Annotated in this window: 50 protein-coding genes and 1 tRNA gene (1 of these 51 running past the window's edge); 29 read left to right on the top strand and 22 right to left on the bottom strand. The window is 70.4% G+C overall.

The genetic code is table 11. From position 1 onward, the window contains the following. The 3 genes from AB0M63_RS13140 to AB0M63_RS13150 all read right to left on the bottom strand — a co-directional run. Positions 1-1,315, bottom strand: the 5' portion of a protein-coding gene (locus AB0M63_RS13140; protein WP_366019411.1) for a dolichyl-phosphate beta-glucosyltransferase. 1,124 nt of this gene lie to the left of the window's left edge; the window shows 1,315 of its 2,439 coding nt (coding positions 1-1,315); its start codon is at positions 1,313-1,315; its stop codon lies off the left edge, out of view. Positions 1,316-1,341: 26 nt separating this feature from the next. Then, positions 1,342-2,043, bottom strand: a complete 702-nt coding sequence (locus tag AB0M63_RS13145) for a GntR family transcriptional regulator (protein ID WP_355918056.1) — start codon at positions 2,041-2,043, stop codon at positions 1,342-1,344. Between the two features lie 141 nt (positions 2,044-2,184). After that, positions 2,185-3,540, bottom strand: coding sequence for an aspartate aminotransferase family protein (locus AB0M63_RS13150; RefSeq protein WP_366019412.1), 1,356 nt, complete (start codon positions 3,538-3,540; stop codon positions 2,185-2,187). A 156-nt stretch (positions 3,541-3,696) separates the two neighbouring features. Here AB0M63_RS13150 and AB0M63_RS13155 point away from each other — a divergent pair, with 156 nt between their 5' ends. The 4 genes from AB0M63_RS13155 (at position 3,697) to AB0M63_RS13170 (ending at position 8,740) form a co-directional block, all read left to right on the top strand. Further along, positions 3,697-4,308, top strand: coding sequence for a type 1 glutamine amidotransferase family protein (locus AB0M63_RS13155; protein WP_355917912.1), 612 nt, complete (start codon positions 3,697-3,699; stop codon positions 4,306-4,308). After that, a complete protein-coding gene (locus AB0M63_RS13160; protein WP_355917915.1) occupies positions 4,305-4,784 on the top strand; it encodes a MarR family transcriptional regulator in 480 nt (159 codons plus the stop codon). Before AB0M63_RS13155 ends, AB0M63_RS13160 begins: the two co-directional genes overlap by 4 nt. A 48-nt stretch (positions 4,785-4,832) precedes the next feature. Continuing rightward, positions 4,833-7,115, top strand: a complete 2,283-nt coding sequence (locus tag AB0M63_RS13165) for a protein kinase (RefSeq protein ID WP_366019413.1) — start codon at positions 4,833-4,835, stop codon at positions 7,113-7,115. A 95-nt stretch (positions 7,116-7,210) separates the two neighbouring features. Next, positions 7,211-8,740, top strand: coding sequence for a substrate-binding domain-containing protein (locus AB0M63_RS13170; RefSeq protein ID WP_366019414.1), 1,530 nt, complete (start codon positions 7,211-7,213; stop codon positions 8,738-8,740). Positions 8,741-8,749: 9 nt separating this feature from the next. Here AB0M63_RS13170 and AB0M63_RS13175 read toward each other — a convergent pair whose 3' ends face one another. Then, positions 8,750-9,460 (bottom strand): SLATT domain-containing protein, encoded by a 711-nt coding sequence (locus AB0M63_RS13175; RefSeq protein ID WP_366019415.1) that lies wholly within the window; start codon positions 9,458-9,460, stop codon positions 8,750-8,752. Positions 9,461-9,722: 262 nt separating this feature from the next. Here AB0M63_RS13175 and AB0M63_RS13180 point away from each other — a divergent pair, with 262 nt between their 5' ends. From AB0M63_RS13180 to AB0M63_RS13190, 3 genes are all read left to right on the top strand, one after another. Continuing rightward, complete coding sequence (locus tag AB0M63_RS13180) at positions 9,723-10,067, top strand: YbaB/EbfC family nucleoid-associated protein (protein WP_355917924.1); 345 nt, start codon at positions 9,723-9,725, stop codon at positions 10,065-10,067. A 72-nt stretch (positions 10,068-10,139) separates the two neighbouring features. Next, a complete protein-coding gene (gene recR, locus AB0M63_RS13185; protein WP_355917927.1) occupies positions 10,140-10,739 on the top strand; it encodes a recombination mediator RecR in 600 nt (199 codons plus the stop codon). Beyond that, on the top strand, positions 10,732-11,394 hold the full coding sequence (locus tag AB0M63_RS13190) for a DUF5063 domain-containing protein (protein WP_355917930.1): 663 nt from the start codon (positions 10,732-10,734) through the stop codon (positions 11,392-11,394). Before recR ends, AB0M63_RS13190 begins: the two co-directional genes overlap by 8 nt. Before the next feature lie 6 nt (positions 11,395-11,400). Here the strand turns inward: AB0M63_RS13190 and AB0M63_RS13195 are convergent, their stop codons facing one another. Then, positions 11,401-12,006 (bottom strand): ArsR family transcriptional regulator, encoded by a 606-nt coding sequence (locus AB0M63_RS13195; RefSeq protein ID WP_355917933.1) that lies wholly within the window; start codon positions 12,004-12,006, stop codon positions 11,401-11,403. Positions 12,007-12,524: 518 nt separating this feature from the next. Here AB0M63_RS13195 and AB0M63_RS13200 point away from each other — a divergent pair. The 3 genes from AB0M63_RS13200 to AB0M63_RS13210 all read left to right on the top strand — a co-directional run bounded on the left by AB0M63_RS13200 (position 12,525) and on the right by AB0M63_RS13210 (position 15,190). Beyond that, entirely contained in the window at positions 12,525-12,926 is a 402-nt protein-coding gene (locus AB0M63_RS13200; RefSeq protein ID WP_355917936.1) for a peptidoglycan-binding domain-containing protein, read from the top strand. 609 nt (positions 12,927-13,535) lie between these two features. Continuing rightward, entirely contained in the window at positions 13,536-14,561 is a 1,026-nt protein-coding gene (locus AB0M63_RS13205) for a hypothetical protein (RefSeq protein WP_366019416.1), read from the top strand. A gap of 50 nt (positions 14,562-14,611) precedes the next feature. Continuing rightward, entirely contained in the window at positions 14,612-15,190 is a 579-nt protein-coding gene (locus AB0M63_RS13210; protein ID WP_355917948.1) for a Uma2 family endonuclease, read from the top strand. Between the two features lie 15 nt (positions 15,191-15,205). Here the strand turns inward: AB0M63_RS13210 and AB0M63_RS13215 are convergent, their stop codons facing one another. After that, on the bottom strand, positions 15,206-15,928 hold the full coding sequence (locus tag AB0M63_RS13215; RefSeq protein WP_366019417.1) for a sulfite exporter TauE/SafE family protein: 723 nt from the start codon (positions 15,926-15,928) through the stop codon (positions 15,206-15,208). Between the two features lie 142 nt (positions 15,929-16,070). Here AB0M63_RS13215 and AB0M63_RS13220 point away from each other — a divergent pair, with 142 nt between their 5' ends. Further along, positions 16,071-16,571, top strand: coding sequence for an SgcJ/EcaC family oxidoreductase (locus tag AB0M63_RS13220; RefSeq protein WP_366019418.1), 501 nt, complete (start codon positions 16,071-16,073; stop codon positions 16,569-16,571). Here AB0M63_RS13220 and AB0M63_RS13225 read toward each other — a convergent pair. Continuing rightward, entirely contained in the window at positions 16,537-17,835 is a 1,299-nt protein-coding gene (locus AB0M63_RS13225; protein ID WP_366019419.1) for a HAMP domain-containing sensor histidine kinase, read from the bottom strand. The two genes, AB0M63_RS13220 and AB0M63_RS13225, sit on opposite strands and share 35 nt — an antisense overlap. After that, a complete protein-coding gene (locus AB0M63_RS13230; RefSeq protein WP_366019420.1) occupies positions 17,832-18,524 on the bottom strand; it encodes a response regulator transcription factor in 693 nt (230 codons plus the stop codon). Before AB0M63_RS13230 ends, AB0M63_RS13225 begins: the two co-directional genes overlap by 4 nt. A 187-nt stretch (positions 18,525-18,711) precedes the next feature. Here AB0M63_RS13230 and AB0M63_RS13235 point away from each other — a divergent pair, with 187 nt between their 5' ends. From AB0M63_RS13235 to AB0M63_RS13250, 4 genes are all read left to right on the top strand, one after another. Then, entirely contained in the window at positions 18,712-19,983 is a 1,272-nt protein-coding gene (locus AB0M63_RS13235; protein ID WP_355917963.1) for an aspartate kinase, read from the top strand. Next, positions 19,983-21,050, top strand: coding sequence for an aspartate-semialdehyde dehydrogenase (locus tag AB0M63_RS13240; protein ID WP_366019421.1), 1,068 nt, complete (start codon positions 19,983-19,985; stop codon positions 21,048-21,050). Before AB0M63_RS13235 ends, AB0M63_RS13240 begins: the two co-directional genes overlap by 1 nt. 478 nt (positions 21,051-21,528) lie before the next feature. After that, positions 21,529-22,104, top strand: a complete 576-nt coding sequence (locus AB0M63_RS13245; protein ID WP_355918062.1) for a SigE family RNA polymerase sigma factor — start codon at positions 21,529-21,531, stop codon at positions 22,102-22,104. After that, positions 22,101-23,285 (top strand): DUF4232 domain-containing protein, encoded by a 1,185-nt coding sequence (locus AB0M63_RS13250; RefSeq protein ID WP_355917969.1) that lies wholly within the window; start codon positions 22,101-22,103, stop codon positions 23,283-23,285. Before AB0M63_RS13245 ends, AB0M63_RS13250 begins: the two co-directional genes overlap by 4 nt. A gap of 50 nt (positions 23,286-23,335) precedes the next feature. Here the strand turns inward: AB0M63_RS13250 and AB0M63_RS13255 are convergent, their stop codons facing one another. Further along, entirely contained in the window at positions 23,336-24,130 is a 795-nt protein-coding gene (locus AB0M63_RS13255; protein ID WP_355917972.1) for an SURF1 family protein, read from the bottom strand. Between the two features lie 147 nt (positions 24,131-24,277). On the opposite strand from AB0M63_RS13255, the gene AB0M63_RS13260 reads away from it, so the two are divergent. Further along, entirely contained in the window at positions 24,278-26,077 is a 1,800-nt protein-coding gene (locus AB0M63_RS13260; protein ID WP_366019422.1) for a prolyl oligopeptidase family serine peptidase, read from the top strand. Positions 26,078-26,146: 69 nt separating this feature from the next. Here the strand turns inward: AB0M63_RS13260 and AB0M63_RS13265 are convergent, their stop codons facing one another. Then, entirely contained in the window at positions 26,147-28,036 is a 1,890-nt protein-coding gene (locus AB0M63_RS13265) for an NAD-binding protein (protein ID WP_366019491.1), read from the bottom strand. Positions 28,037-28,215: 179 nt separating this feature from the next. Between AB0M63_RS13265 and AB0M63_RS13270 the strand changes: the two genes are divergently transcribed. The 6 genes from AB0M63_RS13270 (at position 28,216) to AB0M63_RS13295 (ending at position 32,524) form a co-directional block, all read left to right on the top strand. Then, a complete protein-coding gene (locus AB0M63_RS13270; RefSeq protein ID WP_366019423.1) occupies positions 28,216-29,250 on the top strand; it encodes a permease in 1,035 nt (344 codons plus the stop codon). Further along, a complete protein-coding gene (locus tag AB0M63_RS13275; RefSeq protein WP_355917981.1) occupies positions 29,247-30,005 on the top strand; it encodes a TIGR03943 family protein in 759 nt (252 codons plus the stop codon). The genes AB0M63_RS13270 and AB0M63_RS13275 overlap by 4 nt, the downstream gene beginning before the upstream one ends. 386 nt (positions 30,006-30,391) lie before the next feature. Continuing rightward, positions 30,392-31,141: a hypothetical protein gene (locus AB0M63_RS13280; RefSeq protein ID WP_355917984.1), complete on the top strand. Its 750-nt coding sequence runs from the start codon at positions 30,392-30,394 to the stop codon at positions 31,139-31,141. Between the two features lie 133 nt (positions 31,142-31,274). Further along, a complete protein-coding gene (locus AB0M63_RS13285; RefSeq protein ID WP_355917987.1) occupies positions 31,275-31,619 on the top strand; it encodes a MerR family transcriptional regulator in 345 nt (114 codons plus the stop codon). A 202-nt stretch (positions 31,620-31,821) separates the two neighbouring features. Beyond that, positions 31,822-32,025: a cold-shock protein gene (locus AB0M63_RS13290; RefSeq protein ID WP_019063123.1), complete on the top strand. Its 204-nt coding sequence runs from the start codon at positions 31,822-31,824 to the stop codon at positions 32,023-32,025. A gap of 169 nt (positions 32,026-32,194) precedes the next feature. Then, entirely contained in the window at positions 32,195-32,524 is a 330-nt protein-coding gene (locus AB0M63_RS13295) for an SCO5918 family protein (protein WP_366019424.1), read from the top strand. A 93-nt stretch (positions 32,525-32,617) separates the two neighbouring features. Here the strand turns inward: AB0M63_RS13295 and AB0M63_RS13300 are convergent, their stop codons facing one another. Further along, positions 32,618-33,676 (bottom strand): helix-turn-helix domain-containing protein, encoded by a 1,059-nt coding sequence (locus AB0M63_RS13300; protein WP_355917994.1) that lies wholly within the window; start codon positions 33,674-33,676, stop codon positions 32,618-32,620. A gap of 243 nt (positions 33,677-33,919) precedes the next feature. On the opposite strand from AB0M63_RS13300, the gene AB0M63_RS13305 reads away from it, so the two are divergent. From AB0M63_RS13305 to AB0M63_RS13315, 3 genes are all read left to right on the top strand, one after another. Further along, positions 33,920-34,564 (top strand): hypothetical protein, encoded by a 645-nt coding sequence (locus tag AB0M63_RS13305; protein WP_366019425.1) that lies wholly within the window; start codon positions 33,920-33,922, stop codon positions 34,562-34,564. Positions 34,565-34,642: 78 nt separating this feature from the next. After that, positions 34,643-36,790 (top strand): flotillin family protein, encoded by a 2,148-nt coding sequence (locus tag AB0M63_RS13310; protein ID WP_355918000.1) that lies wholly within the window; start codon positions 34,643-34,645, stop codon positions 36,788-36,790. Between the two features lie 79 nt (positions 36,791-36,869). Beyond that, positions 36,870-41,702, top strand: coding sequence for a DNA repair ATPase (locus AB0M63_RS13315; protein ID WP_366019426.1), 4,833 nt, complete (start codon positions 36,870-36,872; stop codon positions 41,700-41,702). Here the strand turns inward: AB0M63_RS13315 and AB0M63_RS13320 are convergent. Continuing rightward, complete coding sequence (locus AB0M63_RS13320) at positions 41,697-42,044, bottom strand: hypothetical protein (RefSeq protein ID WP_355918006.1); 348 nt, start codon at positions 42,042-42,044, stop codon at positions 41,697-41,699. The two genes, AB0M63_RS13315 and AB0M63_RS13320, sit on opposite strands and share 6 nt — an antisense overlap. 126 nt (positions 42,045-42,170) lie before the next feature. Continuing rightward, the gene (locus tag AB0M63_RS13325) at positions 42,171-43,508 is read right to left on the bottom strand and encodes a helix-turn-helix transcriptional regulator (RefSeq protein WP_366019427.1); all 1,338 of its coding nucleotides are present in this window, start codon (positions 43,506-43,508) and stop codon (positions 42,171-42,173) included. A 202-nt stretch (positions 43,509-43,710) separates the two neighbouring features. On the opposite strand from AB0M63_RS13325, the gene AB0M63_RS13330 reads away from it, so the two are divergent. Then, positions 43,711-44,517: a DUF4232 domain-containing protein gene (locus AB0M63_RS13330; RefSeq protein ID WP_366019428.1), complete on the top strand. Its 807-nt coding sequence runs from the start codon at positions 43,711-43,713 to the stop codon at positions 44,515-44,517. Positions 44,518-44,704: 187 nt separating this feature from the next. Here the strand turns inward: AB0M63_RS13330 and AB0M63_RS13335 are convergent, their stop codons facing one another. Together AB0M63_RS13335 and AB0M63_RS13340 are read right to left on the bottom strand one after the other, a co-directional pair. Further along, positions 44,705-45,481, bottom strand: coding sequence for a hypothetical protein (locus AB0M63_RS13335; RefSeq protein WP_366019429.1), 777 nt, complete (start codon positions 45,479-45,481; stop codon positions 44,705-44,707). 309 nt (positions 45,482-45,790) lie between these two features. Continuing rightward, positions 45,791-46,402, bottom strand: coding sequence for an NAD(P)H-binding protein (locus AB0M63_RS13340; protein WP_366019430.1), 612 nt, complete (start codon positions 46,400-46,402; stop codon positions 45,791-45,793). A 133-nt stretch (positions 46,403-46,535) separates the two neighbouring features. On the opposite strand from AB0M63_RS13340, the gene AB0M63_RS13345 reads away from it, so the two are divergent. Then, entirely contained in the window at positions 46,536-47,234 is a 699-nt protein-coding gene (locus AB0M63_RS13345) for a TetR/AcrR family transcriptional regulator (protein ID WP_366019431.1), read from the top strand. Positions 47,235-47,418: 184 nt separating this feature from the next. Here the strand turns inward: AB0M63_RS13345 and AB0M63_RS13350 are convergent, their stop codons facing one another. Together AB0M63_RS13350 and AB0M63_RS13355 are read right to left on the bottom strand one after the other, a co-directional pair. Continuing rightward, entirely contained in the window at positions 47,419-48,822 is a 1,404-nt protein-coding gene (locus AB0M63_RS13350) for an MFS transporter (protein ID WP_366019432.1), read from the bottom strand. Next, the gene (locus tag AB0M63_RS13355; protein ID WP_366019433.1) at positions 48,819-49,664 is read right to left on the bottom strand and encodes an alpha/beta fold hydrolase; all 846 of its coding nucleotides are present in this window, start codon (positions 49,662-49,664) and stop codon (positions 48,819-48,821) included. The genes AB0M63_RS13350 and AB0M63_RS13355 overlap by 4 nt, the downstream gene beginning before the upstream one ends. Before the next feature lie 117 nt (positions 49,665-49,781). Between AB0M63_RS13355 and AB0M63_RS13360 the strand changes: the two genes are divergently transcribed. Beyond that, positions 49,782-50,714, top strand: a complete 933-nt coding sequence (locus AB0M63_RS13360) for a LysR family transcriptional regulator (RefSeq protein ID WP_366019434.1) — start codon at positions 49,782-49,784, stop codon at positions 50,712-50,714. A gap of 38 nt (positions 50,715-50,752) precedes the next feature. Here AB0M63_RS13360 and AB0M63_RS13365 read toward each other — a convergent pair whose 3' ends face one another. The 4 genes from AB0M63_RS13365 to AB0M63_RS13380 all read right to left on the bottom strand — a co-directional run bounded on the left by AB0M63_RS13365 (position 50,753) and on the right by AB0M63_RS13380 (position 53,291). Further along, positions 50,753-50,920, bottom strand: coding sequence for a hypothetical protein (locus AB0M63_RS13365; RefSeq protein ID WP_366019435.1), 168 nt, complete (start codon positions 50,918-50,920; stop codon positions 50,753-50,755). Between the two features lie 425 nt (positions 50,921-51,345). Beyond that, positions 51,346-51,419, bottom strand: a tRNA-Pro gene (locus AB0M63_RS13370). 54 nt (positions 51,420-51,473) lie between these two features. After that, positions 51,474-52,253, bottom strand: coding sequence for a Pr6Pr family membrane protein (locus tag AB0M63_RS13375; protein ID WP_355907537.1), 780 nt, complete (start codon positions 52,251-52,253; stop codon positions 51,474-51,476). A gap of 111 nt (positions 52,254-52,364) precedes the next feature. Beyond that, positions 52,365-53,291 carry a metallophosphoesterase gene (locus AB0M63_RS13380; protein WP_355907540.1) on the bottom strand — a complete coding sequence of 309 codons (927 nt, stop codon included), beginning with the start codon at positions 53,289-53,291 and terminating at the stop codon, positions 52,365-52,367. Between the two features lie 103 nt (positions 53,292-53,394). Here AB0M63_RS13380 and AB0M63_RS13385 point away from each other — a divergent pair, with 103 nt between their 5' ends. After that, positions 53,395-53,862: a GatB/YqeY domain-containing protein gene (locus AB0M63_RS13385; protein WP_366019436.1), complete on the top strand. Its 468-nt coding sequence runs from the start codon at positions 53,395-53,397 to the stop codon at positions 53,860-53,862. Positions 53,863-53,972: 110 nt separating this feature from the next. Here AB0M63_RS13385 and AB0M63_RS13390 read toward each other — a convergent pair whose 3' ends face one another. Further along, positions 53,973-56,246: a transglycosylase domain-containing protein gene (locus tag AB0M63_RS13390; protein WP_355907545.1), complete on the bottom strand. Its 2,274-nt coding sequence runs from the start codon at positions 56,244-56,246 to the stop codon at positions 53,973-53,975. Positions 56,247-56,444 lie beyond the last annotated feature (198 nt).

Genomic DNA, 56,444 nt, shown 5'->3' on the forward strand with positions numbered 1-56,444 from the left:
GCTCCTCGCCGAGGAAGATCTGGTAGGCCGTCATCAGGCCCAGCACGATCCCGTCCCGGACGACCCGGGTGCCCGCGCACAGGCGCAGGGCGCGGTCGATGATCAGCGGGACCATGAAGAGGATGACGAAGTTCGGGTGCGCGTTGGCGTGGCTGACCATCGGCGGGGCGAAGGCCGCGAGCGAGGCGCCGACGAAGGCCGCGGCCCGCTGCCGTACGACCCGCTTCACGATCAGCCAGTACCAGGCGGCGGCCGTGGCCGCGAGGCCCAGCGCCATGCAGACGCTGAGCGAGACGGCGGGACCGGCCAGCAGGGTGAGCGGCGCGAAGGGGACCGAGACTCCCAGCATGACCGTGTTGGCCATGAGGTTCACGCCGTCGGGGAAGCCCTGGAGGTTCGAGAAGAACGGGTTGTGGAGGTGGGCGACGTTGTCGGCCGTGACCGCGAAGAACCACTCCCACTGGTTCTGGTCCTGCAGCGAGTCGACCAGGTAGCGGTGGGACGGGTCGAAGAAGCGGCCCGAGTAGAGGCCCACTGACATCAGGAGAAAGAGAAACGTGACCAGGACGTCGACCGGGCGCAGGGAGCGGGCGCGGAGGCGGGCGAGTTCGGTGAGGACCCGGGCGTAGTCCAGGGGCCGTACCTTCGAGCCGGACTGGTGGGACCAGCGCACCGGGACCTCGGCGACCTCCCAGTCCGCGCGGCGGAAGTGCTGGAGGACCTCGACGTCGATGCCCCAGCCGTTGATCCGGGAGGCGGCGAAGGCCTCGCGGGCGCGGTCGCCCTCGAAGAGCTTGAAGCCGCACTGAGTGTCGCGTATGCCGGGCACCGCGGCCTTGCGTATGAGGAAGTTGCCCGCGCGGCCCAGGAGTTCACGGATGGGGTGCTGGTGGCTCTCGATCGTGGCGCCCGGCGCGGCCCGCGAGCCGATCGCCGCCGCGCGCCCCTCGCCCAGCTCCTTGTCGAGCTTCTCCAACTCCTCGATGGGCGCGGCCAGATCGGCGTCGGTGACCAGGACCCGCCGTCCGCGCGAGTCGGCGACCCCGAGGCGCAGGGCGTGGCCCTTGCCGCGGTTGCGGGGGCTGGTGACCAGCCGCACCCGGGGATCGGTGCGGGAGGTGACGACCTCCCGGGTCCCGTCGTCGGAGCCGTCGTCGGCGACGATGATCTCCCAGGCGCCGAAGCGGCTCTCGTTGTCGCTCAGGTAGGTGGTGATCGCGTCGAGCGTCGGCCCGAGCCGCTGTTCCTCGTTGTAGGCGGGCACGACGACGCTCAGGTCCACGAGGTCTATGGGGTTCGGGGCACTGACGTCCACGGCCGGAGCGGCCCTTTCCGGTCCGGTCACCGGGCGGCCAGCCGCTCGATGAGGTCGAGGGAGTGCTTGTTGTACGCGAGGACGATCGAGCGCGCGCCCGAAGTGTCGCGGCGCGCCAGGGCGTCGACCAGTTCGGTGTGCTGGGACCACAGTCGGCCGCGCAGATCGGTCAGCCGGCGCAGATGCTGCACCGTGCACACCCAGGACTGGACGCGCAGCCGGTGCAGGAAGTCACCGAGGTAGGGATTGCCGAACATGGCGCTCAACTCGCGCCAGTAGCGCAGGTCGTAGCCGATCAGCACGGTGAGGTCACCGGCGTCGGCGGCGCGCCGCGCCTCCTCGCCGCGGCGGCGGACACCGGCGAGCGCGGCGATCGTGCGCGGGTCCTCGGTCCGGTCGAAGACGCGGTGCCCGCCGGCCAGGGCCAGGAACATGCCCTCGGTGACCAGGGAGCGGGCCTCGATCATGCCCCGGTGGTCGGCCACCGAGTACTCGTGGACGCGGAAACCGCGATGCTGGTCGGCCTCCAGGAGGCCCTGTGCGGAGAGATCGACGAGGGCTTCCCGGACCGGGGTCGCGGAGACGCCGTACTGCTCGGCGATCTCCTTCACCGTGAATTCCTGACCGGGCTGGAGCCGGCCGGCCAGGACCTCGTCGCGAAGCGCGTCGGCGATCTGCTGCCGCAGGGTGCTGCGGGTCACGGCGCCGTTGCCGCTGCTTCCGGGCATCGTCGGAGCGTCTCCCTCGTCGCGTTCGATGGCGTACTCGTATATGTCTACGAGCACGCCACCTTACGCGTTCGGGTTCCCGCTCTGCCCGGTTGCGGGCACCCGTCGAGCGGACCCTCTTCCTCCGCCTTTATGGCATCTTTATTCCGTGTACTCGTCGGCCACGGAGAGCGCCGTGTCGAGAGCGGTGAGGCCCTCCTTCAGTTCGGCCTCGGACACGTTCAGCGGCGGCACGACATGGGTGCGGTTCATGTTGATGAACGGCCACAGTCCCTGCTTCTTGGCGGCGGCCCCGAACGCGGCCATCGCCGCGTTGTCCGCTCCGGCCGCGTTGTACGGCACCAGCGGCTCGCGCGTCTCGCGGTTCTTCACGAGGTCCAGCGCCCAGAACATGCCGACCCCGCGCACCTCGCCGACACTCGGGTGCCGCTCGGCCAGCGCCCGCAGGGCGGGCTCGACGACGGTCGTACCGAGGTGCTTCGCGTTCTCCGCGACCCCCTCCTCGGCCATCACGTTGATCGTCGCGACGGCGGCGGCACAGGCCAGCGGGTGCCCGGAGTACGTCAGCCCGCCCGGGTAGGGCCGCTTCCCGAAGGTGTCCGCGATGGCACCGGAGATGGCGACCCCGCCGAGCGGCACATAGCCGGAGTTCACACCCTTCGCGAAGGTCATCAGGTCCGGTACGACGTCGAACAGGTCGGCCGCGAACCACTCACCGGTGCGCCCGAATCCGGCCATCACCTCGTCGAGGACGAAGACGATCCCGTACCTGTCGCAGATCTCACGGACCCCGGCGAGATAGCCGGGCGGCGGCACCATGATCCCGGCGGTGCCGGGGATGGTCTCCAGGACGATCGCCGCGACCGTGCCCGGCCCCTCGAAGGCGATCGTCGTCTCCAGGTGTTCGAGCGCCCGCGCGCACTCCTGCTCCTCGGTCTCCGCGTAGAAACGGGAGCGATAGAGGAACGGCGCCCAGAAGTGCACGACACCGGCGGACGCGCTGTCGGAGGCCCACCGCCGGGGATCACCGGTGAGATTGATCGCCTGCTGTGTACCGCCGTGGTACGAGCGGTAGGCGGCGAGCACCTTCGGCCGCCCGGTGTGCAGCCGAGCCATCCGCACCGCGTGCTCGACGGCGTCGGCGCCACCGTTGGTGAAGAAGATCTTGTCCAGGTCCCCCGGCGTCCGCTCGGCGATCAGCCGGGCCGCCTCCGACCGGGCCTCGATCGCGAACGCGGGCGCGAAGGTCGTCATCGTCGCGGACTGCTCCTGGATCGCGGCGACGACCTTCGGGTGCTGGTAGCCGATGTTCGTGTAGACGAGCCCGCTGGTGAAGTCCAGATACCGCCTGCCGTCGTAGTCCCAGAAGTACGACCCCTCCGCGCCGGCCACGGCGAGCGGGTCGATGAGCTCCTGCGCGGACCAGGAGTGGAACACATGCGCGCGGTCCGCGGCCTTCACGGCGGCGCCCGCCTGGGGGTTGGGCTGAGGGGTCATGCCGGGGAGCGTAAATGTCCGCGATACGGCAGCGGTATCGGCGTCTTGTCTGTGCTCGGGGGGTTTCCGCGACAGATTGTCCATCGAATGGTGCGTCGCACAGAACGGCAGTATGCTGTCAAAAAAGCAGCATGCTGTCATTGTGTTGGAGGAGTCATGAGCGGCACCCGCAAGCCCGTGCACCTCGCCGTGTACGACACCCTCGCCGACTGGGAGACGGGCCACACGACCGCCCACCTCGCCCGCGCCGGGTACGAGATCCGCACCGTCGGGCCGTCCCGCGAGCCGGTGGTGAGCATCGGCGGCCTCCGCGTCGTACCGGACCTGGCCCTGGACGACGTACGGCCGGCGGACAGTTCGCTGCTGATCCTTCCGGGCGCCGACCTGTGGGACGCAGGGGACGACCTCGCCCCCTTCGCCCGTGCGGCGCGGGAGTTCCTCGACGCAGGCGTCCCCGTCGCCGCGATCTGCGGGGCGACCGCCGGGCTCGCACGCGAGGGGCTGCTCGACGACCGGGACCACACCGGCGCGGTCTCCTTCTATCTGGCGGCCACCGGATACGGCGGCGGCGAGCGGTACGTCGACGCGGACGCCGTGACCGACGGGAAGCTGATCACCGCCGGGCCCACCGAGCCCGTCGCCTTCGCACGGGAGGTCTTCCGGCTGCTCGGGGTGTACCAGGGCGAGGTGCTCGACGCCTGGTACCGCCTGTTCCACGACTCGGACGCGGAGGCGTACGCCGTACTGCAGAAGGCTGGCGCGCTGTGAGCCGTGAGCGTCAGGAACTGCTCAGCCGCAGCGCCCTCGGGGTCTTCCGGCTGAACGGCCAATTCCTCGCCGTGGCCGAGGAGTTGGCGCGGCCCGCCGGGCTCACCGCTGCCTGGTGGCAGGTGCTCGGCGCGGTCCTGGCGGAGCCGTTGCCGGTGTCCGGGATCGCCCGGGTCATGGGCATCACCCGGCAGAGCGTGCAGCGGATCGCCGATCTGCTGGTGGAGCGGGGGCTGGCGGAGTACCGGGCCAATCCCGCGCACCGACGGGCCAAGCTGCTGGCACCGACGGAGGAGGGGCGGGCAGCCGTCGCACGCATCGGTCCCGGGCACGCGGCCTACGCGGACCGGCTGGCCGAGGCGGTCGGGCCGGCGCGGCTCGCGGCGGCCGTGGAGACGCTGGAACGGCTGTCCGCGGTGCTCGACAAGCTCGGCCCGCCCGGTGACGAGGACGGCGCCGCCGTTACGGAACCGTAGACACCGCTCGGTCCATCGTGTCGTATGCCCGCACTATTCTCGGGCGGGATGGGGGCCGGGGACATGGTGACATCGGGCGAGGCGGGCGCGGTCGTGGAGAAACTGGGGGCGGGCGATCCGCAGCGGATCGGGGCGTACCGGCTGCTGGCCCGGCTGGGCGCCGGTGGCATGGGGCACGTGTATCTGGCCCGGTCGGACCGGGGGCGCACGGTCGCCGTGAAGCTGGTGCGGGAGGACCTGGCCGCGCAGGAGGAGTTCCGGGCGCGGTTCCGGCAGGAGGTGCGGGCCGCGCGGCGGGTCGGCGGATACTGGACGGCGCCGGTGCTGGACGCGGACACCGAGGCCGAAGTGCCGTGGGTGGCCACCGGGTACGTCGCCGGGCCGACCCTGCAACAGGTCGTCGGACGGGACCACGGGGCACTGCCCGAGCGCTCGGTACGGATCCTCGCGGCCGGGCTCGCGCACGCGCTGCGGGACATCCACGCCGCCGGCATCGTCCACCGCGACCTCAAGCCGTCCAACGTGCTGGTGACCATCGACGGCCCCCGCGTCATCGACTTCGGCATCGCGCGGGCCCTGGAGACCCTGGCCGGGGACGGGCTCACCCGCACCGGCTCACTGGTCGGCTCGCCCGGTTTCATGGCGCCGGAACAGGTGCGGGGCGACCGCATCACCCCGGCGTGCGACGTCTTCTGCCTCGGTTCCGTCCTCGCCTACGCCACCACCGGCACCCTTCCCTTCGGCGCCGCCACCAGCGGCGTGCACGCCCTGATGTTCCGCATAGCCCAGGAGGAACCCGACCTCTCCGGCCTCCCCGAAGGCATCGCCGACCTGGTCCGCGACTGCCTCCGCAAGGACCCGGCCGCCCGCCCGACCCTCCACAACATCCTCGACCGCACGGGCGCGGAGGACACACTCTCCGACGGCCGCACCCGCGATCCCTGGCTGCCGGGCGCGCTCGTGGCTCAACTGGGGCGGCATGCGGTGCGGTTGCTCGATGCGGAGGATCCGGAGACGGCGGGGTTGGAGCGAGGGGCGGTGGGGGGCGCCGGGGCGGGGAGTGGTGGTTCGGGGAGCACCGGTTCGGACAAGGGCGGTTCGGACAAGGGCGGTTCGGAGAAGGTCGCACTGGAGAAGGGTGTTCCGGAGGCGGGGGACTCGGAAGCGCCCGCAGGGACGGCGGACCCGGAGACGGTTGGTCCGGAGGCGGCTCAGGGGGCGGCTCCGGTTCCCGGTGCCGGTGCCGGTGCCGCGGAGACGAGTGTCCTCGCCGCCGTCGCCGTCGAAACGCCTGAAGAAACGCCTGCCGTAGGAACGCCTGCCGTAGGAACGCCTGCCGTTGTGGAGCAGCCCCCCGCCCCCGACCCCGCCTCCGAAGCTTCCCCCGAGCACGCCCCCGCCTCCGACGACTCCTCCCCGGCTCCGCCCGCCGTGGCGACCGCCGGTGGGGAGGGCGAGCACGTCCCGACGTTGGTCGAGGGCCGGGCCGGAACCACCCCCGCCCCATCCCCATCCCCGCCCACCCCGCACCCGGCCTACGGCTACCCCCAGCAACACCCTCAGCCCGCCGCGGACCACGGCTATCCGCCCCAACCCCCGCAGCCCTCCCCCGCCCCCGACTACGGCCAACCGCCCCCACCCGCCCGCCAACTCGTCGGCTGGGGCGGCCAGGTGCCGTACAACCCCTACCCCCACAACCCCGGCCCCGGCTCCACCCCGCCCTACGGACCGGGGCCGTACGCGGAGCCGCAGGAGTCGCGCAGGAACGGGCGGTCGACCTTGCTGCTGGTCGTGGTCGCGCTGGTTGTCGCGCTGGGAGCGGGGGGTTCGGTGTACGCGCTGATGAAGGGCGGGGGTGACGGTGGACGCACCACGGCCGGTTCGGGTGGGCGGGCCACCAGCGCCGCGCCGACGACCCCGGGTCCGAGCACCGGAGAGCCGTCGCCGACCAACTCACCGTCGCCGTCCGCCACACCGACCGGCGAGGGCGCCGTACCGAGCGGATATCTCGGCACCTGGAACACGTCCATCGACAACTCCACGGGACACAACACCCGTCAACTCACCATCCGCCAGGGAAAGGTGGGGGACCCGGTGCTGACTCTGATCGCGGACGGGCCCGGCTACCACTGCGAGTTCAGCGCCGATCTCGCCCAACAGCCGGGCGGCGAGAGCCCGTTGGCGATCGGCCCCTCCACCGTCACCTCCGGCAAGCCGCTGTCGTCCTGCAACCCGGGCTCGGCCACCGAGATCACCCTGCTGTCGGGCAGCACCCTGGAGCGGGTGAACACCAGCAGCGGGGAGAAACTGACGTACACGAAGTCGGGCTGAACTCCCTTCACATCAGGGCCAGTCGCACGTCACCTGAACGTCGGTCAGCACCTCTACCCTGACCCCACGATCCGGCTGGGGAGCGGGGGCCCGCAGTGGAGTGGCTGAGCGCGGAGAACGTGGTCGCCGTGGGTACCGCGGTGCTCGGTATCGTCGCGTCCGGCGTGATGGTCTGGTACGAACGCCGGGTGCCGCGCCGCAAGCGGATCGGCTACCGCGTGCAGATGGACAACCCCATAGGCGACGACGTGCGTTCGGGCCGCGCCAACAGACGCCTCGGCCTCTTCGACGAGGTCCCCGGCATGAGCGACGCCACCCTCGTGCTGCTGCGCATCGAGAACGACGGCTCGCAGAGCATCGCCGACAACGACTACACCGGCCGCGAACTCCACGGCCTCACCGCGGTGTTCACCGACCGCACGATCCGCGGCGTCTCCGTCACCCAGCCCGTCGGCACCGACCACCTGATGGACCACTTCACCCCGGCGGCCGGCCTCGGCTACGACGGCAACACCCTGCGCATCCCGCGCGTCCCGCTCAACCGCGGCGACCACTTCAAGCTGCTGGTGCTGCTCTCCGGCGGCGACGTCGGCTGCGGCATACGGCTCATCGGCGGCATCCGCGACGGCGAGGTGCACCCCAACCGCAGCGCGACCCCGGACGAGACGCTGCCCCTGTTCAGCCGCGCCTCCCGGCTGATCACCATCATGCTCACGGTGTGCGTGGTGACCCTGGCGACGATCGTCGTGGCCCGCGACGACAACCCGCCCCCGATCGGCTGCGCGCGGGGCACCCTCACCGTCACCGGTTCGACCGCGTTCGCACCGGTCGTGGAGGAGGTCGCGAAGAAGTACGAACGGGACTGCGCGGGCGCGAAGGTCGTCGTCGACCCGCACGGATCGACGGCGGGCGTACGGGAGTTGGAGGCCACCGGACTCGCGACGAAGAAGGGCTCACCGGCCGTCGTGGCCCTGTCGGACGGCCCGAAGCCGAACGACATGCCCCAACTGCGCGAGAACCGGGTCGCGGTGTCGGTCTTCGCGATCGTCGTCAACGACGACATCCACCTCAAGAACCTGTCCACCGTGGACGTACGGCGCCTGTACCGGGGCGAGATCAGGAACTGGCGGGAGCTGGGCGGCCCGAACGTGGCCGTCCACCTGGTCAGCCGGGACGCCAACTCCGGTACGCGGCAGGTCTTTCAGCGCCGGGTGCTGAAACGCGGCGAGATCGCCAACTCCTCCGTCGACTGCGTCCACAAGGACGATCCGACGGCACCGGTCATCCGCTGCGAACTCGACTCCACGGACCAGGTGTTGACCCAGGTCGCCGAACTCCCCGGCGCGATCGGCTACAGCGAACTCAACCTCGCCTCCGGCGCCAAGGGCCTGCACGTGCTCACCCTCGACGGCCACACCGCGTCCGTGGACGCCATCGAACACGGCACGAGCGCCTACCCGTACCGCGAGATCGAGTACGCCTACACCTACGGCCGGCCCCCGGCCGACTCCCTCGCGTCGAGCTTCCTGACCTATCTGTCACGGGGCAACGGCCAGGACGTGATCCGCACCCACGGCCACATCCCGTGCTGGACGCCCGACGGCCTGAAACTCTGCGCCCAGTAGCCGCTCACCTCACCTCGGCTCGGGCGGCCGCTGCCGGGGCATGTTCGGCCGGGTGCCGCCGCCAGGCCCCGGTGGCATCGGAAACCTGCCCGGTACGACGGTCCCCTCCTGCCGCCCCCCGGCGGCCGCCGCCGACTGGATCCCCAGCGGCGCCGACCCCGTCCGGAACTCCACCATCCAGTCGGCCGTCTCCATCCGCACCAGCTCCGTCACGTCCTCGGAGAAGCGCCGCAGCACCCCCAGACACCGGTCCGCGGCCTCGCTCGCCGTGCCCTCCGCCGGCCCCAGGAACTCCCGCACCCCCTCCGACGCCCAGTCGAACTGGAGCACCTGAAGACGCCGCTGCACGGCCTGCGCCGTAGCCACGTCCCTTATCCACCCGGACGTCATCCCGAAGAACCGGTCCCCGGCCACGCACGCCGCCCCGAGCAGCAGCGCCAGATAGCCCCAGGCGGCCAGCCCGGCCACCGCCCCGGTCAGGTCGAGCAGCGGCAGCGCGGCCCCCGCCACCGCGCCCAGGGCAGCGCCGGTGCGCAGGGCCCGCGCCCCGCGCCGCTTCCACACCCGGTCGGTGAGATACCAGGCCGCCGTCTCCAGCGCCCCGCGCTCGGCCCACCGGTACAGCTCGTCCAGCCGGGCCGCGGGCTCGCCCCAGTCCCCGAGCGGAAACGCCCGCCCGGCCAGATCGCCACCCTCGGGCTGAATCTCCGGCTGACCCACCCGGCACTCCCTTACGTCGTGTGACACCTGATGCTGATGTGCCGGACCCTTCCTACCGCCCAATGGGTGGCGAAGAAGCTGGTTTCATCACTTTTCCGCCCGGAAGTGGGTCTTGATCAGGTATAGGACGCGAGAAAGACTCACTCGAAAGAGTGCTGGAGCGATGACTGCCCGGACCACGTAGGCTCGTGCCGAGCGGGGAAAACCCTCGCCCGGACAGCCGTACCCATGACTGACAGCCGTACGAAACCAGGAGCTGATCGTGATTCCCGGTGGTGGCCAGCCCAATATGCAGCAGTTGCTCCAGCAGGCCCAGAAGATGCAGCAGGATCTGGCGAACGCGCAGGAGGAGCTGGCGCGGACCGAGGTCGACGGACAGGCCGGCGGCGGCCTGGTGAAGGCCACCGTCACCGGCTCCGGTGAGCTGCGCGCGCTGAAGATCGACCCGAAAGCGGTCGACCCCGACGACACCGAGACCCTCGCGGACCTGATCGTCGCGGCCGTCCAGGCGGCCAACGAGAACGCGCAGACCCTCCAGCAGCAGAAGCTCGGCCCGCTGGCGCAGGGACTGGGCGGCGGCAGCGGTATCCCCGGTCTGCCTTTCTAAGACAGGCCGCGGCCAACTACGGTACGTACATACGCACCGACCGCACGACTCCAGGGAAGGGCAGGCAGTCCGTTGTACGAAGGCGTGGTCCAGGACCTCATCGACGAGTTGGGGCGGCTCCCCGGCGTCGGTCCCAAGAGCGCGCAGCGGATCGCCTTCCACATCCTCCAGGCGGAGCCGACGGACGTGCGCCGGCTCGCGCAGTGCCTGATGGAGGTCAAGGCGAAGGTCCGCTTCTGCGCGACCTGCGGAAACGTGGCGCAGGAGGAGCTGTGCGGCATCTGCCGCGACACCCGCCGCGACCCCTCCGTCATCTGTGTGGTCGAGGAGCCGAAGGACGTCGTGGCGGTCGAGCGCACCCGTGAGTTCCGGGGCAGGTACCACGTCCTGGGCGGCGCGATCAGCCCGATCGAAGGTGTCGGACCCGACGACCTGCGTATACGAGAACTTCTCGCGCGGTTGGCCGACGGTACGGTCACGGAACTGATCCTTGCCACGGACCCGAATCTGGAAGGCGAGGCCACGGCCACGTACCTCGCCCGCATGATCAAGCCCATGGGCCTCAAGGTCACCCGCCTGGCCAGCGGCCTCCCGGTGGGCGGAGACCTGGAATACGCGGACGAGGTGACCCTCGGCCGCGCCTTCGAGGGGAGACGACTCCTAGATGTCTGACGCCACACTGCACGCGACCGCCCCGGACCCCGACGACTTCGCGGTCCAGATCGCCGACCAGGTCGAGAGCTTCCTGGTGGCCGTGTCGGAGGTAGCGAAGGGGGAGGACCCCGACTCGGCGGTCCCCTTCCTCCTCCTGGAGGTGTCCCAACTCCTCCTGGCGGGCGGCCGGTTGGGCGCACACGAGGACATCGTCCCGGACGAGCGCTACGAGCCCGACCTGGGCCCGGAGCCGGACGTGGACGAACTCCGCGAGCGCTTCGCGGTGATGCTGGAGCCGATCGACGTCTACTCCGAGGTCTTCGACCCCTACGAGCCGCGCAAGGCCCCGGTCCCGGCCCGCATCTCCGACGACCTCGCCGACCTCATCACCGACCTCCGCCACGGCATGGCCCACTACCGCGCGGGCCGCACCACGGAGGCCCTGTGGTGGTGGCAGTTCTCCTACTTCTCCAACTGGGGCTCCACCGCGTCCGCGACCCTCCGCGCCCTCCAGTCGGTCGTCGCCCACGTCCGCCTCAACCAGCCCCTCGCGGAACTGGACGGCCTGGACACGGACCAGGGCGCGATGGGCGACGAGACGCTGGAGTTCGAGGCGGGCAAGGTGATGCTGGAGGAGATCGGCGGGCCGTTGGGGATTCGGCCGGCGAAGTAGGCCGGCCTATGCGGCCTGGTTCGGGCCGCGCAGCAGAGCTGTTCCCAGGGGCGTGATGGTGTGCAGTACCCGGGAGCCGTGGCGGTAGCTGATGATCAGTCCCGCATTCCGCAGCGCTGCGGTGTGCTGGCTCGCCGCCGCGGCGGAGACACCGGCGGCGCGGGCCAGTTCGCCCGTCGTGGCCCCGCCGGCAGTGACGCCCAGCATCAGGGCCCGGGTGCGCCCCAGCAGGGCGCTGAGCGGTGCGGTCGAGGAGAACAGACCGGGTGAGTCCAGCGTTTCCCGGTGCGGAGAGTAGACCAGGACCTGAGGCAGCGACGGGTCTGCCAGACACACAGGCGCACCCCAGCAGAAGTACGACGGCACGAGCAGCAGCCCTCGGCCGCCCAGCCACAGATCGCGGTCCTCGGCCGGATACTTCACGTGCAGGACCGGCGGTGCCCATCGCATGTGCGGCCCGAGGTTGGCCAGCAGCCCGTCCGGGCCGCCGTGCAGCATGGCCTGGCCCAGAACGGCACGCTCGCCGTCCAGGCATGCGCGGGAGTAGTCGTGGTAGGGCACGATGGCGGCCTCGTAGTACTGGCGCAGGCCGTGCGCCACGTCCTCGCGCATCCGGCGTTCCGCGAGGCGTGGTGCCCACGTCGGGGCCACCCCTTGCTCGGCGAAACGCCGGACCTCTTCCTGTATCCGCTCCGGTGGCGTGTCCTCGATCGCGGCAACCCCTGCCTCCAGCCCTCCTTGCGCTTCGAAAGGGTTCAGGAAGTCGGGGTAGTAGCCTCCTCTTGGGAAAATTGGCAGCAGAAGTTGCGTGACCATGCTCCTGAGATCCTTTTTGGCCAGCTGCTTTTGTGCATCGCCGAACCAGCCGGAGTACGCCCAGCGCCCTTCGGAGGATTGGAAGCGGATCAGACTGAGCCCGGTCTCCCACAGTGGGTCCGGCGCTGTCGCCATCTTGGTCCGGACTAAATCGGCATCCGTGAAATGAATGCGGAGCACGGCATTCCCGCCCTCTGCTCAACGACCTTTAATCGGCCCCTGGTTAAGGCACCGCTTAAAAGTGTAGCCCTCGCATACGTGCCGGTGTCAGCGTTGTCTCAGCCTTAAACGGACTGTTGAACGGGGGATAAGGGATGTCTTTCAGGACCCAAGTGGCGGCAGGCGTCACGGTCGCGGTCATCGTCGCGGGACTGCACGCCAACGGCTCCGGTTCGGCCACGACCAGCCCGGCTCCGATGGCCGTGTCCGCCGTGCGGAGCACCAAAGTATCCTGCGGCAACTACAACGGCGCGGCGCTCACCCGGGAAGGCGACGCCGGGGCCCGTGTACGGGAGGTGCAATGCCTGCTGGCTTTCCGGGGCTGGTTCGGAGCCGGCGTGAACGGTCGCTACGAAAAGAGCGTTTACTTGGCCGTTCGCGCGTTCCAGTCCTGGGATGATCTCCGGGGGTGCGCCATCCCCCTTAACGTCGACGGGATCGTCGACCCGCGTACATGGAACGCATTGCATTCCGGCGACGGGTGCCCAACTGGCTGACGCACAATGGCCAGTTCACAGTGGAGTGTCCTCCAAAAAATCCCGCAATTGCTCTGCCTCCACAAACGGCGCCGTAACCGTAGGCTCGCTGTACCACCGCAGCGGCCAGTTGTGCCCGCGTACTTCACCCGGCGCGAGCAGAAAGTACATCCACCGCCACCCGGTGACCTCGCAGACGATGGGCCCCGCGTCCCCGTCGGCCGCCTCGATGAGCTTCGCGGCGGCGACCTCCCCTCGTACGCCCTCGATCCGTACGGCGTCGAAGTGGACGCCGCTGACGCGGAGTTCATCGCCGCAGTTCAGCCCGGAGCTTGAGCCCCGGGCTCCGAGCTCTTCTCTCTTGGTTTTTTGGGTTCTGGGTGGGTGAAATTCCGACCCAACCAACCAAGCCCGTACGCGAGTTGAGGAGGGTTTAACCCGAACGGGTGACCTTCCGTGATCAGCTTGCGTCGCCACGCGAAGTGACTCTAGGTTCGCGGCAAACAAGCAAATAGTTCGGCCCCGGTCGGTGCGCCAACACCGGCTCCGGGGCCTGACCTACGTATCGAATGAGGCTCGATCGTGGCTTACGCCCAGCCTAGCCCTGCCCTGCCGTCCCCGTCGCACCCCATGGCCAAAACGGGGTACGGGAAACGCGCCGTAGGTGACGAAGTCCCGCACACCGACCCGGACTTCGCACACCTGAGCCCCCGCGACGCCGAGATCGCCACCTTCGTAGACCATCTCGAAGACGGCCACGCCATGGGCTACAAGGCGATCGCGGCGGCACACCCCCGCTACGGCCAGCAGGCCGTCCGTGTCTCGCTGGGCCGTATCTCCCTCGCCGGCCATCTGCGCTGGATCAAGGAGCACATCACCGTCGAGGACAACTCGATGCGGTGGGTGACCCGGACCTACTGGTCGCGTATCGCCAGGTCGGTGGAGTGGTGGGCGGACTTCGCGCGGGAGCGTGACGGCAAGGACGTGAGCGAGCGCTACCAGTCGGGCCTGGCGCGCACGGACGAGCCGATGGAGCCGGAGACGTCGGCCGCCGTAGAGGACAGGGCCGCCGAAGAGCCCTCCATCGCCTACCTGACCCTCGCCGAACTCCGCGCCGCCGACCGCCGTATGCCCCTGTCCGACGCCGACTGCCGGGCCCTCGAACCCCTCGCCGCCGACTGGCTGTCACGCGGCGCGACGCCGAACGACGTCATCCGAGCCCTGACCGACGGGCTCCCGCCCGCCGTCACCAACCCGGGCGGACTCGCCCGCAAACGACTGGAGGACAAGTTGCCCCCGAAGAAGGCCAAGCTGCGCCAGAAGGCCGCTCGCCCTGCCCGTGTGACCCGCGTGATCATGGCCTGCGGTCTGTGTGACGCGGACGAGCGGACGACGGAGATCGTCAGCGGGCTGTGCCGCGAGTGCCTCGCGGAGATCGAGGCCGAGGGGCCCGTGGTCGTCCGCGGAGCCGTCCCGGAGACCTTCCTGCCCGGTCGGCGAGGGGGAGGTGTGCCGGGCCCGCGCACAGAAGATCTGCCGGAACCGTCTACGGAGAGCCTGCCCAGCCGGCGTACGGGAACTCTGCCAGGTGCCGACGAGGTGATCGACGTCACCGACCGGGTCGACGCGCTGCGGCGCGCGGCGGGGCTGCGGTGAGCGTGCAGGACATGCCGGTCGGGGCACCATGGAGTCGAGGAGGCGACGCCATGACCCCCAGGACCGGAGACCGGCCCGAGATGTCCGTCGAGGAGTTCGAGGAGCTGGAACGCCATGCCCCGGAGACCGTGCGGCTGGAGTTCATCAGGGGAAGGGTCCAGGTCAAGGCCGTGACCGATGGCAATCACGACCACATCATCGCCTGGTTGCAGAGGCTGTGCATGCAGCATCGTCCTGAGCTCTGGCTGTACGGGGAGCGTGGCATGAAGGTCGAGCGCTATCGCAAGGGGCGGGCGCGTCCGGACGGCCTTCTCGTACCGTTCGGATTCCCCCTGGGGCACGGGGACTGGTCGGATGCGGAAGGCGCGCTCATGGCGGTGGAAGTCACGTCGTACGACTCCGACACCCACCAGCGCGACCGGGTCGAGAAGCCCGACGCGTATGCGGCCGCAGGCATCCCCGTCTACCTCCTCATCGACCGTGAGGACTGCTCGGTCGTCGTGTTCAACCAGCCCGAGGACGGCCGCTATCGGCACGAGGAGAAGCTGCCCTTCGGCGCTACCGTCAAGATCCCCGACCCGGTCAACCTCACCCTCGACACCGAGCCCCTCAAGGAGTTCGTGGACTGAGCACCACCCCAACAGTCACAATCCCCAGACCCCCTTACCCACCGCCGTGACCCCACCCGCCAACGCCAGCGACAACACCAGCAACCGGGCCCGCGGCTCGGGTATCCGCCCCGCGAGCCCTCGCCCGATCACCGCCCCCACCACCAACGCGCCTGTGACAACGGCCCATTGGGGCGTACGCAGGCTCGGCAGCCCGTTCGCCGCGACCGAGAACGCGTTGACCACGACCCCGTAGAACTGTGCGTTCGGCACGAACTCCCGTACCGTCCAGCCCGCGTTGACGGCGTACAGGGAAATGGGCGGCCCCCCGACCCCCGCCGCCGCGTTCATGAACCCGCCCGCCGCACCCGCCGCGACCGCGCCCCTCGTGCCGCGCAGGGCGGCGACGCGGGCACCCCGCATGACCAGCAGCACAGCCACCGTCACCAGGCCGCCCATGACCAACATGAGGGCGGGCGGTGGGAGTTGGCGGGTCATCCACGCGCCCGCCGGCACGGTGCAGACCGCCGCCGCGCACAACGGCACCATCGCCCGCGCCCGCACCTGTCGCCAGCCACCCGCCAGGCCTACGACACTGATCGCCCCGGCGGCACAGTTGGCGAGGACGACTCCCTGCGCAGGGCCGAGCAGCAGGACCAGGGCGGGTACGGCGACCAGGGCGAAGCCCATGCCGGTGAGCCACTGGACGCTCGCGCCGAGCAGCACGATGCTGGCCAGCAGTATGTCGCCGCCCGTCATGACGTCCCACCGTGATCAGGTTGTCGCAACACGTTAATTGGCTTGGCCCTTCCTCAGTCCTGTACGTCCCCTGCACGGACGCTAACCGCCCCGAAGCCAGTCTGGAGTCATCCCAAAAAGCACCAGTACAACTGGAGTTGAGATGACCCGCCGGTCCATGAGCAAGCGTGCAGCCGTCGTCACCGTCACCACCGTCCTGGCCCTCGGCACCGTCGGTACCGTCGCCGCGACCGCCGGGCCGCGGGGCGACGACAAGCCGAGCAAGAAGCAGATCGCCGCTCTCTTCGACGGCTGGAACGCCGCGTTGAAGACCGGTGACCCGGACACGGTCGCGAAGCGGTACGCCCCCGACGCCGTGCTGCTGCCCACCGTGTCCAACAGGATCCGGACCGACCACGCCGGGATCGTCGACTACTTCGAGCACTTCCTGGCCAACAAGCCGGTCGGCAAGAAGGTGGAGACGATCGTCAATGTTCTCGACAGCAACTCCGCGATAGACACCGGCATTTACGAGTTCACCCTCACCGACCCGGACACCGGCGCGAAGCGTGTCGTCGAGGCCAGGTACACCTACGAGTACGAGAAGCGCGGCCGCGACTGGCTGATCGTCAACCACCACTCCTCGGCGATGCCCGAAGGCTGATCGCCACCGACAGGCCGCCGCCGGGCGCGTCCCGCAGCGTCACCGTCCCGCCGTCGTCCGTCACCAACTGGCGTACGACGGCGAGCCCCAGGCCCGAGCCGGTGCGCCCGGTGAGGCCCTGGCCGCGCCAGAAGCGGTCGAAGGCACGGGACTTGTCCGCGTCGGACATGCCGGGGCCCTCGTCCACCACCGACAACTCCGTCTCTTCGCCCCGAGATTGAGCCCGGACCGTGATCGTCGCGCCGTCCGGCGACACCTCCAGGGCGTTGGAGAGCACGTTGTCCAGGACCTGTTCGAGATGACCGGGACTGGCCAGCACAAGGGGTACATGCGGCCGACCGTCGGCCACTTCACCCCTGAGCGCGATGTGGACTCCGCGCTCGTCGGCGGCCGGTCTCCACACGGAGAGGCGTTCGTCCACGATCTCCTTCAGCGGCAGCGGTTCCGCCGCCGTCACCTTCGCCTCGGCCCGCGCGAGCACCAGCAGGCCGTTGACGAGGCGGCTCATCCGGACCACTTCCGCGGTCGCCTGCTCCACGTCCTCCCGGACGAACTCGTCGTCCGTGCCGTCCGCGATGTTGTCCAGCGAGAGCCGCAACGCGGTGAGCGGGGTGCGGAGTTGGTGCGAGGCGTCGGCCACGAAGATGCGCTGCGAGGCGATCAGGGTGTCCAGGCGTTCGCCCGCCTGGTTCAGCGTCTTCGCCAGCGTCCGCGTCTCGTGCGGGCCCGTCACCGGCGTACGGGCCGTCAGGTCGCCGTCGCTGAACCTGCTCGCCATGTCGTTGAGTTGGCGCAGCGGGCGGGTCAGACGGCGGGCCACCAGCGCGCCCAGGACGGCCGCCACCGCCAGCACCGCGAGCGCGAGGATCGCCCGGAAACCCCAGATGCGCCACAGGCGTCGGGTCAGGTCAGAGGTCGGGTAGGTGATGCGTACGGCGCCGACGGTGTGGCCGTCGCGCTTCGCCGGCTCCGTCACCTCCAGCGCCCCGTCGCCCCAGTGCGTCGCGGTCTTCGCCCGCGCGGCAGGCAGTACCTCGGCGGTGCCGGGGGTCTCCTGTGCGTACGCCACCACCATGCGGTCCAGCGCGGCGCGCGAGGCGGCGTCACCGCTCAGCAGCAGGGCCATCGTCCTGGCCTCGCGCCGCACGGACTGCTCGGTGTCGCCCCGGAGTTGGGAGGTGAGGGTGAACGCGACCGGCACGGTGAACGCCGTCAGCGCCACCGCCACCAGCAGGACGTAGCTGACGATGAGCTGCCGGATCATGACGGCGACGATCCGGCCGAGGTCCCCGGTACCTCCAGTCGGAAGCCCACGCCCCGCACCGCCTCGATCGTGATCGAGCCCGCCAACTTCCGTCGTAGCGCCGCCACATGGACGTCGAGCGTCTTCGTCGGGCCGAACCAGTTCGCGTCCCAGACCGCTTCCATGATCTGCTCGCGCGACATCAGCGCGCCCGGCTCCTCGGTGAGGAACGACAGCAGGTCGTACTCCTTGGGGGCGAGCGGCACCTCCTCGCCGTCGAGGCGGACCCGGGCGGCCTTGCGGTCGATGGTGAGGCGGGGGCCGTAGCGGTCGGGGCCGGACTCGGACGACGTACGGGGTTGTGCGCGGCGCATCACCGCCCTTATCCGGGCGATGACCTCCCGCACCCCGAACGGTTTCGAGACGTAGTCGTCGGCGCCCAGTTCCAGGCCGACCACCCGGTCCGTCTCGTCGCTGCGCGCGCTGATCACGATGATCGGTACGTCGCCGCGGAGGCGCAGCGCCTTGCACACGTCGAGGCCGTCGGTGTCCGGCAGGCCGAGGTCGAGGAGGACGACGTCGTAGGGGCCGGTGTGGCTCAGGGCCGCGCCGCCCGTGGTGACCCACTCCACCTCGAAGCCGTAGCGCAGCAGTCCGCGTCGTAGCGACTCGGCCACCGGTTCATCGTCTTCCACCAGAAGTACGCGCACCCGGCGCACCTTAGTGCTTGAAACCTAATTCACAGGGGGCCCTTGTGACGCTCGGCACTTTTCCCGCACCCCCTGAGTGGGCATGCGCTGACCTGGGCGTCCGAATCTCACGATGCGATACCGCGGAAGCGAATTTCGGGCGCTCGTTAAACTGAGCCGACACACCAGGACTGAGCGAGGAGCGCACGTGGGCCTTGTCGTGCAGAAGTACGGAGGCTCCTCCGTAGCCGATGCCGAGGGCATCAAGCGCGTCGCCAAGCGAATCGTGGAAGCGAAGACGAACGGCCACCAAGTGGTCGTCGTCGTTTCCGCGATGGGCGACACGACGGACGAGCTGATCGATCTCGCCGAGCAGGTATCACCGATGCCCGCCGGGCGTGAGTTCGACATGCTGCTGACCGCCGGAGAGCGGATCTCCATGGCGCTGCTGGCCATGGCGATCAAAAACCTGGGCCACGAGGCCCAGTCGTTCACGGGCAGCCAGGCAGGCGTCATCACCGACTCGGTCCACAACAAAGCCCGGATCATCGATGTCACGCCGGGCCGCATCCGGACCGCGCTGGACGAGGGCAACATCGCCATCGTCGCCGGGTTCCAGGGCGTCAGCCAGGACAAGAAGGACATCACCACGCTGGGGCGCGGTGGCAGTGACACCACCGCCGTCGCGCTGGCCGCCGCGCTCGACGCCGAGGTGTGCGAGATCTACACCGACGTCGACGGTGTGTTCACCGCCGACCCGCGTGTGGTGGCGAAGGCGAAGAAGATCGACTGGATCGCCTTCGAGGACATGCTGGAGCTCGCCGCCTCCGGCTCCAAGGTGCTGCTCCACCGCTGTGTGGAGTACGCCCGCCGATACAACATCCCGATCCATGTGCGGTCCAGCTTCAGCGGACTTCAGGGCACGTGGGTCAGCAGTGAGCCGATTGGGGACCAGAAGGTGGAGCAGGCCATCATCTCCGGTGTCGCGCACGACACCTCCGAGGCCAAGATCACGGTCGTCGGCGTGCCCGACAAGCCGGGCGAGGCCGCGGTGATCTTCCGGACGATCTCCGACGCCCAGGTCAACATCGACATGATCGTGCAGAACGTGTCGGCTGCGTCCACGGGCCTCACGGACATCTCCTTCACCCTCCCCAAGGCGGAGGGCCGCAAGGCCATCGACGCCCTGGAGAAGAACAAGGACGGCATCGGCTTCGAGTCGCTGCGCTACGACGACCAGATCGGCAAGATCTCCCTGGTCGGCGCGGGCATGAAGACGAACCCCGGCGTCACCGCCGACTTCTTCACCGCCCTGTCCGACGCGGGCGTCAACATCGAGCTGATCTCGACCTCCGAGATCCGTATCTCGGTCGTCACCCGCGCCGACGACGTCAACGAGGCCGTCCGCGCCGTGCACACGGCGTTCGGCCTCGACTCCGACAGCGACGAGGCCGTCGTCTACGGAGGCACCGGCCGCTGATGGCCACGACCGGAGCGACCGTGCGTCCGACGCTCGCCGTGGTGGGAGCGACCGGGGCCGTCGGCACGGTCATGCTCCAGATCCTGTCCCAGCACGCGGACATCTGGGGCGAGATCCGCCTGATCGCCTCCCCGCGCTCGGCCGGCCGCAAGCTGGCCGTGCGCGGGGAGCAGGTCGAGGTGGTGGCCCTGACGGAGGAGGCCTTCGACGGGGTCGACGTCGCGATGTTCGACGTACCCGACGAGGTCTCCGCCCGGTGGGCGCCGATCGCCGCCGCCAAGGGCGTGGTGGTCGTGGACAACTCCGGGGCCTTCCGGATGGACCCCGAGGTACCCCTGGTGGTCCCCGAGGTCAACCCGCACCAGGTGCGCCGGCGCCCGCGCGGGATCATCGCCAACCCGAACTGCACGACCCTGTCGATGATCGTCGCCGTGGGCGCGCTGCATGCCGAGTTCGGGCTGCGCGAGCTGGTGGTGTCGTCGTACCAGGCGGTGAGCGGGGCCGGCCGGGCCGGGGTGGACACCCTGCGCCAGCAACTGGCCCTCGTCGCCGGTACGGAGCTGGGCACCAAGCCCGGTGACGTACGGCGGGCCGTCGGGGACAACACGGGGCCGTTCCCGGAGCCGGTCGCGCTGAACGTCGTACCGTGGGCCGGTTCGCCGCGCGAGGACGGCTGGTCCTCGGAGGAGATGAAGGTGCGGGACGAGACCCGCAAGATCCTCGGGCAGCCCGCGCTGCCCATCGCGGTGACCTGCGTGCGCGTCCCGGTGGTCACCACGCACTCGCTGACCGTCCACGCCCGCTTCCAGGGCGAGGTCACCGTCGACAAGGCGCGTGAGATCCTCGCCACAGCCCCTGGGGTCGTCCTCTTCGACAATCCGGCCGCCGGGGAGTTCCCCACACCGGCCGACGTGGTGGGCACCGACCCGACCTGGGTGGGGCGGCTGCGCCGGGCGCTGGACGACCCGACCGCGCTCGAACTCTTCGTCTGCGGGGACAACCTGCGCAAGGGCGCCGCGCTCAACACCGCGCAGATCGCCGAGCTGGTGGCGCGCGAACTCGGGTGAGTGCAGGCCGCACCTACCCGGCCCGGCCGTAAATCCGCTGGCCAGTGCCGTACGGATTTGTAGGATCAGTGTGCGCGATGTGGCCGGATTAATGGTGGAGACCACTTGAATCCGGCCACCTTCGCGTCCGAAGATTTCACTCCCCGCTCTCCGCAACCGCGCGGCGAGCGGGGAGCGTCTTTGCGGACGCCCTTCAGGTGGGCGCGGGGATGTGGCCAGAGCGTGGGGACGCCCTGGACATTCGTGACATAGGGGAAGAGCGGGTAGGCATGAGGGTGTTCGAAGCACTGTCGGTTGTGCTGCCTGACACCAGACGGGTAGGTGGACTGTCTGTTTCGTCTGACGTAAATGTGACGGCCGACGCGTACAACCCCCAAGGGGGGAAGCGTGTCCAACTGGCGTGGCTCAGGTACTCGACTTCACCGCGGCACGTGGCACGGCCCTACGGCCTCCGCGTGGATCCCGTGCGCCCGGCGGCATGCCGGTGATCGCGCCGATGCCCGCTGCGCGGCCCACCCGCATCCCGAACCAGCGCGACGGTGTCGACGACGCCGTCGCGGCCGGAACGACGGTCGACCACCTCACCGAGACCTATCGGGCGCACTACCGCTCGCTGCTCGGCCTGGCCGCACTCCTCCTCGACGACACCGCCTCCTGCGAGGACGTCGTCCAGGAGGCGTTCATCCGGGTCCACTCGGCGCGCAAACGCGTCCGTGACCCCGAGAAGACCCTGGCGTATCTGCGCCAGACCGTCGTCAACCTCTCCCGCTCGGCCCTGCGCCGCCGCATCCTCGGCCTCAAGCTCCTCTCGAAGCCGATGCCGGACATGGCCAGCGCGGAGGAGGGTGCCTACGACCTGTTGGAGCGCGACTCCCTCATCAAGGCGATGAAGGGGCTGCAGCGCCGCCAGCGCGAGGTCCTGGTCCTGCGGTACTTCGCGGACATGACCGAGGCGCAGGTCGCCGAGTCGCTCGGCATATCGCTGGGCTCGGTGAAGGCGTACGGCTCCCGCGGCATCGCCGCCCTCCGGATCGCGATGGAGGCATCGGCATGAGCGACAACGTCGACGAGCCGGACACCCGGCGCGAACCGGCTTGGGCGCGCAAGGAACAGCCGAACGAATCACACGCTGGGAACGGAACTGTGAACCACGGCCCCGACGAACAGAGCCCCACCGGGCCGAGCCTCGACGGGCACATCCCTGACGGGGAGAACCCCGAGACCCCCGAGAGCGGCGAGGGGTTCGACCCGGACGAGCTGGCGTTGCGGCGGCTGCTGCATCAGGCGGTCCAGGAGGTCGAGCCGCGCGACGGCGCTCTGGACCACCTGCGCAAGGCGGTGCCCGCCCGCCGGGCCCGCAAGCGCCAGGCCGTCGTCGGCATGGCGGCCGCCGCCCTCTTCTTCGGCACCGCCATCCCGGCCCTCGTGCACGTCTCGAACTCCACCGGCTCCAACCCGGACCCGTCCATCGCGGGCAACAGCTCGCAGGCACAGGGCGGCACCAGCCAGGGCAAGAACCCGGACGGCGGTTCCAGCACCTCCGGCGGCTCCTCGGGGCAGGCCTCGCAGAACCCCGGCGGTCACAAGAACGGCGGCACGGGCAAGGCCCCGGGCGGCGGCACCGTGAGCGCCAACCCTTCGGCCAGCACCGGGACGACCGCCTCCGTCTGCACCGCCGAGCAGCTCGGCGCCAGCAGCTCGACCGTGGACGCCCCCGACACGGGCGGCACGGTCTACGGCACGTTCAGCGTCACCAACACCTCCGGCACGAGCTGCACCGTCGGCGGCGTCGGCACCGTGGGGTTCACCGCGCAGGGCGCCGCGGACAGCACCAAGATCAACGTGGTGCGGCACGGCTCGGGGGACGCGGCGTCCGGGCTGCCCGACCCGTCGACCGAGGTTTCCGCACTCGTGCTGGCACCGGGCGCCGCCTACCAGATCAAGTTCGCCTGGGTGCCGTCCGAGACCTGCCCCACGAGCGGTACCACCACGGGCGGCACCACCACCGGCGGTACGACGGCCAGCCCGTCGCCCAGCGAGGACACCAGCACCAGCAGCGGGTCCACGACCGGCGACACCGGTACGTCCACCCAACTGGTCCGCGAGGACGGCACGCTCGACGGCAGCGTCCAGGTCTCCCACACCGCGGAGGCCGGCTCGCCGACGGTCACGGCCGTCGTGTCCAACGCGTGCGCGGGCACGATCTACCGGACGGGCGTGCTGTCGGGATCGTAGGCCGGTCCGCCCTGGGTCGGGTCGGGGGACCCGGCGCCGCGGGCTGACGGTCAGACGGTGACGTGGGCGGCTTCTTCGCTCTCGTCCTCCGGCACCAGCCCGAGTTCCGCGTCCCGCGCGAACTCCACCTCACGCCGCAGCAGCCGGAACCACATGAAGACGACGAAGCCCGCGAAGACGAACCACTCGCCGGTGTAGCCGAGGTTCTGGAACGCCTTCAGGTCGAGACCGGTGTTCGCGGGCGCGGTCGCCGGTACGGCCTTCATCCCCGACTCGCCCTTGTCGAGCGTGATCCACGCGTCGTACACGGGGTACGGCACGAGGTTCACCAGCGAGGCCGCGCTGATCGCCGCGGTCTGGCCGGACGGCAGCCCGCCCTGGGCGCTGACGCCGTTGTCGCCGGGAGTCTCGGAGGCCTGGAGCGAGCCGGTGACGGTGACCTCGCCGGCCGGCGGCGCGGGTGCCTTCGCGGCGTCCGGTGTGCCGGGGAGCCAGCCGCGGACGACGGGCAGCGCCTTGCCGCCGTCGGTGCGCAGCAGGGTCAGGACGTAGTAGCCGTTCTTCCCGTCCAACTGGCGGTCGGGGACGAGGAGTTGCTTGCCGTACCGGCCGGTCGCGGTGGTCTGCCGGCCCGAGGTGTCCTGGTCGACGGGCAGCAGTTGGGTGAGCGGGCGGGCGGCCTCCGTGCGGTCCGTCTCCACCTGCCGGGTGGCCTGGTGGCTGCTGTCCACGCGCGCCTGGAACCGGCTGAGCTGCCACGACCCCATGAAGATGCAGAAGGGGATGGCGAGCAGTACGAAGACGTTGATGCCCCACCAGCGCGATGTCAGCAGAAACCGGTACACGCTCCCACGGTACGGGGCTCCCGTAGGGGTCTCGGCCCGGGGGTCCGACCGGGCCTCGGCAATGCCCGGACCGGGTCTTGGTCGAAGTTATCCACAGGCTGAGGATCCGACCAGTGCAATGTCTGTGAGGGCGGGCAGTATGGGGCCATGACTGAGAGCAACAGGTCCGAGACCACACCGGACTGGGAGAAGCGCTTCAGGGCGCCCCGAGTGTCCCTGCCCGACTGGGCGGAGGACGCACCCGACCGTTCCCTGTTCGTGTCGAACGCGACAGGGACGTATGAGCTGTACGCCTGGGACCGGGCGACGGGCGAGCAACGTCAGGTCACGGACCGGCCGAACGGCACGACGGACGGTGTGCTCTCCCCGGACGGGGAGTGGATCTGGTGGTTCGACGACAAGGACGGCGACGAGTTCGGCATCTGGCGCCGCCAGCCCTTCAAGGGCGGCCCCGACGAACCGGCCGTCCCCGGCCTCGACGCCTCCTATCCGGCCGGGCTCGCCCTCGCCCGGGACGGCCGGACCGCGGTCGTGGGCCGCTCCACGGACGAGGACGGTACGACGATCCACCTCGCCCGCACCGGCGACGAGACCACGTTGCTCTACCGCCACCGCGAGTCGGCGGGCGTCGGCGACCTCTCGCACGACGGTTCGCTGATCGCGATCGAGCACACCGAGCACGGCGACGCGATGCACTCGGCGCTGCGCGTCCTGCGCCCGGACGGCACGGTGGTCGCCGACCTCGACGACACCAAGGGCGGCACCGAGGAGCTGGGCCTTGAAGTGCTCGGCTTCGCACCCGTCGACGGCGACACCCGCCTCCTCATCGGCCATCAGCGGCGCGGCCGTTGGGAGCCCCTGGTGTGGGAAGTGGTCAAGGGCGGCGAGACGGACCTCGACCTGGACCTGCCCGGTGACGTGAGCGCCGAGTGGTACCCGGACGGCTCGGCCCTCCTCGTCGCGCACAGCTTCGAGGCCCGCAGCGAGGTGTTCCGCTACGACCTTGCCTCGGGCGCGCTGGTGAAGGTGCCGACACCGGTCGGTTCGCTGTCGGGCGTCACGGCCCGGCCGGACGGCAGCGTCGAGTACCTGTGGTCCTCGGCCGCCGAGCCGTCCACCGTGCGCTCGACGACGGGCGAGGTCGTCCTGGACCCGCCCGGCATGAAGTCGCCCGGCTCGGTGCCGGTCGAGGACGTGTGGGTGGAGGGCCCGGGAGGCCGGATCCACGCCCTGGTCCAGAAGCCGGCGGGTGCCACGGGCCCCCTCCCCACCGTCTTCGACATCCACGGCGGCCCGACCTGGCACGACAGCGACTCCTTCGCGGCGGGGCCGGCGGCCTGGGTAGACCACGGATACGCGGTGGTCCGGGTCAACTACCGCGGCTCGACCGGATACGGGCGCGCGTGGACGGACGCCCTGAAGTACCGGGTCGGTCTGATCGAGCTGGAGGACATCGCGGCGGTCCGGGAGTGGGCGATCACCTCGGGCCTCGCCGACCCCGACCGGCTGATCCTCACCGGCGGCTCCTGGGGCGGCTATCTCACCCTCCTCGGCCTCGGCACCCAGCCCGACGCGTGGACACTGGGCATCGCGGCGGTGCCGGTCGCCGACTACGTGACGGCGTACCACGACGAGATGGAAGCCCTGAAGGCCATGGACCGCACCCTCCTCGGCGGCACCCCCGAGGAGGTCCCGGCCCGCTTCGCGGCGTCCTCCCCGCTGACCTACGTCGACGAGGTCACCTCCCCGGTCTACATCTCGGCCGGGGTCAACGACCCGCGCTGCCCGATCCGCCAGATCGACAACTACGTGAAGCGCCTGGAGAAGAGAGGCGCCGTGCACGAGGTGTACCGGTACGACGCGGGGCACGGGTCACTGGTGGTGGACGAGCGGATCAAGCAGGTGAGACTGGAACTGGACTTCGCGGCGCGGCACTTGGCGAAGTAGGCCAGGACGCCCGGGAGTTCGCGTACTCCTGGGCACCTGCGCGGAGCGGGGATCCGAGGTCCCCGCTCCCTACGTCCCGGCCCGATCCCGGGGCCTGCGCCCCAGCAACTCCGCCAACCCCCGCCGGGTCGCCGCGAGCACAACCCTGTCCGAGCCCCGCAGGACATACGTGTCGGGAAGATCCCACACCAGCCCCGACCGCCGTACGTCCTCCGAGGCGTCCCGTGTCGCCGTGTCCAGCGCCAGCACCCGCCAGGACCCGGCACGGAACGCCTCGGCGACCGTCTTCCCCTCCAGCTGGGGATGCCCGCCCACGCTCATCGCCGCGAACAGCAGCACCCGCCGCTCGACGGGGATGGCGCCCAGGATCTGCCGCCCCATCATCGCCCCGGCGAACGCGGGCGCGGCCAGATGGGACACGCTCCGGCTCCGGGTCAGGGCGTGCGGGTGGGCGGCGCGCAGGGTGCGGTACACGGCGGTCGCGAAGTCGTCGTCGTACAGCCTCAGTACGACCCGCAGATCGGGCCGTACGGACCGTGCGTACAGCACCGCTTCGAGGTTGGTGGTGTCGGAGCTGGTGACCGCGAGCAGGGCGTGGGAGCGGTGGACCTTGGCGGATTCCAGGACGCCCTCCTGGGTGACGTCACCGAGGATCACCGGCACCCGCAGCCGGCGCGCGACCGCGAGCCCGCGGGCGTCGGGGTCGGCCTCGACGCACACCACGGGGATGTTGAGTTCCCGCAGCCGGGTCAGCACCCGGGTGCCGATCTTGCCGAGGCCGAGCAGCACGACATGCCCGCCGAGCCCACGCGGCGGCTTGCGCAGCGCGGACGCCGTGCGGAAGGTGCCGAGCGCCTCAAGGACCGCCGCCAGCAGCACCGGCAGCATCAGCAACCCGACGAGACCGGAGAGGAGTTGGAGGATCTGCCGCCCCAGGGACGCCCCGATCGCGGGGTCGTCGATCGCGAACAGGTCGAGCAGCGTCAGATAGAAGGCGGTCAGCGGGTGGATCTTCGTCACCAGCCACAGCGAGACGGCGAGCGCGATCACGCACGCCACCATGCCCGCCAGCGACCAGCGCAGCCGTCGCGAGAAGAGGGAGGAGAACGGCGGTACGACACCGCCCCCGCCCCCGCGTCCGCCCGGCAGTTGGGGTCCGGCGTACGACACCTGTTCCAGGACGACGGTGCCGCGCCCGGTGGCCGAGGCGACGGCCGCCGCGTCGGGCAGCAGGCGCGGTCCCTGTTCGCCCATGCCCTCGGAGCCGTCCGCGCCGGCCGGGTCGCTGCTGGTCGCCGACAGCAGGGCCAGCGTGGCCAGTCCGGGGTCGGCGACCTGCCCGGGGCCCGGCGGCGGCCGTTCCACCGCGCGCAGCAGCAGCCCGTCGGTCTGGACGACCTTGCTGGTACCGGCGAGCGCGGTGGCGGCCAGCGCGGGCGCGGCCGTGTCGGCGTCGGAGAGCACGGTGGTGGACGCGTCGAACCCGGACCCGCCCTCCTCGCCGGTCGCCAACGCGGCCGCCTGGTCGAGGAGTTCCTCGATGTGCTGGCCAAGGCGTCGGTTGTAGAGGCGGAGCACGAGCCGGATGCGGGGGTTGAGGCGGCGGGCGGTGAGGGCGGCGCGGATGTTCGTCTCGTCGTCGTCATGGACGAGGGCCAGCGCGGTCGCTCGCTCCACACCGGCCTCGGCGAACACCGCCTCGGTCAGCTCGGCGACCTCCAACACCCGCTCCCCGCGCGGGGGTTCGGGTGCGGCGGGGGTACCGTTGCCGTTCGCCCGGGCCACCGCCGCGTTGACCCGGTCGAGCAGGGCCACCGAGGCGGCCCGCGCGCGGCCGACCACCGGAGGGCGGGCGGTGGCCTCGGAGAGCGGTACGACGAGGGTGATCTGCTCGCCGTAGACACTGCGCAGTTCGGCGGCGAGCCGGTGGGCGAGCGCGTCGTCGCCGCACACCACCATGTGCGCGCGGGTGGTGCCCGGCGGGGTCTGATTCGGAACGCTGCTCGCCACGAGGGAAAAGACTGCCCCAAGGAGGCGGGTGGTTCCAGTTTTCCGCTGAACACCCGTGCCTCCACTGCCGTATGCAGAGGGAGGGAGCAAAACTCGCGAAACCCGCGTCTGCCGGAGGTACCTCACCCGTGGCCATCACCACCGAACCAGCCGCGCCGACCACGGAGCCGCCGTCGACCGCGGAAACGCCCGCCCCCACGAAGAGGGAGGGCGGCTGGCAGTTCAACTCGCCGCTCGTGCTGACCATGGTGCTGCTCGTGGTCGTGCTGGCACAGGGGCCGATCCGGCAGGCGCTGTCCGCGCCGGTGATGCAGAGCTGGATGACGGTGTTCGTGGCCGTGGTCGTGCAGGCGCTGCCCTTCCTGGTGCTGGGCGTGCTGCTGTCGGCGGCCATCGCGGTGTTCGTACCGCCGACGTTCTTCGCCCGCGCGCTGCCCAACAACCCGGTGCTGGCCGTGCCGGTGGCCGGGATGGCGGGCGCGATCCTGCCGGGCTGCGAGTGCGCGTCCGTGCCGGTGGCCGGGGCGCTGGTGCGACGCGGGGTCACCCCGGCGGCGGCGATCGCGTTCCTGCTCTCCGCCCCGGCGATCAACCCGATCGTGCTGACGGCGACGGCCGTGGCGTTCCCGCGCAACCCCGAGATGGTCGTCGGCCGGTTCGTCGGCAGCCTGCTCGTGGCCTGTGTGATGGGCTGGCTGTGGCAGCGGCTCGGCCGTACCGACTGGCTGCGGCTGCCCGCCCACGAACCGCACGAGGGCGAGACCAAGGGGGCCGCGTTCTGGGGCTCGGTGCGGCACGACGTGATGCAGGCCGGCGGGTTCCTGGTGCTGGGCGCCATGTCAGCGGCGACCCTCAAGGCGGTCGCCCCGGCGAGCTGGCTGCGGACGGCGGCCGACAACCCGGTGGTGGCGATCCTCGCCCTCTCGGTGCTCGCCGTCCTGCTGTCGATCTGCTCGGAGGCGGACGCGTTCGTGGCCGCCTCGCTCACCCAGTTCTCGCTCACCGCCAAACTCGCGTTCCTGGTGGTCGGACCGATGATCGACCTGAAACTGTTCGCCATGCAGGCCGGCACCTTCGGCCGCGGCTTCGCACTGCGCTTCGCACCCGCCACCTTCGCCCTCGCCATCGCGGGCGCGGTCGTCACCGGGGCGGTGCTCCTGTGAACCGGCAGGCACAGGCGGCGGTCCTGTTCCTGGTCGGCGCGGCCCTCCTGCACGCGGGCCTCACCAACCTCTACCTGCGCTACGTCAAGGCCGGACTCCAGCCCCTGCTGCTGCTCTCCGGCGCGGTCCTGATCGTGGCGGCGCTGGCGACGGCCTGGTACGAGTGGCGCCGGTCCCGGCTGACCAAGGAGACGGAGAAGGCGCACGGGGAGGGTGACGAACACGAGCACGCTCCCGGTCATGTGCACCGCGAACCCCGCATCTCCTGGCTCCTGATCCTCCCCCTCTTCGCCCTCATCCTGGTCGCCCCGCCCGCCCTCGGCTCCTACAGCGCGGTCCGCACGGGCACGGCCCTCCAGCAGCCCTACGGCCTCTCCAAGCTCCCCGAAAGCAACCCGCTCACCATCGGCCTGGTTGACTACGCGAGCCGCGCGGTCTACGACCACGGGCACTCCCTCGGCGACCGGCAACTCAAGGTCACCGGCTTCATAGCACTGGACAAGTCGGGTGCCCCCTACCTGGTCCGCATGGCCCTCAACTGCTGTGCCGCCGACGCCCAGCCGGTCAAGATCGCGCTGACCGGCAAGATCCCACCGGTCCTCCAGCCCGACACCTGGCTGGAGGTCACCGGCACCTACAGCCCCAAGCAGACCAAGGACCCCGTCAACAACGGCCCGATCCCCTACTTCCAGGTCACCCAGGCCCGACCGGTCCCGACACCGAAGGACCCGTACGACGAGAGCTGGAACCAGTAAGGCCGGAACCGGTAAGGGACGCGGGCCGCGTCCGCGAGGCCCCGCCCGCCTCGCGTCGCCCGGCACGCTCCCCGCCGCCTTGAGAGCGTGCGAGGTGTCCCCACTCGCCGCACCGGGCGCAGACCCGAGTACGCCCAGTACGAAGGTCTGCGCCGGGTCCGCCGAGCGCACGCGCCACCGGCCGCTTCCGCGGCGGGCGCGAGGTCCGACCCGCGGGCGGACGACGGGACTCCGCGGACGCGACCCGTCGCCGCCCGCCCCCGCCACCCGCGCGGGCGTACCGTGAAAGAACCGGGGATTTCTCGTGCGCCGGATCGCGCCGGTGCCGTCCTCGGTGAATGACGACGCCGGGCGGATGTGCGCGCGCCCGGGGCAGGGCTCAGCCCATGACCGTGAACGTGCCCGGTCGGCCGACCGCGCGGCTCGCCGAGCGCGGCGGCGCCGGTACGGCGGACCGGGAGCAGGCGTGGTCCCCGGCCGGCCGGGAGCGCGGCCCCTCGCCCACGCAGGGCGACCGCGTCCGCCCGCTCAGCCGGCGCCAGATCGAGGACCGCTTCGAGGACCTGGGTGATCTGTACGAGCAGACCTGCGGCGGGACCCGTACGGGGAACCCTTCGCGTGCCGCCTTCCTGCGACGCCTTGCCGGTGACGTCCGGCGCCCCGGCTTCGCCCTGCTGATCGCCGAGAACACGACCCTGACGGCCTGCGCCTACGGCTTCCCCGTGCGCGGCACCGACCCCTGGTGGCAGGGGTGCGACGCCGACCTCCCCCGGAGCCTGCGCGGCCTCGCGCTCACCGGCGGGCTCTTCGCGGTCTCCGGGATCGTCGTCCCGCCCCGGGTGCGCACCCACTACCAGGACCGGGACTGGAACCTCGCCCGGCGCCTCCAGCGCCGGCTGCTCGCCGACCACGCGCCGGCCCTCGGCATCGCCCTGGTGCCCCGCGCGGACACCGAGACACTGGCCGCCTACCGGGCCTGGGGCTGGCAGGACGTCGTACGAAATATCGCCACGGACCTCGAACAGACCTCCGAACGGACCGCCGGAGAAGCCCCCGAACGGGGCTCCGTACCCGACCCCGTAGACCTTGATCCGCGGCCGTCCGGGCCCTGCTACGTCCTGGTCCTGGGACGCTGACCGCGTCAAGCCGCGTCAGGACATCTGTGCTCGCCGCAACAGAGATTCCCTGGGTGCGACTAGAGTTCCCGTACGGGGAAACCCGGACCCGTGCGGTGGGCCGCCCCTCAGGCGGCCCGCAGGAAAGGTGTACATGCCCTCAGAAAGCCAGCAGCCCGCGGCCGACCGGCTCGACGACGACGACTACCCGGCCTACACCATGGGCCGGGCCGCCGAGCTGATCGCCTCCACCCCCGGTTTCCTCCGGTCACTGGGCGAGGCCGGGCTGATCACCCCGACGCGGTCGGACGGCGGGCACCGCCGCTACTCGCGCCATCAGCTCCGTACGGCCTCCCGGGCCCGCGAACTGGTCGACCAGGGGACTCCCATCGAGGCCGCCTGCCGCATCATCAGCCTGGAGGACCGGCTGGACGAGGCGCTGCGTGTCAACGAGGAGCTGCGGTCCGGCGAGGAGCACGAGGAGCAGCAGAAAATCTGATGCGCCCGAAACAGAAATTCACTGTTTTGTGCGGCGCTTTTCCCACACAATTCCACCGCCGCGAAAAAGGGTTCCGTGCTAGGCTGACTTCAGTTGCAGTTGTGGTTGCCAATTTTGAACCGGGTTTCCGGACAGGTGATCATCACGGCGATGGAGGAGATTCGTAAAGTGCGGATCTCGTGCACTGCCTAGGAGTTAAGACATGGCCACCGGTACCGTGAAGTGGTTCAACGCGGAAAAGGGCTTCGGCTTCATCGAGCAGGACGGCGGCGGCGCCGACGTCTTCGCCCACTACTCGAACATCGCCACCCAGGGCTTCCGCGAGCTGCAGGAAGGTCAGAAGGTGACCTTCGACATCACGCAGGGCCAGAAGGGCCCGCAGGCGGAGAACATCGTTCCCGCCTAAGCACGCGAGACTGCGAAACAGGGGCCCGCACCTTGGGTGCGGGCCCCTTTTCGTATCCGCTCATTTAGTCGCCGTTCTTCGGTCACCCGCCGTTCTTCGGCCGTTCTTCCGCATTCCCCGCGGAGAAATCCTCCCCTCTCCGCCCGCTCGAACCCCTAGGTGAGGCACCATGCGCTGCGTGATCGCCCGTTACCCCTTCGATCTGACGAAGAGCGAGGTGGAGGCGATGCTCAAGGGCATCCGCCCGGAGCAGCCGGTCACCGGCCCCTGCGCCGTCATCAGCCGCAAGCTGTACCCGGTCAAGCAGGTCGGCGAGGTCATCACCAAGCAGGACCGCCGTGACTTCACCGCCTTCGAGGTGACCAGGGCCCTGACCCGGCTCGGTTTCACCTGCCACGAGACGCCGCCCGCGCCCGCGACCCCCGCACCGACGGCTCCCGAGCCCGCCGCGGACTCCGGCCCCGAATCGACCTCGTACATCGGCACCACCCTGGGCTGACGCCTCCGCCCCCGCCGCTCCGCACACCTCAAGCGACCACGCCGCCGACGATCCATCCGGGCGCGGGGTCGCTTTTTTCTGCCCTCGGGGGCCTCACAACTCGCTGTCGGGCCAGTCCAGCAGGCGGGCCCCGATCACGGCGGTCTGCAACGTGTACCGCTGGCCGGGATTGGCCGGGTTCGCGCCGGTGAGCTGGTGGATGCGCTCCAGCCGGTAGGTCAGCGCGCGCACGCTCAGCGAGAGCCGGCGGGCCGTCTCCGCGGCCACACAGCCGCAGTCGAAGTACGTCGAGAGGGTGTCCAGCAGCGGTCGCGGGCCGCCGCGCGCCTTGGTGAGCGGGCCCAGCGCGTCGAGGACCAGATCGGCCATGGCCTGCCGGTCGCGGGTCAGCACCGGGTAGACCAGCAGGTCGGCGGCGCGCAGGAGAGGCCCCTCCAGGTTGAGCCGCTCGGCCAGTTCGAGTGTGTTGAGGGCCTCCTCGTAGGACTGGACGATCCCGCCCGCGCCCGGCTGCGGTCGGCCGATCGCCGCGCGGGCGCCCTCCGCCGCCGCGTACGACTGCTTGGCGAAGTGGGCGAGGACCTCGTCCTGGTCGCCGGGCGCGACGCACAGCATCCGGCCGGCCTTCGTGGTGAGCAGGATGCTGCGGTCACCGAAGCGGCTGATCATCGCGCGCTCCACCTGACGCGGCACCGGCGCGCTCTCGTCGTACGGCGTCGGGCCCTGCACCACGGCGACGGCGTGCGTGTGGGACAGGTGCAGGCCGAAGCGCTCGGCGCGTTCGGCGAGCCGGCCCAGGTCGCTGCGGCCGTAGAGGAGGTCGTCGATGAACTCCCGCCGGGCCGCCTCCTCCTGGCGTACGGCGAGGCGCTGGGCGCGGTCGTAGCCCTCGGCGAAGGCGTCGACGACCTGCTGCACCGCTGCCAGGACGCAGTCGGCGGAGCCGGGGGTCTGCGGCCAGGCGGTGCGGGTGGCGGTCAGATGGGCGCTGACCAGGGCCCGCAGTCCGTGGCCCGCCTCGGCCGCCTGCTCGCCCAGGGTGCGGCGGGCCTCCAACTCGGCCCGGGTCAGCCGGCGTCCGGTGCCGGCCACCTCCGCCAGGAGCTGCGCGTACCCCGCCAGATACTGCTCAGGCATCCCGCGCTCCGGCAACTCCGCCCCCTGTTTTCTTGACGCCCCGGTAACGCTTTCTTAGCGCGGCACCGGCATCAAGACCCTAATGAACACTGCCGGGTTCCGGCAATGCGCGGGCGCGCACCCCGCGCGCACCATGGCGCCAGGGGAGCACCGCGGAAGGATCCGGTGCCGGACACCGGCAGGTGTCCCGCACCGGAACCGCGATCCGCGCATCCCCGCGGGCTGTCAGGGCGAGCGAGGGAACGGGGGGCGGGGATCATGGGGGCGTTCGTCACGGCCGCCATCGGGTTTCCCGCCGTCGTCTTCACCGCGGCGCTCGTCGTGGTCGTCCTGTACTGGCTGCTGGTCGCGCTCGGCGCGGCCGACGCCCACGGACACGGTCACGCCCACCTCCACTCCCGCGCGCACGCCGACGTCCGGTGGCTCGGCGGGGTCCCGGTGACCCTCGCCTTCTCGCTGTTCGTCGCCGTCGGCTGGCTGATCAGCTTCTGCGCGAGCGTGCTGCTCGTCCCGTCCGGCCCGATCGGCGTGCTGGTCGGGGTGGTTGTGCTGCTGGGCACGGTGTACGTCTCCTGGCGGACGACCCAGGTGCTCGTACGACCTCTGCACCGCCTCTTCCCCGACGAAGCCGGGCCGTCCCGGCTGGACTTCGTCGGACTGACCTGCACCATTCGCACGGGACGGGTCGACCAGACCTTCGGGCAGGCCGAGGTCAGGGCCGCCGACGGGTCGGCCGCGGTGGTCCAGGTGCGCCAGAACGACACCGGCGCCCTCACCCATGGCAGCACCGGACTGCTCTACGCCTTCGACGAGACCGGCGAGTTCTTCTGGGTCGCGCCCTACGACAGTGCGCTGGACCCGAGGGCCGGTCTGGGCGGCAACCCGGGCGGCAACCCGGGGTAGGCAGTCAACGCCTGTTGGCCCACGTCTGTTGGTCCACGTTCGTTTCACCACCCTTCTCATCCCTTGAGGACCCATGTCATGAACGCCATCACCGTGGGCATCGGTGTGTTCGTCGCCGTTGTCCTGCTCATCGCGCTCACCCTGCTGCTGATGGTCGGCCGGCTGTTCCGGAAGGTGGAGCAGGGGCGGGCCCTGATCGTCTCCAAGACGAAGAAGGTCGACGTCACCTTCACCGGTGCGGTCGTCCTGCCGGTGCTGCACAAGGCCGAGTTCATGGACATCTCGGTGAAGACCATCGAGATCCGCCGCACCGGGCGCGAGGGCCTGATCTGCCAGGACAACATCCGGGCCGACATCCACATCAGCTTCTTCGTGCGGGTCAACAAGACCGTCGAGGACGTCATCAAGGTCGCGCAGGCCATCGGCACCCAGACCGCGAGCGACCCGGCGGCGATCCAGGACTTCTTCGCCGCGAAGTTCTCCGAGGCGCTCAAGACTGTCGGAAAACAGCTCGACTTCGTCGATCTCTACACCAAGCGCGAGGAGTTCCGGGACCGGATCATCCAGGTCATCGGCACCGACCTCAACGGCTACCACCTCGACGACGCGGCCATCGACTTCCTCGAACAGACGCCGATGACCCAACTCGACAACCAGAACATCCTGGACGCGCAGGGCATCCGCAAGATCACCGAGCTGACGACGATCGAGCATGTGCGCACCAACGAGTTCCAGCGCACCGAGCAGAAGGAGATCACCCGGCAGAACGTCGACGCCCGGGAGACCATCCTGGAGTTGGAGCGCCGGCAGGCCGAGGCGGAGATCCGGCAGCGGCGCGAGGTGGAGACCCTGCGCGCCAAGGAGGAGGCCGCCACCGCGAAGGTGCAGGAGGAGGAACGGCTGGGCGCGCAGACCGCGTTCCTCCGTACCGAGGAGCAACTCGGCGTCCAGCGCGAGAACCAGGCCCGCGAGATCGCCGTCGCGCAGAAGAACCGCGAGCGGGTCATCGCCGTGGAGAACGAGCGCATCGAGAAGGACCGCCTCCTCGAAGTCATCGCCCGCGAACGGGAGACCTCGCTGTCCGGGATCGCCAAGGACAAGGAGGTCGAGGCCGAGCGGCGCGAGGTCGCGGACGTGGTCCGGGAGCGGATCGCCGTGGACCGCACGGTCGCGGAGCAGGAGGAGGCCATCAAGAAACTGCGGGTCGTCGAGGAGGCGGAGCGCACCCGGCAGGCCGTGATCATCGGCGCCGAGGCGGAGGCGCAGGAGAAGCTGGTCAAGGACATCAAGGCGGCCGAGGCCGCGGAGGCCGCCGCCAAGCACCGGGCCGGTGAGCAACTCACCCTCGCCGACGCCCGGTTGAAGTCCGCCGACCTCGACGCCCGCGCCAAGCTGCGCCTCGCGGAGGGCGTCCAGGCGGAGGCCGCCGCGGCCGGACTCGCCGAGGTCCAGGTCCGCGACAAGGAGGCCGAGGTCACCGTGAAGGCCGGCCGCGCGGAGGCCGAGGCCACGGGGGCGCGGCTGCGGGCGGAGGCGGAAGGCACCGAGGCCCGCCTGCGGGCGGAGGCCGAGGGCACCCGGGCCAAGGCGCTCGCGGAGGCCGAGGGCGCGCAGGCCAAGGTGCTCGCGCAGGCCGAGGGTGTACGGGCGAACGCGCTCGCGGAGGCCACCGGCATCGGCGAGAAGCTGAAGGCCGAGGCGGAGGGGCTCACCGAGAAGGCCGCCGCGATGGCCGCCCTCGACGACGCCTCGCGCGGCCACGAGGAGTACCGGCTGCGGCTCCAGGCCGAGAAGGAGATCCGGCTCGCGGGGCTCGATGTGCAGCGGCAGGTCGCCGAGGCGCAGGCCACGGTCCTCGCGACCGGTCTGGAGCACGCCGACATCGACATCGTCGGCGGCGACACCGTCTTCTTCGACCGGCTGATGTCGTCGATCTCCTTCGGCCGCAGCGTCGACGGCTTCGTCCAGAACTCCGAGACGGCACAGGCGCTGGCGCGTCCGTGGCTGGACGGCACGTCGAACATCGCCGACGACCTCGCCCGCGTCCTCGGCTCGGTCTCCACGGCCGACGTGCAGAACCTCACCGTGTCCGCGCTGCTCATGCGGCTGATGACGTCGGACACGGCGAACGCCGGTCAGCTACGGCAACTGCTGGACAAGGCCGGCGAGTTGGGCCTCGCGGACACTCCGCTGGCCGCGCTCAACGGCCATCCGGCGAAGGTCTGACCCCACCGACGGTCCGGAACTGCCGCACAGGGGACGGCAGTTCCGGACCCCATCCCACCCGAGATCCTGAGAGGGCTGCATGACCACCGGCCTGGACACCGGCACCTACGAGGTCCTGCGCGACCGCCTCGCCGCACAGGCCGCCGAACTCGCCCGGCGTGCGGAGGCGCTCAACGCCCGCCGCACCGAGGAGTTCGGCTCCACCCGCCTGGAGCTCACCGCCACCGAACGCCTGAACACCGAGCACCCGGCCCTGCCGAGCGACATCGTCGCCGTAGGGGACGTACTGCTCTTCGGCCACCAGGTATCCGTCGGTATCACCCGCGAGACGACGGTGGCCGACGTCCTCGCCTCGCACGACCGCCACGACCTGCTCCGGCTGCCCGAGGACGCCGTACCCGGACTGCTCGACGACCCGGACTTCGTGCGGGAGTTCGCAGCCCTCCACCGCTACTACCGCCAAGCCCGCCTGCTCCAACTCCGGCGCGTCGACGGCAAGTTGCTGGCGGTGTTCCGGACCGGCGAGAAGGCCGACGACATCCGCGTCCTGCGCTGGGCACTGCGCGAGGACGGCCGGGCGGCCACCTTCCTGGACGCGCACGGCGAACGCGACCACGTCCTCCCGCCGCCGTACGACTTCGAGTGGACGGAGACGACCCGCGAGGACCATGTCCCCGGCCGGCACCCGCACGTCCGGATCCAGGACGGGCTGTACGTCGACACGGTCGGTGGCACCCTCACCGTCAAGGTGGAGGACAACACCGAGACGGGGGAGGGGATTTACTCCGAGCCGGTGGACGAGCCGTTGCAGTCGCCGGCCGACGCGGAGATCGCGTACGCGCGGGTGGGCGCGCTGGTGCTGCTGCGCGTCCGGCCGTACAAGGAGGAGGCCCACCGCTTCCTGGTCTTCAACACGCTGACCAAGGGAGTCGTGCGGCTCGACGGGATCGGGCTGTCGTGCCGGCGGCTGCCGGAGGAGCAGGGGATCGTCTTCCCGGGCGGGTACTGCCTGGCGACGGGGGCGTACAAGACCTTCGAAGTGGACGTTGTCGGGCTGGAGTTGGAGCGGGTCGTCCACTCGCCCAACGGCGAGGACGTGCTGTTCGCGTACCGGGCGCGGGTGCCGGGCCGGAGCCTCCTGCTGCCGTACAACCTGATCCGCAAGGAGATCGCGACCCCGCTGTCCTGCCAGGGCTGGGCGCTCTTCGACGACGGCACGCTGATGGTGCTGAGCGAGGCCGGGGAGGAGGAAGCGGCCCGCGTCCATCCGGTGCGGATCTGGCGTACGCCGTATGTCTCCGACACCCACGCGGCCGCGCAACTCACCGGCTCCGGACCGCTGTTCAGGGTGGGCAACGCCGATCTCGTGCGTGGGATCTCCGACTGTCTGTCGCTGACGGGCGCGGTCGCGGGGATGGAACCCACGACGGAGATGTACGAGGCGCTGGTCGCCGCGTGTGTCCGTGCGGCGGACTCGTACCTCTGGCTCGGGGACGCCGAACTCGGCGATCTGGGCGGCCCGTTGGCCGACGTCCGGGTCACAGCGGAACAGGTCCTGACCGAGTTCGAGACGGTCCGCACGCTCACCGCCCGGGCCGCCGACGCCCTCGTCGCCGCCACGGACCGGCTCACCACGCTCGTACGACGGCTGCGTGGCGAGGTGCCCCGGGACGCGGCGGGCTGGGTAGTCGGGCTGACCGAACTCCGGCGCGCGCAGGGGCACTTGCTGACGCTGAAGGAGATGCGGTACGCCGACACCGCGCGGATCGACGAGCTGGCGGCCGGGGCGGAGGCGGATCTCGGGGCGTTCGGGCAGCGGGCGGTGGCCTTCCTGGCGCGCGAGGACGCGTTCGCCGGGCACCACGAGCTGATCGACGCGCTGGTGGTGGAGGCGGGCGAGCTGGTCACGGTCGCCGGGGCGGCGCCGGTGACGGCCCGCCTCGACGAACTCACCGACGGGCTGCGGACGGTGACCGAGGTGATCGCCGGGCTCGACATCGGTGACGCCACGGTCCGTACGTCGATCCTGGAGCGGATCGCCGAGGTCCTGGGCGGGGTCAACCGGGCCCGCGCGACGCTGGACGCCCGCCGCAGGGAACTCCAGGACCGGGAGGGCAGGGCGGAGTTCGCGGCCGAGTTCGCGCTGCTCGGCCAGTCGGTGACGGGCGCGCTCGCGGACGCGACGACACCGGAGGACTGCGACACCCAACTGGCGCGGTTGCTGGTCCAGTTGGAGAACCTGGAAGCGCGCTTCACCGACTTCGACGACTTCCTCGACCGACTGACCGGCAGACGCACCGAGATCTACGAGACCTTCTCGGCCCGCAAGCAGACCCTGGCCGACGAACGGGCGCGCAGGGCCGAGCAGTTGGCGGCCTCGGCGACCCGGGTCCTGGAGACCGTGGCGCGCCGGGCGGCCACGCTCGCCGACGCCGACGCGGTCAGCACGTATTTCGCCTCCGACCCGATGGTGACGAAGATCCGCCGCAGCGCCGACCGACTCCGGGACCTGGGCGACCAGGTGCGCGCGGAGGAGCTGACCGGCCGGCTCGCGGCGGCCCGCGAGGAGGCGGCCCGCGCCCTGCGCGACCGCACCGACCTCTACACGGACGGCGGCCGGACCCTGCGCCTGGGCCGCCACCGCTTCGCCGTGAACACCGAACCCCTCGACCTCACCCTGGTCCCCTTCGGCGAGGGCCTGGCCTTCGCCCTCACCGGCACGGACTACCGATCCCCGGTCACCGACCCGGAGTTCGCGGCCACCCGCGCCTTCTGGGACCGCCCGCTGCCCTCCGAGTCACCGGCCGTCTACCGCGCGGAACACCTTGCCGCCCGCCTCCTCGACGAACACGGCGCACCGGCCCTCGCCCAGGAACCCGACCTCGCCGCCCTGGTCCGCCGGGCCGCGCAGGAGTCGTACGACGAAGGCTACGAACGCGGTGTGCACGACCACGACGCGACCGCGATCCTCACCGCACTGCTCCACCGCTACGAGGCCGCGGGCCTCCTGCGCCACGAACCGACCGCCCGCGCAACGGCGTTGCTGTTCTGGACGCACGGCACGAGCGCGCCGGAACGGGAGAGCTGGACGCGCCGGGCGAGATCGCTCGCGCGGGCCCGCGACACGTTCGGACCGACCCCGGCCGTCGCGGACTTCCTCGCGGAGCTGGCGGAACACACGGGGGAGAGGGCGGCGGCGTACCTCTTCGACGAACTGACCACCGCCCCCGAGGGCTTCGTGATCAGCGCGGGGGCCCGCACGCTGCTCGACAAGTTCCGGCGCACGGTGGGCGGTTCGGCCTACGACGACGATGTGCGGGCCCTCGACGACCCGGGCGCGCGCCGCCAGTTGGTGGAGGCGTGGCTGACGGCGTACACGACGGCGTCCGGCACGGAGGTCGACCCGGGCGATCTGGCGGAGGCGGTCGCGGCCGAACTCTGCCCGGACGCGGATCGTTACGAGTCGGAGGCGCGGGTGACGGAGACGGTCGGGGGGCTGCTGGGCACGCACCCGAGGATCGAGGCCGGCTCGCTTTCGTTCCGGGTGGACGAACTCCTGGCCCGGACGCGGGAGTTCAGGGCAGCCGAGGTGCCCGCCCATCGCGCGTACCAGCGCCGCCGTACCGCCCTGGTCGCAGCGGAGCGTGCGCGCCTGCGCCTCGACGAGTACCGCCCGCGCGTGCTGTCGTCCTTCGTGCGGGGGCGGCTGGTCGACGAGGTGTACCTCCCGCTGATCGGCGACGACCTGGCCCGGCAGATCGGTACGGCGGGGGAGGGGCGGCGCGGCGACTCGGGCGGACTGCTGCTGCTCATCTCCCCGCCGGGGTACGGCAAGACGACCCTCATGGAGTACGTCGCCGACCGGCTCGGCCTGCTGCTGGTCAAGGTGAACGGACCGGCCCTCGGCCGCGGTGTCACCTCCCTCGACCCGGCCGAGGCGCCGAACGCGACCGCCCGCCAGGAGGTGGAGAAGGTCAACTTCGCGCTGGCGGCCGGCAACAACGTGCTCCTCCACCTCGACGACATCCAGCACACCTCGCCCGAACTCCTCCAGAAATTCATCCCGTTGTGCGATGCCACGCGGCGGATGGAGGGCGTGTGGGAGGGGGCGCCGCGCACCTACGACCTGCGGGGCAAGCGATTCGCGGTCTGTATGACCGGCAACCCGTACACCGAGTCGGGCGGCCGGTTCCGGGTCCCCGACATGCTGGCGAACCGTGCCGACGTCTGGAACCTCGGCGACGTACTGACCGGCAAGGAGGCGGTGTTCGCCCTGAGTTTCGTCGAGAACGCGCTGACGTCCAACCCCGTACTGGCCCCGCTGGCCGGCCGCGACCGGAACGACCTGGACCTGCTGATCCGGCTGGCGCAGGGCGACGCGACGGCCCGCGCCGACCGGCTTTCCTACGCCTGCGAGCCTGCGGAACTGGCCCGGATCCTCGTGGTGTTGGGGCATCTGATCACCGCCCGGGACACGGTGCTGGCGGTCAACGCCGCGTACATGGCGTCCGCGGCGACGACGGACACCGACCGCACGGAGCCGCCGTTCCGGCTCCAGGGGTCGTACCGCACGATGAACCGGATCGCCCGGCGCATCGAGCCGGTGATGAACTCCCGTGAGTTGTCGGCGGTGTTGGACGACCACTACGCGGCTGAGGCGCAGACGCTCGGGGTGGGGGCGGAGGCGAATCTGCTGAAGCTGGGGGAGCTGCGTGGCACGCTGAGCGGCGAACAGGCGGCGCGGTGGGGCGAGTTGAAGGCGGCGTACGGGCGGGAGCGGGGCGCGGCGGAGGGCGATCCATTGAGCCGTGCGGTGGTGGCTCTCGGGGTGCTGGCGGAGCGGGTCGGGGCGGTGGAGGCGGCGATCACGCGGGCGGGAGGGCGCGCGGGAGGCCATACCGGTCGGCTATAGCTGAAGCAGGCGTTGCGTGATCTCGCGGTACTGGCGCAGCGCGTGCCGGAGTTCCTCGGACTGGGACTCGGGGTCCTGGTCCGCCCAGCCGGCGCGGAGGAGTTCCCGTCGGGCCGCGAGGGCCTTCACGAGCTGGGCGGTGGCCTCGTCGTAGGCGCTCTCCGCCTCCTCCAGGGCATCGTGCGGAGTGTCGGCGAAGGTGTTGAGGGCGTGCCGCAGGCGCTGGAGGACCTGGTCCCGTTCGCCGGACGGGAGCAGCGGCTCGGGGCCCGGGGTGCGGCGCTCGGAGGAGCCCCGGTTCTGGCTCGCGGGCTGTTGGGCGCGTGTCTGGTCGTACATCATCGGGGGTCGCTTCCGTTCCGCCTGACGGCGTTGGGGGATCGTCCGGGTACCGGCCACTGCCCTGCGCCGTGCTGCCAGTCAACGTCCGGGGACGGTCCGTGTCAACGCGACGGCGTGGCGGCCCCCTCAGTCCCCCTGAAAGGGCACCCACGCGCTGTCGTCCAGCGAGTAGATGTACCGCGGGCGCCCGCTCATGCCGCTGGTGCGGAACGGTTTGCCCTGGTCGTCGATGCGCAGCACGCCGTGGCGGGTGCCGCTGGTCCACGCCAACTCCATGTACCAGCGCACATCGTGGGACGCGGCGGCGGCCGTGATGTACAGGACCTCGGGGTCGCTCTCGCTCACCTTGTACGGGAGCCCCGTCTGCCCGGACTTCGGCGTGGCCACCGGGCGGCTCGCGTCGAGCCCGACGTCGAAGGAGTGCGTGGGGACGCCACCGCCGCAGCCGACCCCGAGGTACCCCATGGTGTACGCGTTCCAGGCGACCGGCGCAGCGCTGCCGACCACCCGTACGTTCAGGGAGTTGAGCACCACGGTGTCGTGGCCGGTGCCCTGCACGGTGAGTTCGAGGTACTGGCTGTCGGCGGAGACGGCCCCCAGCGCGCTCACCCAGCTCGGCGCGTCCTGCTCGGTCGGCGGAGGCGGCAGCTTCCCCTGCGAACGGTCGACCAAGTAGGTCTGGCTGCACGGACTTTCCCAGGCGTACGGCCGGGTCGTCACCGTCAGCGGAACCTCCGTCGCCACGTCCGCGTCCCCGCCGGACTTCGCGCTCTGGGAGGCGGAGACGTCGCCGCCGACGGTGGCGGACGGTGACGGACTCGTGCTGTCGGATGCGGACGGGGAGGGCGAGGACGTCGCCTTGGGGGCGGTGGACGGCGAGGGGGTACCGGTACCCCGCCCGGTCGCGGTCACGGAGCCCGCCTCCTGCTTCTTGTCGTCGCCACCGCCGGACACCAGGCGGGGGACGAGGGCCGTGGCGGCGAGGACGACGGCTACGGCGGCGGCGGTGAGGAGGGTGATGCGGCGGCGGTTCTTGTTGTCGCGTACGGCGGGCCGCGGTTCTTGTACGGCGGGTCGGCTTGCCGAGGGGGTGGGGTCGGGGGCGGCGGGGTCGGGGGTCGCCTCCGTGTCAGGCTCCGGTGCTGCACCCGGCGTTGTGTCTGCCGTGGTGGCCGTCCCTGTGGCCGTCCCGGTGGCGGCCCTGCGGTCCCGCTGGCGTGCCCCGTCGGCCAGGATCCACCGGCGGTGGACCTCGACGAGTTCTTCCGGGGTCGCCCTGCAGAGCCGGGCGAACCGCTCCACGGGGGCGTACTCCGTGGGTACGGCGTCGCCGTTGCAGTAGCGGTGCAGCGTCGACGTACTCATGTGCAGCCGCTTCGCGAGCACGCCGTAACTCAGCCCCGACCGGTCCTTGAGCCCCCGTATCAGCGCCGCGAACTCGGCTGTCTCCTCAGGCGTCGCCACCCTTCCCCCATTCCAGTCAGGCGTTCCAGGGAGTCATTGTTCCCCCAGGTGAGAGGCTGTGCGAACGTTCCAGGTTCCCGTAGATAGCGGCTGTCGTAGCGGCTGGGACGGAAAGCGGCACAGGCTGCGGTCATCAAAGCACGCCGCCCGCCGAACAGATGGGCGGCCCGCCAGTCACCACCGTTCCCAGGGGGATACAGCCATGTCCACGTTCACCGCCCGCACCCGTCTCCGTACCCGCACCCGCCTCTTCGCCTCCGCCGCGACCGTCGCGCTGGCCGCGCTCTCGCTCACGGCCTGCAACGACAAGCTGGGCGTACAGGACGAGGGCGCGGCCAACCAGGTCTCCACCTCTTCTTCGTCGTCGTCCTCCTCTTCGGTGGCGACTCCGGAACCGGCCGGGACGAAGACCGGTACGACGGGACAGACCGGCGGTTCCACGTCGGGTGGCTCCACGTCGGGTGGTTCGTCTACGGGCGGCTCGTCGGGCGGCTCGTCGACTGGTGGCTCTTCGACGGGCGGCAGCAAGGGGTCCGGGGGCAGCAGGTCGAGCGGGGGCTCCGGTACGGACACCTCCGCGGCGAGCGTCCCGTGCAGCGGCGCCAACACGAAGGTGACCGCGCAGACGGTCAAGCGCCCCATCAACCACATGCTGCTCACGGTCACCAACACCGGTTCCAAGATCTGCGACCTCTACTACTACCCGGCCGTCAACTTCGGCGACGCCCAGTCCGTACCGCCGGTGATGAAGGAGTCCCAGCCGCAGGCGGTCACGTCCCTCGCCCCGGGGGAGTCTGGCTACGCCGGCGTAGCCCTCTCGGGCGGCGACGACGGCAGCGGCACCAACGGCCGCACCGCGAAGTCCCTCTCCGTCTACTTCTTCGACCGCGCCAACAACGGCATCAGCCCGGCGGCGACACCGGCCCTGCCGGCTAAGGGCGTCTACGTCGACGACTCGCTGCGGGTTACGTACTGGCTGGCGGATGCGGGGGACGCGCTGTCGTACTGAGCGCGTTGGTCCTTCGGGACGAGCGTCAGGGGGCCGGTGCTGGATTCAGTACCGGCCCCCTGAAGTGCTGCTCAGCTGTATCCGCTGGAGGCGTGACCCTTCCCCGTGTGACCGTTGAGGGTCACCGAGCATGGTGACGACCTTCTTCTTCTCGACGGGCCCGCAGTGGCCCGGCACGGAAACCCGTCTATACCGGCAACCGGCGCACCACGTCGTGGTCCGTCACCTCGTACACATCGATGCGCAACAGCCTGCGTACGTGTGTCGGAACGCGCTCGACGGCCTTGACGGACGAGGACGGCACAACCAGCGCGTACCGGGTGCGGGGTTCCTGGCTGGTCATCCGCCGTAGCAACTGCCCGTAGGCGATGTCTGCGTCGATCCCCTTCTCACTCGTGCGGCCCTTGACTTCACAGATCAGCCGCTCATCGCCGCGCACGGCTTCGAGGTCGGTCCAACGGTCCGTGGGATCAACCGGTGTCCAGCCCTCGGCAAGAAGCCAGGTACGGAAGGTGTCCGTGACCTGGTCCTCGTCGCTGCGGCGGGCCAGGATCTTCGTCAGCGCGGCCAGGTCCGTCTCCTGGCTACGGCGGAGCCGTCCGCGACCGTCGGCGTCGAGATCGGCCGGCCGAATCACGATCAGCCGCAGTCCGTGCGCGGGAATCTCCGTTTCACGCCGGGCGTCGTACCGTGCCCGCTGCTCTCCCCGGTGGACACCGCTGACAGTGAGCCTGTCGGGCTTGTCGAAGTGGGGCATGGGCTGGTCGTGCTGGAGTTCCCGGTACTCGACCACGAGTTGGTGGCCGGGCCAGTAGGCGTCGACGGGCAGCTTGGCACGTCGGCCGCCCGTTCCGGGGTCGCCCAGCAACCAGTCGAACTTGTGCTGTGCCAAGGCCGTCTCGCCGAGCACCTGGCTGCACAAGCCGACCACGTACGCCTCGTCACTGTCGTCCCTCGTTCCCATGAGCGCGCATCATGCCAGCGTGCGCAGACATCGGGGTGGGTTCGGATTCGCTGATGCGGGCGAGGTCGAGGAAGTGGCGCTCGGTGACAGCTGCTGCGTGGCGCAGGCGGGCGAGGCCCGGTCGATGCCGGCGTAGGTGTCATCGTGAAGCCGTGCGCCGGGCTGAGCGCCGACTGGATCATGGAAGATGCCGCACTGCTCACCGCAGGGGTGGTGGCTGACCGGTGACAGGCAGAGCAGGGCGCCCCGCGATACCGCTGGGCGCCCTGCTCCTGTCCCATCCCCACCTCGCGCCAAGGCACCTCCAGGTCAGCTCAGGGGGACGACGATCTCGCCGCCGTGACCGCCCTTCTCCGCCTCGTCGAGCATGAGCGCCGCGAGCGTGGCACGGGAGATGTGGGGCGGCAGCACGGGGCGCTTGACGTTCGCGAGCGGCGCGATGCGCCGCTTGGGGCTGACAGCCCCGACCCAGAGGTCCGGGGCGTGGAACACCGTGGCGCCGGCGTCCCGCGCGGTCCGGTCGGCTTCCTCCCTCTCCGGCATCTCCTTGCCCACGACCCTTTGCATGATCGCCTGATAGATCTTTCCGCCGGCGTTGGTCGACGCCCCGGTACCCAGGGCACCGAGCCACACGGTGCGGCCACCGGCGGCGGCGAGAAGCCGTGCCCCAGCGGCGAGCGCGCCAGGGCCGTCACCCTTGCTGATCCCGATCGCGGACACGGCCGCGTCACAGCGGCTCAGGTCGGGGAACGAGTCCGGGGACATGACGTCCGCCCGGGCGACTTCGATCTGCCCCGAGGGCGGGACCGTGAACTGTTCCGGCGTGCGGACGAGGGCTGTGACCTGGTGCCCGCGCTCCACGGCCTGCTCGACGAGGAGGCGGCCGACCTTGCCCGAGGCTCCGAGTACTGCGATACGCATGGCGTTCCATTCCTTAACTAAACACCTGTAGGTTATGTAAGTGAACATGTGTTGGTTACGGTCTGTCAAGCGCGTCCGATGCCGGTAAAGTGATCACCCCTGCCGAGGGGCCGACCCCGATGGGAAGGGACCGATGATGCCGTCGCACGAGGCGCGCCCAGCGCGTCGCCGCAACCCGCGCGGTCAGGGGCAGGTCCTCAAGGCCCAGCTCGTGGACGCCGCGGCGAGACTGCTGGCCACCCTCGATCAGCCGGAGACGCTGACCCTGCGGCAGGTGGCCCGCGAGGTGGGAGTAGCTCCCGCCAGCATTTACGGGCACTTTCCCGACCTGGCCGCGTTGATCGAGCACGTGCTCCGGCTGCGTTACAACGAGCTCTCCGAACTCATGGAGCAGGCCGCGGAATCAGCCTCGGACCCGCTCTCCGACCTGGTGGCCCGCTGCGCGGCCTACGTGCACTGGGGCGTCGAACAGCCGGGCAACTACCGGACTCTCTTCGGCGGGCGCATGCCGGCGGATCTTGCACCCGGAGCAGGCCACAGCGACGGCGCCCATCTCTTCGAGACGGTGATCACCGCCCTGGCGGGCGTCAACGCAGCCCGCGGACGGCAGGTCACCGAAGAGCAGCAATGGCGCGACGGGCTCATGCTCTGGACCGCCATGCACGGACTGATCGGCCTCTACAACGACCACGGCGACCTCCCCTGGCCACCCCTGAACGACCTCCTCGCCAACCTGCTCAGCCTGCACACCGGCCGACCGACCGACGAGCTCGCCACCCTCCTGACCCAAGTCGGCCCACCTGAGTTCAACAATGAAGCCCCGCCATCCTGACAACATCACGCCAGCCCCCGTGACCAGCGGAAATCAAGTTGGCGGAGGCTCCTGGAACCAAACCCTGCCCGACCTCGCCGGCGCCCTCCCAGGTTCGTAGACGGCGGAGACAGATGAGGCCGCAGGCCGGCTCGGCGTCGGGGCTTACGAGCCTGCTGCCTCGTATCCCGGCGCTTCGCCGGGCTCACGATCCAGGTGTTCCGACCGTCCTCGCAGCACGCGCCGCATCTGCCCGTGGCGCGGCTGGTCGGTTCCGATCGCGCATCCGAAGGCTGATCAGCGCGGTGACGGCGAAGACGGCGGCCTCGTAGATCATGGCGTGCCGAAACGCGTCGTCCGGGGCTGCGGCGGGTGCGAAGTAGACGAGCCCCGCCGCAGCCACCCCGATCGATCCGCCCAGTTGCTGAGCCGTGGGCAACAGCCCGGACACGGAACCGGCCGCGGAGCCGTCCACCCTCGCCAGCACCAGAGCGAACACCGAGGCGGTGAACGAGCCGAACGCGGCGCCGCCGAGGGCCAGGACCGGCAACGCCACCCAGCGTCCGGCCGCCGTGCCGATGAGCGGCGCGAGAGCCAGGGCCGTCCCGGCCAGTACCAGCGCCGAGACCGTGAGCACGGCCGACCCGTGTCGGCGGGCCAGCGCGGGTGCGCCACGGCTGCCCAGCACGGCCGCGGCCGCGAAGGGAGCCGACGTCAGCGCGGCCGTGAGGGCGGTATACCCGATGGCCGACTGCAGGTGCAGGAACAGCAGATACGTGAAGGACGGCACTCCGGAGTTGAACACGAACACCAGCAGCAACCCCGCACGCGCCCTCCGGTCGCGGAACAGCGAGGGATGCACCAGGGGATCCGGCCGGTGCGGGAGAGTCAGGGCGAAGCAGCCGAGAACGGCCACGGACACGGCCAGAGTGGCCCATGTCCACCAGGGCCAGCCGGCTTCGCCTCCCAGCGCGAGCGGCAGCACCAGCGCACCGAAGCCCACGGTGGTCAGCAACACGCCCACCCCGTCTACTCGCTGTCCGGCCGCGCCTCGCGTGCGAGGCAGTGCGGTCGCGCCCGCGAGCGAGACGAGTGCTGCCGGCACCGTGACCAGGAACACCGAGCGCCAGCCGAGACCGAAGAGGTCGGCGCCGACGAGAAGTCCGCCGATCAGTGGCCCGGCCAGCGACGCCACCCCCATCGTGGCACCGAACAGGCCGAGAGCCCGTGGGCGCCGGGCAGCGGGGACGGCGACCTGGATGATCGACAGAACCTGCGGGGCGACCAAGCCGCTGCCCGCGCCCTGGACCAGCCGGGCCGCGATGAGGAACGTGGCATCGGGAGCGCACGCGGCAGCTACTGAACCGGCCATGAAGACGACGGTGCCCAGCACGAACAGCCGGTGATAGCCGTACCGGTCGCCGAGGCGCGCGGCCGTGATGAGCAAGCAGGCGTAGGTCAGGGTGTACCCGGCCAGGATCAGCTGCACGGCACCTGAGCCGGCACCCAGGTCGGTCCGGATCGCCGGAGCGGCGATCTGCGCGACGGTGACGTTGAGCAACTGCACGAAGGTCGCGCTCAGCACGACCGGCAGTACGAGCCGGCTCACGAGGCGAGGGCCGCTGCGAGTTCGCTCGGCCGGGCGGCGAACGGACTGTGGCTGCCGGGCAGGGTATGCACGGTGAACGGGTTACCGGGGAAGGCCCGATCGGCTTCCGCGATCATCAGGTCCTGCGCGGCCGGTGCCAGCGCCCGGTCCTCGGCGCAGCGCAGGAAAGTTCGTGGAAGTCGTCCCCACCGTGCCGCGGTCAGGGTGACCGGAGCCGTCGGGATCGCCAGGGGCAGATCAGGGCTCAGCGCGGACCGCCACCGGTCAAAGCGGTTCAGGGGGGTGTCGTGGTAGTGGGTTTCCCGCAGTTCGTCGAGGTAGGCGGGATCCGGTGAGAGCGGATTGATCCGTACGGCGCCCAGGGCCTCGGGGTCGCCGAGGTTCAGGTTCTGGCCCAGCGCGGTGGCGTTCTCGGGTGAGCCCAGATAGTCGAAGAACCGCGGCCGCCCGCCCGGGACGAACGCGGACAGGTAGACGATCCGGTCCACCAGCTCGGGCACCCGCTCCGCGGCCAGGGACGCGGGCCCGCCGCCCGCGCTGTGCGCGACGAGCACGACAGTGCGATGGTGACGCACCTGGCGCAGCACGCTCAGTACCGCCTCGGCGCAGTCGTCCATCGTCAGGGTGGCGAGTTGCGACTTCTCGGTCAGCAGGCCCGGCTGGCCGGGCAGCAGGTATCCGGTGGGCAGGGGTGCGTCGAAGCCGTGCCCCGGCAAGTCGACGGCCACGCTTGCAGCACCCAGTCCGGCCAACGCGCGCTGCGTCGCCGCCCACTGTCCGGAGCTGTGCCAGGCGCCGTGCACGAAAACGAAGACGGTGTCGGTCAGAGATGCGTTCTTCATGGCTCCATTCCAGAGAGGAACCACAGCGTCATCCATTCATAGATCTGGTAAGTGGCATCGCAATACCTTTGAGGTATTGCCAGCAGCCGATGGGATCGATGGGATGGAGGGCGGGTCATGGAAGCGCGACACCTGCGGTACGCGGTTGCTCTCGCCGAGCACGAACACTTCGGCCGGGCGGCCGGCGAGCTGGGCATCGCGCAGCCGCCGCTGTCCAAGCAGATCGCAGACCTGGAGCGCGAGGTCGGGGCCCGGCTGTTCGACCGCACACGTCAGGGGGTGTTCCCGACCGCCGCCGGCGAGGCGTTCCTCGCGCGGGCGCGCCGGGCGCTCGACGAGATCGCGGCGGCCACGGTCGACGCGAGCCGGGCCGCGCGCGGCGAGACGGGACGTCTGCGCCTCGGCTTCATCGCCTCGGCACTGCTCGACCCGCTGCCGGGCGTCCTGAGCCGGTTCGGCCGTGAACGGCCCGACGTGAGACTGGAACTGCACGAGATGGCAACCAGCCGCAGCAGCTCAGCTCTCGTCGCCGGGGAGCTGGACGTTGCCCTCACCCTCGGCCCACCACGGGGTGCGGGAGCCGAGTATCTCGTGTCCGTCCCGATCGGACGCGACCACGTGATCGCTGTGGTGAGTACGGCGCACCCGTACGCGGGTCAACAGTCGGTAAGTGCCGACCAGTTGCGGCGACAGCCGCTGATCGTGTCGGCCGGCGAGGACGAACCCGCCGTAGTCGCCGGACTGCGCACCCTGTTCGGCACGGACTCCTCGGCTCTCGGTGGCGCGACCGTCGCGAGGGACGTGCACACGATCATCGGCCTCGCCGCCTCCGGCGTGGGCGTCGGCCTGGGGCCGTCCCGCATGAGGGCGGTCCCGCGTCCGGGAGTGCGGTTCTGTGAAGTGACCCCGCGCACGCCCTTGCCCGATCTCGTACTGTCCTTCGCGGCCCGCGATCACTCCCCGGTGCTGCGCGCCTTCCTCGACACCATCCGGAAGCACTGCCCCGACGTCGGTGCCGCGCTCAACGACCGGCTCCGGCCTCACACTTGATTCGGGCCGGTCGCCGGTGCGCGTGTTCGAAGGGCTGCTCAGGACCCGCTTGGAAGCCCGTCGCCAGCTTCTTCCAGGACCTCTGCGTCCAGGATCAGTTGCCGTTGGTCGTCTGCGGAGACCCCGAGGCTTGGTGCGAACCGCCGGACCTGCTGGGCGAATTCGGCGAGCTTGGATGCGTCCAGGCCGAAGGTGTTGTTCTGCACGACATGCTGTTGGGAGCCAGCAACGAAGGCGCGAACCGGTGATGTTGTATGTGTCGCCGCCGGTTGGCTGGCGGTTCCAGGAACGCCAGCGCCAGGACAGCGGTTTGCTTTCCGCCCACGCACGGGACCCAGCGCAAGAACACGTCACAGGCGTTCCCGAAGCGTTCCCGTACGCATCCCCATCGAGGTTGAGCCTCCGTCCATGGGGGTGCTCACCTTCGCGTGCCAGCGGCCGCTTGCTGCTGTGGCTGTGCGAGTCCGTCCAGCAGAATCCAGGCTCCTGCGTATACGTAGACGTGAAGGTTCTCGCGCAGAACGATGGACACACCCAGTTGGCTCCCAAACGGCTCCCAAAACAGGGCCACAAAGCAAATCAGGCCCGGCGCTGATCTCTCAGCACCGGGCCTGACCTGGTGTTTCAACTGTCGGGGTGGCGGGATTTGAACCCACGACCTCTTCGTCCCGAACGAAGCGCGCTGCCAAGCTGCGCTACACCCCGATGTCGCCGCTCATCTTGCCGGTGTTGCTGCTCATCGCGGCGACGTCGTTTACTTTAGCCCACCGGTGGCTGGAGACGAAATCCGGTTTTGGCGCGGTGGCGGATCGGGTTGGGGCGGGCGTGGTCGAGGGCTACGAGGAGGACGGAGAGGGCGTAGAAGGCGAGGCCGAGGAGGAGGGCGTTGCCGAGGACGCTCTTGTAGCCGTGGTGTTCGACGTCCAGGAAGGTGTAGAGGTAGCGGCCCGGTGTGCCGGGGAGGATCAGTTCGCCGCGGGCCAATGTGACCGCCAGGTACACCATCGGGTAGAGGAGCCACGTCGCCGCCATCCGCAGGTGCAGCCGACCGGGGGCGGTCAGGAGCAGCCAGTCGATCACGGCCGCGATCGGGGTCACCGTGTGCAGGACCTGGTTCGTCACCGCCTGCCAGCCCGTCACGGGTGCGCCCGTCATCGCGAACGGGCTCGACGCGTGCGCCAGGATCAGGTGGTACACCAGGCCCGTGATCGTGATGTAGAGGAGGGTCCCGCCGGTCACCAGGGGGGAGAGGGGGCGGCGGGCCGTCCAGGCCCGGCGGGCCGTGGTGATCATGACCAGGGCCAGCAGGATGTTGCTCTGGATCGTGAAGTAGGTCAGCACCCGGATCGGGCTGCCGAGAAGCATGTCGACGGTCACCGCCGCTGCCGCCACGAGCGCGACCAGCAGTCGGTACACGGCCGCCACCGGGCGGCGGTACGGGGCCACCACCGCGGTGGCGGGAACGGGTGAGGCGAGCAGCGAGGGCATGCCGGGTACCGCGGGGAGGTCCGGGATGTCCCTGGGTATCGGGGCGGTCATGCCCTCACGCTAGGCAGCGGGGACGAATGGGGCGATACGGGTGGACTGTATGAGGTACCCCCCCAGCCCCCGGTCTGCTCCCCGCCCCTCCCCGCCACTCCTCGCCCTCGCCTATTCCCGTCCCACCAGCGTCAGCAACGTCGCCTCCGGCGGACACGCGAACCGCACCGGCGTGTACTTGCTCGTCCCGCACCCCGCCGACACGTGCAGGTACGACGTCCGGCCCTCCGCCGAGTGCCGGGACAGGCCCTTCACGCGGTCCGTGTCGAGGTCGCAGTTGGTGACCAGGGCGCCGTAGAACGGGATGCAGAGCTGGCCGCCGTGGGTGTGGCCGCCGAGGATCAAGGGGTAGCCGTCCGCCGCGAACGCGTCCAGAACGCGGAGGTACGGCGCGTGCACCACGGCCATCGAGAAGTCGGCGTCGTCCGACGGGCCGCCGGCCACGCGCGCGTACCGGTCGCGCTTGATGTGCGGGTCGTCGAGGCCGGTCAGTTCCACCGACGCGCCCTCGAACTTCAGCGTGCCGCGTGTGTTCGTCAGGTTGAGCCAGCCCGCCGCGTCGAAGCCGTCCCGCAGGTCCTCCCACGGGTTGTGGATGGCTCCTACGACGGGAGGGTTGCCGTTGAGGCCGTGGCGGCCGGCGCTCTTCTCCAGCAAGTACCTCGCGGGGTTGCGGGGTTTGGGGCCGTAGTAGTCGTTGGAGCCGAAGACGTAGGCCCCCGGGAACTCCATCAGCGGGCCGAGCGCGTCCAGGACCTCGGGGACGGCCTCCGGGTCGGAGAGGTTGTCGCCGGTGTTGATCACGAAGTCGGGGCGCAGGCCCGCGAGCGAGCGCAGCCAGCGCTGCTTCTTGCGCTGGCCGCCGACCATGTGGATGTCGGAGACCTGGAGGACCCGGAGCGGGCGCATACCGGCGGGCAGGACGGGGACCGTCACCCGGCGCAGTCTGAAGGAGCGGACCTCGAAGCCCGCCGCGTAGACCAGACCGGCGGCGCCTGCCGCCGCAATTCCCAGGGGTACTCCGTATCGCGCGCGCATTCCTCCATCGTGTCAGACCCCACTGACACGCCTGACCCCCCGTCCGCCGCCGCTCGCTAAATCGGTGGGCGGCCGCCCTCACGCACCTGCGAGAATCAAACCCATGACCACCACGCTCAAGTCGAAGCTGCAGGAAGACCTCAACACCGCGATCAAGGCGCACGACAAGCTGCGTTCCTCCACGCTCCGGCTGACGCTCGCCGCGATCACCAAGGAGGAGGTCGCGGGCAAGGAGAAGCGCGAGCTCTCCGACGACGAGGTCCTCAAGGTGATCACCAAGGAGGCGAAGAAGCGCCGCGAGGCCGCGGACGCCTTCGCGCAGGGCGGGCGCCCCGAGCAGGCCGCGCAGGAGAAGGCGGAGGGCGAGATCCTCGCCGAGTACCTGCCCAAGCAGCTCGGCGACGAGGAGCTGACCGCGATCGTCGCCCAGGCCGTCGAGGAGGCGAAGGCGGCCGGTGCCGAGGGGCCGCGCGCCATGGGCGCCGTCATGAAGATCGTGAACCCGAAGGTGGCCGGACTGGCCGAGGGCGGTCGCGTGGCCGCCGCGGTGAAGAAGCTGCTCGCCGGCTGACCCGCTTGCACGCACCGATATGCGGCTACGACGACGGGGGCGCCCCTTCCACCGGGGGCGCCCCCGTCGTCGTAGACGAAAAGGCCGAACGGCCGCTGAGTGCGGGGGAGTTATCCCCTGTTGCCGCCGTTCCCGTTGCCGTTGGTCCCGCCGTTCGACGTGCCCTGGATGAAGCCGTCGGGGAAGGAGAACGTCGGGGTGGGGGTGGTGCCGCCGTCGGTGGTGCCGGTGGTGCCGCCGTCGGTGGTCAGGCCGCCGTTGTCGTTGCCCCCGTTGTCACCGTTCTTGCCGCCGTCGTTGCCCTTGTTCTTGGCGGGGTCGGGGATGTTGACCAGGGTGAAGGACTTGACCTGCTTGCCCTCCAGGGCGCCGGTCATGGCGTCCTTCCAGATCGGGCCCGGGGTGTCGGCGCCGTAGACCTCGGTGTGCCAGACGCCGCCGATGCGGATGTTGGTCATCTCGACGTTCTGCTTGGCGCTGCCGACCCAGACCGCGCCCGCGAGCTGGGGCGTGTAGCCGACGAACCAGGCGTTCTTGCGGGAGTCCGTCGTACCCGTCTTACCGGCGCTCTCGCGGTCGGTGAGGCCGGCCTCCTGGCCGGTGCCGGAGTCGACCACGCCGCGCAGCACGGTGTTGATCGTGTCGGCGGTCTTCTTGCTCATCGCCTGCGTGCAGGTGGACTTGGGGACGGCGAGCGACTTCTGCTCGTTGCCCACCTTCTGGGTGATGGACTCGATGGCGATCGGCGTGCAGTACGTGCCCTCGTTGGCGAAGGCCGCGTACGCGGAGGCCATCGTCAGCGGCGAGAGGCCCTTGGAGCCGAGCGCGATCGCCGGGACCTCGGGGATCTTGTCGCCGTTGCCCTGCACGACCCCGAGCTTGTTGGTCATGTTCACCACGGGGCACAGACCGATATCGGAGATCATCTGCACGAAGTAGGTGTTGACCGACTTGGCCATCGCCTCCTTCAGCGCGTACGGACCCTTCTCCGACTCGCTCTCGTTCTCCACGGTCGCGCCGTCCGTGTTGACCCAGTTCTTGCCGCTGCAGGTCGAGACGGGGCTCGGGTAGTCCATCGAGTACGGCGCCGGGTACTGCTGGGTGGCCGGCAGGCCCTCCTCCAGCGCGGCGGCCGCGACGAACGGCTTGAACGTCGAACCGGTCGGGAAGCCGAAGTTGGAGCCGCCCATGTCGGCGTTGACCGAGTAGTTGTACTCCGTCTCGTTCTTCCCGTAGCCGTACGGCTTCGACTGGCCCATGCCGAGGATCTTGCCGGTGCCGGGTTCGACGAGGGTGGCCGCCGCGGCGACCTTGTCCGACTTGTAGATGTGGTCCTTGAGCGAGGCCTGGACCGAGTCCTGGGCCTGCGGGTCCAGGGTCGTACGGATCGTCAGGCCGCCCTGGTTCCAGATCTTCGCCCGGGCCTCCTTGGTCTTGCCGAAGACCGGGTCGCTCAGGAAGACCTTCTCGACGTACTTGCAGAAGAAGCTGGCGCCCTTGACCGCGGTGATGCAGCCGTTCTTCGGCTGGCTGACCTTCAGGCCGAGATCGGACTGCTCGGCCTTCGCGGCATCGGCCTTGGAGATGTCGCCGACCTCGGCCATGCGGGCCAGCACGGTGTTGCGGCGCTTCTTGGCCTCGGCCTCGTCGTTGATCGGGTCGTAGCGCGTGGGCGACTGGACGATGCCCGCGAGGAGGGCCGACTGCTGGAGGTTCAGGTCCTTGGCGTGCTTGGAGAAGTAGCGCTCGGACGCGGCCTCGACGCCGTAGGCCTGCTCGCCGAAGAAGGTGATGTTCAGGTAGTTCTCGAGGATCTTCTTCTTGCCGAGCTTCTCCTCGATCTGGATCGCGTACTTCAGCTCGCGGACCTTGCGGCCCAGCGTCTGCTGGGTGGCCTGGGCGACCTTCGTCGGGTCGTCGCCGGCCTCCTCTACGAAGTAGTTCTTCACCAGCTGCTGGGTGAGCGTGGAGGCGCCCTGGGAGACTCCGCCGCTCTGCGCGTTCTTGTTGAGGGCGCGCAGGACGCCCTTGAGGTCGATCGCGCCGTGCTGGTAGAAGCGCGAGTCCTCGATCGCGACGATCGCCTTCTGCATGTACGGCGAGATGTCCTTGAGCTCCACCACCGTGCGGTCACGGGAGTAGACCGAGGCGATCTGGTTGCCCTTGCTGTCCAGGATCGTGGTGCGCTGGCTGAGCTGAGGGCTCTTCAGATTGTCCGGGATGTCGTCGAACCCCTGGACCGACCCCTTGGCGGCGAGCCCCAGCGCGCCGGCCGCGGGCAACGCGATTCCGGCCATGACGGCACCGGCGAGCACACTGACACCGAGGAACTTGGTGGCCTGCTGCAGAGGGGACAGACCACCACCCGAGCGCTTTTTTGGCATGGGGGCAGCCTACGTTCTCATTCGCCGGACACGTGTATAGGCCTTGGCCTAAGCTGCTCTCAACTGTCACAGCAGAGCGGTCACGTATCAATACGTCCGGCGACCCCGAATCGTTCCGGTCGTTCCCTGTTTTTTTGTGGGGGGCGTGTCCGAATCCGCCTCCTGTGTCATCTGGTGCCCGTTGTGGCGCATGACAAC

Origin of the sequence: Streptomyces sp. NPDC051576 (assembly GCF_040681835.1) — a bacterium.
In the GTDB taxonomy this organism is placed as follows: domain Bacteria; phylum Actinomycetota; class Actinomycetes; order Streptomycetales; family Streptomycetaceae; genus Streptomyces.

Bases quoted from the DNA above. Each gene is read 5' to 3' on its own strand.
- AB0M63_RS13145 (WP_355918056.1), bottom strand. From the start codon at position 2,043: ATGCCCGGAAGCAGCGGCAACGGCGCCGTGACCCGCAGCACCCTGCGG.
- AB0M63_RS13150 (WP_366019412.1), bottom strand. From the start codon at position 3,540: ATGACCCCTCAGCCCAACCCCCAGGCGGGCGCCGCCGTGAAGGCCGCG.
- AB0M63_RS13155 (WP_355917912.1), top strand. From the start codon at position 3,697: ATGAGCGGCACCCGCAAGCCCGTGCACCTCGCCGTGTACGACACCCTC.
- AB0M63_RS13165 (WP_366019413.1), top strand. From the start codon at position 4,833: ATGGGGGCCGGGGACATGGTGACATCGGGCGAGGCGGGCGCGGTCGTG.
- AB0M63_RS13190 (WP_355917930.1), top strand. From the start codon at position 10,732: ATGTCTGACGCCACACTGCACGCGACCGCCCCGGACCCCGACGACTTC.
- AB0M63_RS13195 (WP_355917933.1), bottom strand. From the start codon at position 12,006: ATGCGCGAGGACGTGGCGCACGGCCTGCGCCAGTACTACGAGGCCGCC.
- AB0M63_RS13200 (WP_355917936.1), top strand. From the start codon at position 12,525: ATGTCTTTCAGGACCCAAGTGGCGGCAGGCGTCACGGTCGCGGTCATC.
- AB0M63_RS13205 (WP_366019416.1), top strand. From the start codon at position 13,536: ATGGCCAAAACGGGGTACGGGAAACGCGCCGTAGGTGACGAAGTCCCG.
- AB0M63_RS13210 (WP_355917948.1), top strand. From the start codon at position 14,612: ATGACCCCCAGGACCGGAGACCGGCCCGAGATGTCCGTCGAGGAGTTC.
- AB0M63_RS13215 (WP_366019417.1), bottom strand. From the start codon at position 15,928: ATGACGGGCGGCGACATACTGCTGGCCAGCATCGTGCTGCTCGGCGCG.
- AB0M63_RS13220 (WP_366019418.1), top strand. From the start codon at position 16,071: ATGACCCGCCGGTCCATGAGCAAGCGTGCAGCCGTCGTCACCGTCACC.
- AB0M63_RS13225 (WP_366019419.1), bottom strand. From the start codon at position 17,835: ATGATCCGGCAGCTCATCGTCAGCTACGTCCTGCTGGTGGCGGTGGCG.
- AB0M63_RS13240 (WP_366019421.1), top strand. From the start codon at position 19,983: ATGGCCACGACCGGAGCGACCGTGCGTCCGACGCTCGCCGTGGTGGGA.
- AB0M63_RS13245 (WP_355918062.1), top strand. From the start codon at position 21,529: ATGCCGGTGATCGCGCCGATGCCCGCTGCGCGGCCCACCCGCATCCCG.
- AB0M63_RS13250 (WP_355917969.1), top strand. From the start codon at position 22,101: ATGAGCGACAACGTCGACGAGCCGGACACCCGGCGCGAACCGGCTTGG.
- AB0M63_RS13260 (WP_366019422.1), top strand. From the start codon at position 24,278: ATGACTGAGAGCAACAGGTCCGAGACCACACCGGACTGGGAGAAGCGC.
- AB0M63_RS13265 (WP_366019491.1), bottom strand. From the start codon at position 28,036: ATGGTGGTGTGCGGCGACGACGCGCTCGCCCACCGGCTCGCCGCCGAA.
- AB0M63_RS13280 (WP_355917984.1), top strand. From the start codon at position 30,392: ATGACCGTGAACGTGCCCGGTCGGCCGACCGCGCGGCTCGCCGAGCGC.
- AB0M63_RS13285 (WP_355917987.1), top strand. From the start codon at position 31,275: ATGCCCTCAGAAAGCCAGCAGCCCGCGGCCGACCGGCTCGACGACGAC.
- AB0M63_RS13290 (WP_019063123.1), top strand. From the start codon at position 31,822: ATGGCCACCGGTACCGTGAAGTGGTTCAACGCGGAAAAGGGCTTCGGC.
- AB0M63_RS13295 (WP_366019424.1), top strand. From the start codon at position 32,195: ATGCGCTGCGTGATCGCCCGTTACCCCTTCGATCTGACGAAGAGCGAG.
- AB0M63_RS13305 (WP_366019425.1), top strand. From the start codon at position 33,920: ATGGGGGCGTTCGTCACGGCCGCCATCGGGTTTCCCGCCGTCGTCTTC.
- AB0M63_RS13310 (WP_355918000.1), top strand. From the start codon at position 34,643: ATGAACGCCATCACCGTGGGCATCGGTGTGTTCGTCGCCGTTGTCCTG.
- AB0M63_RS13315 (WP_366019426.1), top strand. From the start codon at position 36,870: ATGACCACCGGCCTGGACACCGGCACCTACGAGGTCCTGCGCGACCGC.
- AB0M63_RS13320 (WP_355918006.1), bottom strand. From the start codon at position 42,044: ATGATGTACGACCAGACACGCGCCCAACAGCCCGCGAGCCAGAACCGG.
- AB0M63_RS13330 (WP_366019428.1), top strand. From the start codon at position 43,711: ATGTCCACGTTCACCGCCCGCACCCGTCTCCGTACCCGCACCCGCCTC.
- AB0M63_RS13335 (WP_366019429.1), bottom strand. From the start codon at position 45,481: ATGGGAACGAGGGACGACAGTGACGAGGCGTACGTGGTCGGCTTGTGC.
- AB0M63_RS13340 (WP_366019430.1), bottom strand. From the start codon at position 46,402: ATGCGTATCGCAGTACTCGGAGCCTCGGGCAAGGTCGGCCGCCTCCTC.
- AB0M63_RS13345 (WP_366019431.1), top strand. From the start codon at position 46,536: ATGATGCCGTCGCACGAGGCGCGCCCAGCGCGTCGCCGCAACCCGCGC.
- AB0M63_RS13355 (WP_366019433.1), bottom strand. From the start codon at position 49,664: ATGAAGAACGCATCTCTGACCGACACCGTCTTCGTTTTCGTGCACGGC.
- AB0M63_RS13360 (WP_366019434.1), top strand. From the start codon at position 49,782: ATGGAAGCGCGACACCTGCGGTACGCGGTTGCTCTCGCCGAGCACGAA.
- AB0M63_RS13375 (WP_355907537.1), bottom strand. From the start codon at position 52,253: ATGACCGCCCCGATACCCAGGGACATCCCGGACCTCCCCGCGGTACCC.
- AB0M63_RS13380 (WP_355907540.1), bottom strand. From the start codon at position 53,291: ATGCGCGCGCGATACGGAGTACCCCTGGGAATTGCGGCGGCAGGCGCC.
- AB0M63_RS13385 (WP_366019436.1), top strand. From the start codon at position 53,395: ATGACCACCACGCTCAAGTCGAAGCTGCAGGAAGACCTCAACACCGCG.
- AB0M63_RS13390 (WP_355907545.1), bottom strand. From the start codon at position 56,246: ATGCCAAAAAAGCGCTCGGGTGGTGGTCTGTCCCCTCTGCAGCAGGCC.